Origin of the sequence: Pseudomonas sp. 8 R 14, assembly GCF_900005955.1 — a bacterium.
GTDB lineage: Bacteria > Pseudomonadota > Gammaproteobacteria > Pseudomonadales > Pseudomonadaceae > Aquipseudomonas > Aquipseudomonas marginalis.
This window is the reverse complement of the sequence record NZ_CVTH01000072.1, coordinates 1-56,797: the sequence shown is the minus strand read 5'-3', so window position 1 is coordinate 56,797 and position 56,797 is coordinate 1. Positions and strand designations below refer to the sequence as shown.

The 56,797-nt window shown below is 60.3% G+C and carries 53 protein-coding genes and 1 tRNA gene (1 of these 54 cut by a window edge); 20 read left to right on the top strand and 34 right to left on the bottom strand.

Translation table 11 applies throughout. From position 1 onward, the window contains the following. Positions 1–975: the 3' portion of a CynX/NimT family MFS transporter gene (locus BFQ01_RS18105; RefSeq protein WP_065926338.1), read on the top strand. 213 nt of this gene lie to the left of the window's left edge; 975 of the gene's 1,188 nt are visible here — the last part of the coding sequence; its start codon lies off the left edge, out of view; its stop codon occupies positions 973–975. Here BFQ01_RS18105 and BFQ01_RS18100 read toward each other — a convergent pair. Then, a complete protein-coding gene (locus BFQ01_RS18100) occupies positions 946–3,261 on the bottom strand; it encodes a TonB-dependent receptor (protein WP_065926337.1) in 2,316 nt (771 codons plus the stop codon). The genes BFQ01_RS18105 and BFQ01_RS18100 overlap by 30 nt on opposite strands. 155 nt (positions 3,262–3,416) lie before the next feature. Between BFQ01_RS18100 and BFQ01_RS18095 the strand changes: the two genes are divergently transcribed. Both BFQ01_RS18095 and BFQ01_RS18090 read left to right on the top strand, forming a co-directional pair. After that, positions 3,417–4,361 (top strand): LysR family transcriptional regulator, encoded by a 945-nt coding sequence (locus tag BFQ01_RS18095; protein WP_065926336.1) that lies wholly within the window; start codon positions 3,417–3,419, stop codon positions 4,359–4,361. Positions 4,362–4,461: 100 nt separating this feature from the next. After that, positions 4,462–6,069 (top strand): alkaline phosphatase family protein, encoded by a 1,608-nt coding sequence (locus BFQ01_RS18090; protein ID WP_065926335.1) that lies wholly within the window; start codon positions 4,462–4,464, stop codon positions 6,067–6,069. A gap of 258 nt (positions 6,070–6,327) precedes the next feature. Here BFQ01_RS18090 and BFQ01_RS18085 read toward each other — a convergent pair whose 3' ends face one another. Further along, positions 6,328–7,233 carry a TauD/TfdA dioxygenase family protein gene (locus BFQ01_RS18085; RefSeq protein ID WP_065926334.1) on the bottom strand — a complete coding sequence of 302 codons (906 nt, stop codon included), beginning with the start codon at positions 7,231–7,233 and terminating at the stop codon, positions 6,328–6,330. Positions 7,234–7,412: 179 nt separating this feature from the next. Between BFQ01_RS18085 and BFQ01_RS18080 the strand changes: the two genes are divergently transcribed. Next, positions 7,413–8,333, top strand: a complete 921-nt coding sequence (locus tag BFQ01_RS18080) for a LysR family transcriptional regulator (RefSeq protein ID WP_065926333.1) — start codon at positions 7,413–7,415, stop codon at positions 8,331–8,333. Between the two features lie 53 nt (positions 8,334–8,386). Here BFQ01_RS18080 and BFQ01_RS18075 read toward each other — a convergent pair whose 3' ends face one another. Further along, complete coding sequence (locus BFQ01_RS18075) at positions 8,387–9,388, bottom strand: ABC transporter substrate-binding protein (protein WP_065926332.1); 1,002 nt, start codon at positions 9,386–9,388, stop codon at positions 8,387–8,389. A 288-nt stretch (positions 9,389–9,676) separates the two neighbouring features. Here BFQ01_RS18075 and BFQ01_RS18070 point away from each other — a divergent pair, with 288 nt between their 5' ends. The 3 genes from BFQ01_RS18070 to BFQ01_RS18060 are packed head-to-tail and all read left to right on the top strand — an operon-like array spanning position 9,677 to position 13,721. After that, a complete protein-coding gene (locus tag BFQ01_RS18070) occupies positions 9,677–11,269 on the top strand; it encodes an ABC transporter permease (protein ID WP_065926331.1) in 1,593 nt (530 codons plus the stop codon). Beyond that, positions 11,266–12,081: an ABC transporter ATP-binding protein gene (locus BFQ01_RS18065; protein ID WP_065926330.1), complete on the top strand. Its 816-nt coding sequence runs from the start codon at positions 11,266–11,268 to the stop codon at positions 12,079–12,081. The genes BFQ01_RS18070 and BFQ01_RS18065 overlap by 4 nt, the downstream gene beginning before the upstream one ends. 29 nt (positions 12,082–12,110) lie before the next feature. Continuing rightward, positions 12,111–13,721, top strand: a complete 1,611-nt coding sequence (locus tag BFQ01_RS18060; RefSeq protein WP_065926329.1) for an arylsulfatase — start codon at positions 12,111–12,113, stop codon at positions 13,719–13,721. Here the strand turns inward: BFQ01_RS18060 and BFQ01_RS18055 are convergent. Further along, the gene (locus BFQ01_RS18055) at positions 13,693–14,772 is read right to left on the bottom strand and encodes a fatty acid desaturase (protein ID WP_065926328.1); all 1,080 of its coding nucleotides are present in this window, start codon (positions 14,770–14,772) and stop codon (positions 13,693–13,695) included. The genes BFQ01_RS18060 and BFQ01_RS18055 overlap by 29 nt on opposite strands. A 101-nt stretch (positions 14,773–14,873) precedes the next feature. Between BFQ01_RS18055 and BFQ01_RS18050 the strand changes: the two genes are divergently transcribed. Continuing rightward, a complete protein-coding gene (locus tag BFQ01_RS18050) occupies positions 14,874–15,878 on the top strand; it encodes an AraC family transcriptional regulator (protein WP_065926327.1) in 1,005 nt (334 codons plus the stop codon). 365 nt (positions 15,879–16,243) lie between these two features. Here the strand turns inward: BFQ01_RS18050 and BFQ01_RS18045 are convergent, their stop codons facing one another. After that, entirely contained in the window at positions 16,244–16,609 is a 366-nt protein-coding gene (locus BFQ01_RS18045) for a response regulator (RefSeq protein ID WP_065926326.1), read from the bottom strand. A 38-nt stretch (positions 16,610–16,647) separates the two neighbouring features. Next, entirely contained in the window at positions 16,648–17,334 is a 687-nt protein-coding gene (locus BFQ01_RS18040; RefSeq protein ID WP_065926325.1) for a Crp/Fnr family transcriptional regulator, read from the bottom strand. Between the two features lie 83 nt (positions 17,335–17,417). On the opposite strand from BFQ01_RS18040, the gene BFQ01_RS18035 reads away from it, so the two are divergent. Continuing rightward, a complete protein-coding gene (locus BFQ01_RS18035) occupies positions 17,418–17,945 on the top strand; it encodes an Mpo1 family 2-hydroxy fatty acid dioxygenase (protein ID WP_065926324.1) in 528 nt (175 codons plus the stop codon). A gap of 126 nt (positions 17,946–18,071) precedes the next feature. On the opposite strand, the gene BFQ01_RS18030 is transcribed toward BFQ01_RS18035, so the two are convergent. The 6 genes from BFQ01_RS18030 to dibA all read right to left on the bottom strand — a co-directional run bounded on the left by BFQ01_RS18030 (position 18,072) and on the right by dibA (position 24,369). After that, positions 18,072–19,052, bottom strand: a complete 981-nt coding sequence (locus BFQ01_RS18030; protein WP_065926323.1) for a sulfate/molybdate ABC transporter ATP-binding protein — start codon at positions 19,050–19,052, stop codon at positions 18,072–18,074. A 3-nt stretch (positions 19,053–19,055) separates the two neighbouring features. Then, a complete protein-coding gene (gene cysW / locus BFQ01_RS18025) occupies positions 19,056–19,928 on the bottom strand; it encodes a sulfate ABC transporter permease subunit CysW (protein WP_065926322.1) in 873 nt (290 codons plus the stop codon). A 13-nt stretch (positions 19,929–19,941) separates the two neighbouring features. Continuing rightward, positions 19,942–20,760 (bottom strand): sulfate ABC transporter permease subunit CysT, encoded by an 819-nt coding sequence (gene cysT, locus BFQ01_RS18020; RefSeq protein WP_027607868.1) that lies wholly within the window; start codon positions 20,758–20,760, stop codon positions 19,942–19,944. 140 nt (positions 20,761–20,900) lie between these two features. Further along, positions 20,901–21,911: a sulfate ABC transporter substrate-binding protein gene (locus BFQ01_RS18015; protein WP_053137687.1), complete on the bottom strand. Its 1,011-nt coding sequence runs from the start codon at positions 21,909–21,911 to the stop codon at positions 20,901–20,903. A gap of 66 nt (positions 21,912–21,977) precedes the next feature. Next, a complete protein-coding gene (gene oscA / locus BFQ01_RS18010; RefSeq protein ID WP_003170956.1) occupies positions 21,978–22,160 on the bottom strand; it encodes a sulfur starvation response protein OscA in 183 nt (60 codons plus the stop codon). Positions 22,161–22,458: 298 nt separating this feature from the next. Then, a complete protein-coding gene (gene dibA / locus BFQ01_RS18005) occupies positions 22,459–24,369 on the bottom strand; it encodes a phosphodiesterase DibA (protein ID WP_065926321.1) in 1,911 nt (636 codons plus the stop codon). 166 nt (positions 24,370–24,535) lie between these two features. Between dibA and desA the strand changes: the two genes are divergently transcribed. Both desA and BFQ01_RS17995 read left to right on the top strand, forming a co-directional pair. Continuing rightward, a complete protein-coding gene (gene desA / locus BFQ01_RS18000; protein WP_065926320.1) occupies positions 24,536–25,720 on the top strand; it encodes a delta-9 fatty acid desaturase DesA in 1,185 nt (394 codons plus the stop codon). A 188-nt stretch (positions 25,721–25,908) separates the two neighbouring features. Then, positions 25,909–26,910, top strand: coding sequence for a sensor domain-containing diguanylate cyclase (locus BFQ01_RS17995; protein WP_065926319.1), 1,002 nt, complete (start codon positions 25,909–25,911; stop codon positions 26,908–26,910). A gap of 392 nt (positions 26,911–27,302) precedes the next feature. On the opposite strand, the gene gabT is transcribed toward BFQ01_RS17995, so the two are convergent. Continuing rightward, entirely contained in the window at positions 27,303–28,580 is a 1,278-nt protein-coding gene (gene gabT / locus BFQ01_RS17990; RefSeq protein WP_065926318.1) for a 4-aminobutyrate--2-oxoglutarate transaminase, read from the bottom strand. Here gabT and BFQ01_RS32960 point away from each other — a divergent pair. Further along, complete coding sequence (locus BFQ01_RS32960) at positions 28,573–28,695, top strand: hypothetical protein (RefSeq protein WP_256097758.1); 123 nt, start codon at positions 28,573–28,575, stop codon at positions 28,693–28,695. The two genes, gabT and BFQ01_RS32960, sit on opposite strands and share 8 nt — an antisense overlap. Before the next feature lie 67 nt (positions 28,696–28,762). Here BFQ01_RS32960 and gabD read toward each other — a convergent pair whose 3' ends face one another. Beyond that, positions 28,763–30,205, bottom strand: coding sequence for an NADP-dependent succinate-semialdehyde dehydrogenase (gabD, locus tag BFQ01_RS17985; protein WP_065926317.1), 1,443 nt, complete (start codon positions 30,203–30,205; stop codon positions 28,763–28,765). Positions 30,206–30,575: 370 nt separating this feature from the next. On the opposite strand from gabD, the gene BFQ01_RS17980 reads away from it, so the two are divergent. The 4 genes from BFQ01_RS17980 (at position 30,576) to BFQ01_RS17965 (ending at position 34,512) form a co-directional block, all read left to right on the top strand. Continuing rightward, positions 30,576–30,652, top strand: a tRNA-Arg gene (locus tag BFQ01_RS17980). Positions 30,653–30,898: 246 nt separating this feature from the next. After that, positions 30,899–31,675, top strand: coding sequence for a helix-turn-helix domain-containing protein (locus BFQ01_RS17975; RefSeq protein ID WP_065926316.1), 777 nt, complete (start codon positions 30,899–30,901; stop codon positions 31,673–31,675). Positions 31,676–31,778: 103 nt separating this feature from the next. After that, entirely contained in the window at positions 31,779–32,684 is a 906-nt protein-coding gene (locus tag BFQ01_RS17970; RefSeq protein WP_065926315.1) for an aromatic amino acid exporter YddG, read from the top strand. A gap of 25 nt (positions 32,685–32,709) precedes the next feature. Beyond that, on the top strand, positions 32,710–34,512 hold the full coding sequence (locus BFQ01_RS17965; protein WP_065926314.1) for a B12-binding domain-containing radical SAM protein: 1,803 nt from the start codon (positions 32,710–32,712) through the stop codon (positions 34,510–34,512). A gap of 112 nt (positions 34,513–34,624) precedes the next feature. Here BFQ01_RS17965 and BFQ01_RS17960 read toward each other — a convergent pair whose 3' ends face one another. Further along, on the bottom strand, positions 34,625–35,689 hold the full coding sequence (locus tag BFQ01_RS17960) for a 2,3-butanediol dehydrogenase (RefSeq protein ID WP_227451536.1): 1,065 nt from the start codon (positions 35,687–35,689) through the stop codon (positions 34,625–34,627). Between the two features lie 789 nt (positions 35,690–36,478). Here BFQ01_RS17960 and BFQ01_RS17955 point away from each other — a divergent pair. Beyond that, the gene (locus BFQ01_RS17955) at positions 36,479–37,114 is read left to right on the top strand and encodes a LysE family translocator (RefSeq protein WP_065926312.1); all 636 of its coding nucleotides are present in this window, start codon (positions 36,479–36,481) and stop codon (positions 37,112–37,114) included. An 80-nt stretch (positions 37,115–37,194) separates the two neighbouring features. Here BFQ01_RS17955 and BFQ01_RS17950 read toward each other — a convergent pair whose 3' ends face one another. The 7 genes from BFQ01_RS17950 to BFQ01_RS17920 form a co-directional block, all read right to left on the bottom strand. Next, the gene (locus tag BFQ01_RS17950; protein ID WP_065926311.1) at positions 37,195–37,800 is read right to left on the bottom strand and encodes a hypothetical protein; all 606 of its coding nucleotides are present in this window, start codon (positions 37,798–37,800) and stop codon (positions 37,195–37,197) included. Then, positions 37,797–38,369 (bottom strand): RNA polymerase sigma factor, encoded by a 573-nt coding sequence (locus BFQ01_RS17945; protein ID WP_065926310.1) that lies wholly within the window; start codon positions 38,367–38,369, stop codon positions 37,797–37,799. Before BFQ01_RS17945 ends, BFQ01_RS17950 begins: the two co-directional genes overlap by 4 nt. A gap of 47 nt (positions 38,370–38,416) precedes the next feature. After that, complete coding sequence (locus tag BFQ01_RS17940) at positions 38,417–40,039, bottom strand: vWA domain-containing protein (protein WP_065926309.1); 1,623 nt, start codon at positions 40,037–40,039, stop codon at positions 38,417–38,419. Positions 40,040–40,160: 121 nt separating this feature from the next. Then, complete coding sequence (locus BFQ01_RS17935) at positions 40,161–40,811, bottom strand: DUF799 domain-containing protein (RefSeq protein WP_065926308.1); 651 nt, start codon at positions 40,809–40,811, stop codon at positions 40,161–40,163. Then, the gene (locus tag BFQ01_RS17930; RefSeq protein ID WP_027608086.1) at positions 40,808–41,170 is read right to left on the bottom strand and encodes a DUF4810 domain-containing protein; all 363 of its coding nucleotides are present in this window, start codon (positions 41,168–41,170) and stop codon (positions 40,808–40,810) included. The genes BFQ01_RS17935 and BFQ01_RS17930 overlap by 4 nt, the downstream gene beginning before the upstream one ends. A gap of 29 nt (positions 41,171–41,199) precedes the next feature. Next, the gene (locus BFQ01_RS17925; protein WP_027608087.1) at positions 41,200–41,880 is read right to left on the bottom strand and encodes a CsgG/HfaB family protein; all 681 of its coding nucleotides are present in this window, start codon (positions 41,878–41,880) and stop codon (positions 41,200–41,202) included. A gap of 39 nt (positions 41,881–41,919) precedes the next feature. Continuing rightward, positions 41,920–42,501, bottom strand: a complete 582-nt coding sequence (locus BFQ01_RS17920; RefSeq protein ID WP_065926307.1) for a hypothetical protein — start codon at positions 42,499–42,501, stop codon at positions 41,920–41,922. Positions 42,502–42,674: 173 nt separating this feature from the next. On the opposite strand from BFQ01_RS17920, the gene BFQ01_RS17915 reads away from it, so the two are divergent. Together BFQ01_RS17915 and BFQ01_RS17910 are read left to right on the top strand one after the other, a co-directional pair. Beyond that, positions 42,675–43,286, top strand: a complete 612-nt coding sequence (locus BFQ01_RS17915) for a hypothetical protein (protein ID WP_083244901.1) — start codon at positions 42,675–42,677, stop codon at positions 43,284–43,286. A gap of 16 nt (positions 43,287–43,302) precedes the next feature. Beyond that, positions 43,303–43,890 (top strand): hypothetical protein, encoded by a 588-nt coding sequence (locus BFQ01_RS17910; protein ID WP_065926305.1) that lies wholly within the window; start codon positions 43,303–43,305, stop codon positions 43,888–43,890. A gap of 91 nt (positions 43,891–43,981) precedes the next feature. Here BFQ01_RS17910 and BFQ01_RS17905 read toward each other — a convergent pair whose 3' ends face one another. Continuing rightward, positions 43,982–44,602 carry a hypothetical protein gene (locus BFQ01_RS17905; RefSeq protein ID WP_065926304.1) on the bottom strand — a complete coding sequence of 207 codons (621 nt, stop codon included), beginning with the start codon at positions 44,600–44,602 and terminating at the stop codon, positions 43,982–43,984. Between the two features lie 212 nt (positions 44,603–44,814). After that, the gene (locus BFQ01_RS17900; RefSeq protein WP_174562754.1) at positions 44,815–45,207 is read right to left on the bottom strand and encodes a DUF2846 domain-containing protein; all 393 of its coding nucleotides are present in this window, start codon (positions 45,205–45,207) and stop codon (positions 44,815–44,817) included. Between the two features lie 508 nt (positions 45,208–45,715). Here BFQ01_RS17900 and BFQ01_RS17895 point away from each other — a divergent pair. Then, entirely contained in the window at positions 45,716–45,973 is a 258-nt protein-coding gene (locus BFQ01_RS17895) for a hypothetical protein (protein ID WP_065926339.1), read from the top strand. Positions 45,974–46,006: 33 nt separating this feature from the next. Here BFQ01_RS17895 and BFQ01_RS17890 read toward each other — a convergent pair whose 3' ends face one another. The 10 genes from BFQ01_RS17890 to BFQ01_RS17850 form a co-directional block, all read right to left on the bottom strand. Further along, on the bottom strand, positions 46,007–46,441 hold the full coding sequence (locus BFQ01_RS17890; RefSeq protein WP_065926302.1) for an RDD family protein: 435 nt from the start codon (positions 46,439–46,441) through the stop codon (positions 46,007–46,009). 7 nt (positions 46,442–46,448) lie between these two features. Continuing rightward, entirely contained in the window at positions 46,449–46,922 is a 474-nt protein-coding gene (locus tag BFQ01_RS17885) for an RDD family protein (protein WP_065926301.1), read from the bottom strand. 127 nt (positions 46,923–47,049) lie between these two features. Next, on the bottom strand, positions 47,050–47,835 hold the full coding sequence (gene lepB / locus BFQ01_RS17880) for a signal peptidase I (protein ID WP_065926300.1): 786 nt from the start codon (positions 47,833–47,835) through the stop codon (positions 47,050–47,052). Positions 47,836–47,874: 39 nt separating this feature from the next. Beyond that, entirely contained in the window at positions 47,875–48,324 is a 450-nt protein-coding gene (locus BFQ01_RS17875; protein WP_065926299.1) for a hypothetical protein, read from the bottom strand. Between the two features lie 22 nt (positions 48,325–48,346). Next, a complete protein-coding gene (locus BFQ01_RS17870; protein ID WP_065926298.1) occupies positions 48,347–48,808 on the bottom strand; it encodes an Imm6 family immunity protein in 462 nt (153 codons plus the stop codon). Between the two features lie 52 nt (positions 48,809–48,860). Then, entirely contained in the window at positions 48,861–49,340 is a 480-nt protein-coding gene (locus BFQ01_RS17865) for a hypothetical protein (RefSeq protein ID WP_065926297.1), read from the bottom strand. 251 nt (positions 49,341–49,591) lie between these two features. Continuing rightward, positions 49,592–49,996: a hypothetical protein gene (locus BFQ01_RS31685; protein WP_074848310.1), complete on the bottom strand. Its 405-nt coding sequence runs from the start codon at positions 49,994–49,996 to the stop codon at positions 49,592–49,594. Positions 49,997–50,730: 734 nt separating this feature from the next. Beyond that, on the bottom strand, positions 50,731–51,405 hold the full coding sequence (locus BFQ01_RS17860; protein WP_065926296.1) for a hypothetical protein: 675 nt from the start codon (positions 51,403–51,405) through the stop codon (positions 50,731–50,733). 959 nt (positions 51,406–52,364) lie between these two features. After that, the gene (locus tag BFQ01_RS17855) at positions 52,365–52,739 is read right to left on the bottom strand and encodes a hypothetical protein (RefSeq protein WP_065926295.1); all 375 of its coding nucleotides are present in this window, start codon (positions 52,737–52,739) and stop codon (positions 52,365–52,367) included. Positions 52,740–52,741: 2 nt separating this feature from the next. Then, positions 52,742–56,797, bottom strand: a 4,056-nt coding sequence (locus BFQ01_RS17850) for a hemagglutinin repeat-containing protein (protein WP_176718753.1), incomplete at its 5' end; no start/stop codon positions are given.

Here is a 56,797-nt window from a genome sequence, read left to right as displayed (position 1 = left end):
GAGCGACGTGGCATCGCCCTGGGCCTGATGATGATCCTGCTGGCGTGCCTGGCACGCTGGCTGATGGGCCAGGCGTCGGCGCTGCTGGTCACGGCGCTGCTCGGCGGCGCGGGTGTGGCGCTGATCCAGGCCTTGGTGCCGGCGATGATCAAGCGCGAATTCCGTCATCGCGTGCCGGTGGCGATGGGTGTGTACTCGGCCTCACTGATGGCCGGCGGCGGGCTCGCTGCGCTGCTCAGCCCGCTGGTGGCCACGCATTTCCAGGAATGGCAGGCGGGGTTAGGGGTGTGGCTGCTGCCGGCGTTGGGTGCCTTGCTGCTATGGGCCTGGCTGCCACTGGGCGCGGCCAGAAATCCACAGGTGGTGCCGGCCTTCAAGGACCTGCGCAATCGCCGCGCCTGGTTGCTGGCACTGTATTTCGGCCTGGTCAATTGCGGCTACATGAGCCTGGTGGCGTGGCTGCCGGCCTACTATCAGCAACTGGGTTGGGGCGTGCTGCCCAGCGGTTCGCTGCTGGCGTTCATGACCATCTTCCAGGTGATCGCCGCGCTGTTGATGCCGGTGCTGGCGCAGCGCGGTATCGACCGTCGGCCGCTGCTGGGCATCGCCCTGCTGGCCCAGACCGTGGGTTACCTCGGCCTGATCGTCGCGCCGCAGGAATATCCGCACCTCTGGGTGGCGTTGTGCGGCTTCGGCCTGGGCGCGTGTTTCGCCCTGAGCCTGCTGCTGACCCTCGACCACCATCGCGACCCACGCCAGGCCGGGCAACTGGCGGCCTTTGTGCAAGGCGTGGGCTTCTTGATCAATGCGGTGTCGCCGTGGCTGACCGGCTGGCTGCGCGGGCTGACCGGCAACTTTGTCAGCGCCTGGGTGGTGCTGACGGTCACGGCGGTGGCGATGCTGGCGGTGACACGCGTGTTCAGCCCGGCCACCTATCGCACGGGGCTAGAAGTCATAGCGCCCGGTCACCCCTAGCGTGCGCGGCGTACCGAGCAGGCCTTCGTAGCCGCCGTTCCCCCCCGTCCACAGCGTGGTGTAGTAGGTCTTGTCGAAGGCGTTTTTCAGCCATAACGACACGTCCCACTGCCCCTGCTCATAGTTGCCGCGCAGGCCGGTGGACAGGTTGACCACGGCGTAGGCGGGAATCTGTCCATAGTCGGAGTCCTCCACCGTGCCCACGGCCTTGGAGCGGAAGGCATAGCTGGCGGTGACATAGGGTTCGAAGCCGTTATCCAGGTTCCACTTGTATTCGCCGTTGGCGTTGGCGATCCATTTCGAGGCCCCCACCACTTGGTGCCCACTCAGGTCGCAGGAGGCCGGCGCACCGGGGCGCAGACTGACTTCCGGCGGGCACGGCGCATCCTTGTAAGACAGGTAGCTCACATCGTTGAACGAGCCGTTGAGGTTCAGCGTCAGGCCCTTGATCGGCACCAGGGTGCTTTCCACCTCGACACCCCGCGAGCGCACCGAACCGGCGTTGGTCAGGTACTGCACACGGTTGTCCTGGTCATAGGCATTGGTCTGGTAGCCGTTGACCTGGGTCCAGAACAGGTTGGCATTGAGCTGCAGCCGCCGGTCCCACAGCGTGCTTTTGAAACCCAGTTCGGCGTTGTTGGCGCGCTCGGTGCCGATCAACAGCGAGTCGGCCCCGGCCGTCGGTGCTGAGCCTACCGCCAGGTTGACCCCGCCGGACTTCTCGCCATGGGACAGCGTCGCGTAGCCCAGCAGGTTTTCGTTAAAGCGGTAGCTCAGGTTGAGCAAACCCGAGGGGCTGGTGCTGTATTGCGTGAGGTCGCCGGAGTCGTACGCCCCCGCGCGGCCACGTCGAGCCGTCGCGGCAGCACCGCTGACCGCCGCACCGCCAAGGGGAGCGTTGCGCGTGACCCAGGCACTTTTTTCTTCGTAGGTGCCGCGCAGGCCGGCGGTGAAATCCAGGCGCTCGGTGAGGTGCCAGGTGCCCTGGGCAAACAGTGCAAAACTGTCGGTGCGAATGTGCCCGTTGCCGACGCTGCTGACATTGGCCAGTGCGCCGGCTGGCGTGCCGTTCCAGATGTCGGCCTGGGGCCCGTAATAGCTGAAGGACTTGTTATCCAGAGAATTGCCGAAGTAGTAGGCGCCCAGCACGTAATCGAAGAAACCGCCGGTAGGCGAAGCCAGCCGGAATTCCTGGGACCACTGCTTATCTTCCACCGACACCCCGGCGTTATACGACGCCGGCACGTTAAGGCCGTCGTCGTTACGCGGGGTGAAATTCCAGAAGCGATAGGAACTGACCGAGGTCAGGGTGAAATCACTCGGCAACGTCCAGTTGGCCTCCAGCGACGTGCCGCCCTGGAACACGGTGACGTGCTGGTCGCTGTCCAGGTTGACCTTGCGGTGGGTGCCATCGACCAGGGTCGCGCCTGCGGCGTTGGCCCGCGACTGGTAGAGGTTGGTGCCGTTGATGGTCGGCCCGGTGCTGTACAGCACCCGGGTGCCGGCGCTGGAATCCTCTTCGTTGTAATCACCGATCCAGCGCAGGTTGAAGGTCTCGCTGGGCTTGTACAGCAGTTGCCCGCGAAAGCCCTGGCGCGAGCCGCCGTTAAGGTCATGGCCGTTGTATTCGTTCTTGATGTCGCCGTCGCTGCGGGTGCGATAGACCGAGAAACGCCCCGCCAGGTCATCGGTGAGCGGGCCGGAAATCGTGCCCTTGGTCTGGAAGTAGCCGTCCTCGCCCAGCGAGGTTTCAATGCTGCGCTCCGGGGTAAAACTCGGCGCGCGCGTGCTGATGTTGATCACCCCGGCGGTGGTGTTTTTGCCGAACAAGGTGCCTTGCGGGCCACGCAAGACTTCAAGCTGTTCGATGTCCATCAGGTCGAACACCGCCATGCCCGGCCGCCCCAGGTACACGTTGTCGATATACAGCCCTACGCTGCCCTCAAGGCCATCACTCGCCGGGTTGTTGCCCAGGCCACGAATCGACACGCTGGACTGGCGCGCATGCATATAAGCGACGTTGACGCTGGGCACCAGTTGCTGCAAATCCTGAATCCGATACACCCGTTGGCTCTCCAGGGCCTGGCCGCCGATCACGCTCATGGGCGTCGGCACTGCCTGGGCGCTTTCGGTGCGCCGCCGGGCGGTGACGGTGACCGTCTCCAACTCGCCGCCGGCGCTCTCGCCCTTGCTTACCGGCGCGGGCGTTTCGGCGGCCTGGGTCGGCGACCAACTGGAACTGCCGGCCACCAGAATGGCCAGGGGCAAGGACTTCAACAGACTCATAAGCGGCTCCGGAACCCGGAAATATCCATCGACAGATATTCCTTTAGGTTATTTATTTATGTTTTTACGAACATTTACTGCATAAGAGATAGCCTTTATAAGGAGTCGACCTAATGCATAGCCAATGCATTTCCCGGATATTTTTGATGTGAAAAATGCATATCGATTTGCGCCAGCTTCGTCACTTCATCGCCCTTGCCGAACAACGCAGTTTTGTCGCCGCCGCGTTGACGGTGAACCTGTCGCAATCGGCGTTCAGTCGCAGTATCCAGGCCCTGGAACACAGCGCCGGTTGCCAGCTGATTGACCGTGGCCGCAAAGACCTGGCGCCGACCAAACAAGGCCAGGTATTGCTGGAGCATGCTCGGCGCCTGGTCAGCGGCGCACAGCAACTGGCCAACGAGATCAGCCAGTTCAATGGCCTGGAGGCGGGGGAATTGCGTTTCGGCTGCGGCCCGGCACCGGCCAGCGGCTTGATCCCCCGCGCCATCGGCAGTTTTATCGGGCGCTACCCCAAGGCACGGGTGCAGTACCAGGTGGACGACTGGCAGAGCCTGAGCAAACGCCTGCTCAGTGAAGAGTTCGAGTTTTTCGTCGCCGACACCCGCCACTTCGAAGCCAACCCCGACTATCACACCCACCGCCTGCGCCCGCGCCGCTGGTATTTCTGCTGCCGCGCCGGCCACCCACTGGCCGGACGTGGCAGCGTAAGCGCCGCCGAGCTGATGAGTTACCCCCTGGCCGTGACCATCCGCCCGCCCAACCTGCGCAAGGTCATCGTCGACCTCAGCGGCCGGCCCGATTACCTGCCCAATGTCGAATGCGAGAACGGCTATAGCCTGATGGGCGTAGTGCTGCGCTCCGACGCCATCGGCATCGTCAGCGCCAACAGCGATGTGCTGCACATGGCCCGGGGCGAACTGGTGTGCTTGACGATCGAGGGCCTGGCGGAGGATCTGGAGGAGCGTTACACCCGCTACGGCGTCGTCAGCCGTGCAGGGTATCGCTTGTCGCCGCTGGCCGAAGCGATGATCGAGCAGATCAAGCAGATCGATGAGTTGGATGAAGAGGTGTGCGCGCTGGAGAACGTCGCCGTCTAGGCCATGCATCCACTGCATCAAAGCCAGTCCCCAAATGCACTTGCCAGCCCCCCACCCGAACGGCGAAAAACCTCACCTGTCCTCCGTCTGGTGAAGTCCCATGTCCCACCCCCAACCCGTGCGCAACGTGCTGTACATCATGTGCGACCAACTGCGCCGCGATTACCTGTCGTGCTACGGCCACGCCCACTTGCACACGCCGAACATCGATCGCCTGGCCGCCGCCGGTGTGCGCTTCAGCCGCGCCTATACCCAAGGCACCATCTGCGGGCCCTCGCGCATGTCGGCCTATACCGGGCGCTACGTCAGCAGCCACCAGGTGGCGTGGAACGCGGTGCCGTTGCCCCTGGAAGAACTGACCCTCGGCGACTACCTGCGTCCCCACGGCATCCGCACGGCACTGGTCGGCAAGACCCACGCCACACCCAATGTTGACGCCTTGCAACGCCTGAATATCGACCCTGACAGCGAGCAGGCCGAGCCATTGAACGAGGTTGGCTTCGAGGCGTACCTGCGTCACGACGGCATCTACCCCGACAGCCCGCTGTTCGAGGATAAACGCGAGTCCGCGCCCTACACCCATTACCTGCGCGAGCAGGGCTACAGCGGCACCAACCCGTGGCACGAATGGGCGAATGCGGCAGCAGGTGAAAACGGCGAAGTCCTCAGCGGTTGGCACATGCGCAATGCAGGCCGCCCCGCGCGCGTGGCCGAGGAACATTCGGAAACCGTCTACACTACCGACCGCGCCATCGACTTTATCCGTGAGCAGGCCGAACAACCGTGGTGCCTGCACCTGTCCTATATCAAGCCACACTGGCCCTACATCGCACCGGCGCCCTATCACGCACTGTATGGCGCCGAGCATATCCAGGCACCGATCCAGCCAGGGGAGACCAGCGATCACCCGGTGTACCAGGCGTTCCGACAGCACCAGGAAAGCCTGAATTTTTCCCGTGACGAGGTACGGCTCACGGTGATTCCCACCTACATGGGCTTGATCAAACAGGTCGACGACCAACTGGGACGCCTGTTCGATTTCCTGCAAGGCAATGGCCGTTGGGACGACACCCTGATCGTGTTCACCAGCGACCACGGTGACTTCCTCGGCGATCACTTCCTCGGCGAAAAAGAGTTTTTGCTGGAACCTGCGGTGGGCATTCCGCTGATCGTGCGCGACCCACGCGCCGCCGCCGATACCCGCCGTGGCACGGTGGACGCGCATCTGGTGGAAACCATCGATGCGCTGCCGACCTTCCTCGACGCCTTGGGCCTGCCCGCAGCCGAGCACCGCCTGGAAGGGCGCTCACTGATCCCGCTGCTGCACGGCCAGGCAACGCGCTGGCGCCGCTACGCCATCGCCGAGTACGACTACGCCTTCCAGGCCCCGGCCCGCGAACGCCTGGCGCAACCCATCGACCGTTGCCGCATGACCATGGTGCGCAGCGAGCGCTGGAAATACCTGGCGTACGACGGCTTCCGCCCACAGCTGTTCGACCTGGAAAACGACCCGCAGGAACTGCACGACCTGGGCAACGACCCGGCCTATGCCGAAGTGCGCGAAACCCATTTGGGGTATCTGTTCGAATGGCTGCGCGGGCTGAAGCGACGCACCACCATCAGCCACGCAGAGATCGATCTGCGTGGCCAACGGTTTCGTTACGGTGAGCCGCAAGCGGAGAAAGTGGTGCAGATCGGCGTGTGGTAAACCACACATCGAATGTGGGGGGTCCCACTACCTCTTCGAAGTAGCGTTGTCGCGCAGCAAACGGGTACCTCTGTGGTGAGCGGGCTTGCCCCGCGTTGGGGTGCGAAGCGCCCCTGATGAAGACGAATGCGGTGTATCAGGCACTTCGCTGCGCCTGGTTCTGGGGCTGCTTCGCAGCCCAACGCGGGGCAAGCCCGCTCACCACAGGTACGGTGTTCGCCGTTGACTGACTGGCATCAGGGCTTGCCCCCTCCCACATTAGAGACCTTTGGTGGTCTGGCTGCGCTGCCCTTGCACGCCCACCGGCACATCGCCCTTGAGCGTCACCCGGCGCACGATGCGTTCCTGGGTGCCGTAGTCGTCCACGGCGTAATGCTGGGTGGCGCGATTGTCCCAGATCGCCACGTCGCCAGTGTTCCAGCGCCAGCGCACGGTGTTTTCCAGGCGGGTGACGTGGCTTTGCAGCAGGTTGAACAGCTGGGTCGAGTCAGCCAGGGAATAACCTTTCAGGCGCTTGACGAAGTGCCCCAGCAACAGGGTTTTCTCGCCACTGACCGGATGCACGCGCACCACCGGGTGCTCGGTTTCGTACACCGTCGAGGTGAACACCTTGCGGTATGCCTCAAGCCGCTCGGCCGACACATCCGGCTTGAGCGCGGCGTAGTCGTATTCGTTGCTGTGCACTGCCCACAAGTTATCCGCCAGGGCGCGCAGTTCGACGCTGAGGTCGTTGTAGGCGCTCGAGGTGTTGGCCCAGACCGTGTCGCCACCGGACTTGGGCGCCAGCACCGAACGCAGCACCGAGGCTTTCGGGTAGGCATCGACGAAGGTCACATCGGTGTGCCAGGAATTGGCGCGCTGCCCACGGGTACCGTCCAGTTCCATCAGGAAGCGCGTGCCGTCGCGCACCGGCACCGTCGGGTGGGCAATCGGCTCGCCGAGCAGATGGGCAAAGGCTTCCTGGCTCTGGTCATCGAGGTGAGTCTGCTCGCGAAAGAAGATCACCTTGTACTGCACCAGCGCCTGCTGGATGGCTTCGACCGTGGCGGCATCCAGATCGCCGGACAGTGTGATACCGCGAATCTCGGCGCCGATGCGGCCGGCGACCGGGTGAATATCCAGCGCCTGGGCGACGGGTTGAACAGCTAATGCGGCGTTGCTCATGGTGATGACCCTCTTGTGCCTGCTGATGGGGACGCTTTCCGACAACGCTCTATCCATATGCAATTTAGATCTAGCAGATGAACAAATGCTTCATTGACGGAATAAGAGCTTGCATTTAAAACCTCTGCTCCCGTGGTCGCAAATGCCTTCGACCTATTTTTAAGATGCAGGGAAAGCATATGGATCTTCGCCAACTGCGCTACTTCATCGCCCTCAACGAACACCGCAGTTTCGTGCGTGCGGCGGACGCCATGGGCATCACCCAACCGGCGTTCAGCCGCAGCATCCAGGGGCTGGAACAGGAGTTCGGCTGCGTGCTGGTCGACCGTGGCCACAAGGACCTGCGCCCCACGCCGGAGGGCCAAGTGGTGCTGCAACATGCCTTGTCCCTGGTGCACGGCGCCGCCTTGCTGAGCAGTGAAGTGACGCGCATGACCAAGCTCGACGCCGGCGACCTGCGCTTCGGCTGCGGCCCGGCCCCGGCAGTGAAACTGGTGCCGGATGCGGTGGCGCGCTTTATCAGCGCCCACCCGAAAATCCGCACCAGTTTCCAGGTGGATAACTGGGAAAAACTCAGCCGTGCCCTGAGCCGTGAAGAGATCGAATTCTTTATCGCCGACATCCGCCAATTCGAAGCCGACCCGAATTTCCAGACCCGCGCGCTGACCCCCAAGCGCGGGGTATTTTTTTGCCGACCGGGGCACCCGTTGCTGGCCAAGGACAGCCTGTCGACCAACGACATGTTCGACTACCCGCTGGCGTCGCCGCTGATCTCACAGGGCATTCGCAAACTGTTGGCGAACCTGAGCGGGCGCATGGATTTTTCCCCGAGCATCCAGACCGAACATTTCCCGGCGCTGGTGAAGATCGTACTGCAGTCCAATGCCATCGGCGTGGGCACCGAGGAGGCATTCGCCGAAGACATCGCCCAGGGCACGCTGAAGCTGCTGCACTGGCGCAACCTGCCGCAGAACATGGAGACCATGAGCGCCCGCTGCGGGATTGTCAGCCGCACCGGTTCGCGGTTGTCGCCGGCGGCGAAGGCGATGATCGAGACGCTGGTGGAGGTGGACAGGCAGGAGGTGAGTGTGGCGGTTTGAAGGGCCTCATCGGGGGCAAGCCCCCGATGGCGATAGCCCAGGCACCACCCGACTCAAAGCCCCGCCGCCGACAGATTCGGCGCCACCCAGTCACTCACCTGGAACGACTTGCGAATCAGCTTCTCCTTGGAAGCCAGGTCCACCGAACCCTGCAATTTAGCCAGGAACACCGGGTCCAGGGTCGACGGGAAAATCTCGCTGAGGGTCTGGTCTTTCAAGTCATTGGTGAGGATCACCGGCGGGTAACTGGCCAGCCCGGACACCAGCGCTATGTAGGCTTGCTTGTTGTTGTCATCGGTCAACCATTGCACCGCCTGCTGCTGGGCCTTGAGCAGCTTGGCGACGGCGTCGGGGTGCTCGTCGACAAACTGCTTGCTGCCCACCAGCACCGCCTGGACGCTGCCGGCGCCACCGAGGTCCTTGGTGGTCAGCGGTATTTCAGCCAGCCCCTTGGCTTGCAATGCCGTCAGGTTCGAACCGCCCCAGGTGGCGTCGATCTGCTTGGCGGCCAACGCGGCATTGGCGGCGTTGTAGTCCAGGCTGATGACTTTGAGGTCCTTCTCACTCAAGCCCTGGCTGGCCAATGCACTGTCGAACGACAACTGGCTGGCCGTGCCACGGAACACCGCGACGCGCTTGCCCTTGAGGTCCTGCAAGGTCTTGATGCCAGAACCCGGTACCACGCCGAGGTACTGCTTGATGTCCCGCGCGGTAGCACTGAGCAAGCGCGTCTCCAGGCCATTGGAGCGGCCGATGATCGCCGCCAGGTCGCCCAGGTACGCCAGGTCCACCTGCCCGTTGGCGAAGGCTTCGTTGATCACAGGGCCGGCGCCCTTGAAGTAATTCCACTGGATCTTGATGCCTTGGTCGGCAAAGGCTTTTTCGAAGATCTGCTGCTCGCGCAGCACGTCCGTTATGCCCCCGCCGCTGTGCTGGCTGCCTGCGCTGAGGTCGGGCACGGCGATGCGAATTTCCTTGAGGTCGGCAGCCTGTACCAGGCCCGCCAGTGCGGTGCCTGCGACCAGGGTGATCAGACGTTTGAACGGCAGTTTCATAAGCGCAGCTCCTTGTGGGCGAGGGTCGCCTGGGGAGCAGAAAGTAGGCACAACCTGTTCAAAACTTTAAATACTATAAATTCACAATTTAATAGCTTTTAGGACTATGCGAAGTGAAACGCAGGCTCCAGAGGGCTATGCATGAATAGCATCGAAAATATTCTTCGAATGCATTGGATGCGTGCCGGAGCGAGGCTTTAAATGGCTTTTCTTATCCCTCAATCATCTTGATTACGTTTTTATAAGATCGAAATCACATAACGCCCTTGGCGACAACGGAGGTCCTCCATGGCCCGAATCTCACTTTTGAGCCTACCGCTCGCGGCTCCCGGCGCCACGCCACGTTGGCCGCTGCACAGTGAACGGCTGTTGCCATGGTTGCTGCCGGTGACGCTGTTTGCGCTGTGGTGGCTGGCCAGCCGCAATCACTGGATGAGCGAGCAGATCCTGCCGCCACCGTCGCTGGTGTGGAGCAGCGCCGTGGAACTGGCCGGCGGCGAGCTGTGGAGCCACCTGGCGATCAGCCTGCAACGCCTGTCCTGGGGGTTGCTGGCGGGCATTGGCGCCGGGGCGCTGCTGGGGGCGGTGTTGGGTTTCAGCGCGCGCGCCGAGCGCCTGGTGTTTCCGACGTTCAGCGCGTTGTCGCAGGTACCGACCCTGGCCTGGATTCCACTGTTCATGGTGTTCTTCGGCATTGGCGAAACCCTGAAACTGGTGGTGCTGGTGAAAGCGATCGTGGTGCCCGTCACCCTGCATACCCTGGTGGGCGTGCGCGACGCCCAACCCCAGTTACGCGAAGCCGCCCGCGTGTTGCGCCTGCCCACGCACCTGTTGATCCGGCGCCTGATCCTGCCTGCCGCGCTGCCAGCATTCATGGCCGGCGTGCGCCTGGCCCTGGCGGCCGGCTGGACCTCGCTGCTGGCGGTGGAGTTGCTGGCCTCCAGCGAAGGCATCGGCTACCTGATGGTGTGGGCGCGCCAGCTGTTCATGCTCGATATCGTCTTCGTGTGCATCGTGGTCATCGGCGTATTCGGCGTGGTGATGGACCGTGGCATTGGCTGGCTGGACCGCAAATGGGTGCACTGGCCCCACCCGGCCACGGCGCAGATTCGTCGCGGCCCGCGCTATCAAGGCTGGCAGCGCCTGCAACCGTGGTTGCTGCCCCTGCTGTTGCTGGCGCTGTGGCAGGTCGCGACGCAACAAGGCTGGGTCGACACGAACATTCTGGTCAGCCCATGGGTGGTGCTGCACACCACCGTCGCCGGGGTGGTGGATGGCAACCTCAGCGGTGCACTGGGCACCAGCCTGGGGCGAAGCCTGGGCGGGTTGCTGCTCGGTGGCGGCCTTGGCTTTGCCATGGGCCTGTGGCTGGGACTGTCACGGCGCAGTGAGCGGGTACTCGGGCCGACCCTGGCCGCCTTGCGCCAGATCGCGATTTTCGCCTGGGTGCCGCTGCTCACTGCCTGGTTTGGCCTGGGTGAGTTGGCCAAATGGGTGTTTATCGCCCTCGCCGCCTTCTTCCCGTTGTTTATCGCCACCCAACGCAGCGTGCTGAATCTGTCGCCACAGCTCAACGAAGCGGTGCAGGTGTTGCGCCTGAACCTGTTCCAACGGCTGCGACGCCTGGTACTGCCAGGCGCCGCAGCCGGCATTTTCGCCGGCCTGCGCCTGAGCCTGATCTACGCCTGGCTGGGCACCATCGGTGCGGAATATTTCATGCCGTCCAACGGCGGTATCGGCAGCCTGATGATCGGCGCCCAACAACTGCTGCGCATGGACCTGATCATGAGCGGCATGCTCCTGGTCGGCCTCACCGGCGCGGCCCTCAACCTGATCGGCCAGCGCATCGAAACCCGCGCCACCCGCTGGAGACACGCATGAACGCACCTATCGTCAGCTTCAACCATGTGGGCAAGACCTTCGACGTCGACGGCTTCGAGCTGGAAGCCATCCGCGAATTCAACCTGGAGATTGCCGAAGGCGAATTCGTCGCGATTGTCGGCTCCAGCGGCTGCGGCAAATCCACCCTGCTGCGTTTGCTGGTGGGGCTCGATACGCAGTTTCGCGGCGAGATCCGCGTCGACGGCAAAGCGGTCAGCGGCATCGGCGGCGAGCGCGGCATCGTGTTCCAGGAGCATCGTCTGTTCCCCTGGCTCACCGTGGCGGAAAATATCGGCCTGGGCCTGGTCAACGAGCCACTGAGCGAAGCAGAGCGCAATCGGCGCATCAGCGATTTTATCGAGCTGGTCGGCCTCACCGACTTCACCCGCGCCTATCCGCACCAACTGTCCGGCGGCATGGCGCAACGGGTGGCGATTGCCCGCGGCCTGGTGGCCAGCCCGCGCATTCTGCTGCTGGACGAACCCTTCGGTGCCCTCGACGCCCTGACCCGCCAGCAGATGCAGGACGAACTCCTGGCGATCCGCGCCCGCGCCAAAATCACCACGGTATTGGTGACCCACGATGTGGAGGAAGCGATTTTCCTCGCCGACCGCGTGGTGGTGATGGAGCCCCGGCCGGGGCGGATCAAGCAGGTCGTCGAGATTGCCCTGCCCCACCCGCGCCAGCGCAGCAGTTTCGAATTCCACCAGCTGCGTGAGGAGTTGCTGCATGAACTGACCAGCGACGGCCATTACCAGCCGCCCGCGCGCGAACAGATCCGCGACCTGCCACTGGCGTTTATCGCCTGCTGAAAAACCGCCTGCTGATGAGGAGTGCCTTGATGCCGCAACGTCCCAATTTTCTCGTGATCCTGGCCGATGACATGGGCTTCTCCGACCTCGGTGCGTTTGGCGGGGAAATTTCCACGCCGCACCTGGACGCACTCGCCCTGAACGGCCTGCGCCTGACCGACTTCCATACTGCCCCGACGTGCTCGCCTACCCGCTCGATGCTGCTCACCGGCACCGACCACCATATCGCCGGTATCGGCACCATGGCCGAGGCACTGACCCCGGAGCTGATCGGCAAGCCCGGCTACGAGGGCTACTTGAATGACAAGGTGGTGGCACTGCCGGAGCTGCTGCGCGAGGCCGGTTATCAGACACTGATGAGCGGCAAGTGGCACCTGGGCCTGACCGCCGAACTGGCGCCCCACGCCCGCGGTTTCGAGCGTTCGTTCTCGCTGCTGCCGGGGGCGGCCAACCACTACGGCTTCGAACCGACCTATAACGACGACACCCCGGGCCTGCTCAAATCCACCCCGGCGCTGTACATCGAAGACGACCGGTTCGTGGAGCAATTGCCCAAGGACTTCTATTCCTCCGATGCCTTCGGCGACAAGCTGCTGCACTATCTCAAGGAGCGCGACCAGGCCCGGCCGTTCTTCGCCTACCTGCCGTTTTCCGCGCCGCACTGGCCGTTGCAGGCGCCTGCGGACATCGTCGAGAAGTACCGTGGCCGCTACGACGCCGGCCCCGAAGTGCTGCGCCTGGAACGCCTGGAAAAACTCAAGGCATTGGGGCTGATCGACGCCAATGTCGAACCCCATCCGTTGATCGAACTGAACACCCAGTGGGCCGCCTTGAGCGACGAACAGCGCCAGGTCTCGGCGCGGGCCATGGAGGTGTATGCGGCGATGGTCGAGCGCATGGACTGGAACATCGGCCGAGTGGTGGATTACCTGCGCCAGCAGGGGCAGTTGGACAATACCTTCATTGTGTTCATGTCCGACAACGGCGCCGAAGGTGCGCTGTTGGAGGCGTTCCCCAAGTTCGGGCCGCAGTTGCTCACCTACCTCAACCAGCATTACGACAACAGCCTGGACAATATCGGCCGCGCCAATTCCTATGTCTGGTATGGCCCGTCATGGGCGCAGGTGGCGACGGCGCCGTCGCGGTTGTTCAAGGCGTTCACCACCGAGGGCGGGATTCGCGTGCCGGCGCTGGTGCACTATCCGCAGTTGTCGCTCAAAGGTCGTATCAGCCATGGTTTCGGCACGGTGATGGACATCACGCCGACCATCCTCGACCTGGCCGGCGTGCGCCATCCGGGCAAACAATGGCGTGGCAAGCCGGTGGCGCCGCTGCGGGGCAAGTCGTGGCTGGGCTTCCTCTCTGGCGAGACCGCCCAGGTGCACGACGACAACACCGTAACCGGCTGGGAACTGTTCGGCCGCCGCGCGATTCGCCAGGGCCAGTGGAAAGCCGTGTACATCCCCGGCCCGGTGGGCCCGGCGACCTGGCAGCTGTATGACCTGGGCCAGGATCCCGGCGAAATCCACGACCTGGCCTTGAGTCATCCGGACAAGCTCGCCACGTTGATCGGCCACTGGCAGCAGTACGTCGACGAAACCGGCGTGGTGCTCAGCGCGTCGCCGTTTCAGCCGGATTGAGCCGGGCCTGGGGCGACGCCATGGGCTCAAGCCGATTGGCCCGCGCAAACGTGCCGAAATCATTGAAGCGCACGCCCATCTCGGCCATGACCTTATGTGCCACCTTGGCCGTCATCTGGCGGATGTAGAACGGCTCCTTCACCACAAAATGGTGAATCCCGTGGGTGCTGCCGAAGTTGAAGCAGAACGCCTGCAACGGCCACAGCCACCACGGGTTCAGCACTTGGGTTTGCTGGATCACATTGCCCGGTTCCACATCGCCGTAGTAGTGCATGTTGGAGCTGACAAAGTGCAGGCAAAAGGTGCGCAGCACATTGGGGCCGATGATCACCACGGCGGCGATGTCGATCACCTGCATCATCTGCAAGGTGCCGGTGGACCAGTCGATCGGCGTGCCCAGCAGGCTGGCGATGCCGTTGGCGGCATGGAAGCCGAGGAAGATATACCACGCGCCCCAATGCAGCAGCGCCAAAGGTGCGTAGACCAGCAGCGAGCGCTTGAGGATCTTGAGTTTGTGGCCCCAGGTCTTGGCGCGCAGCATGCGGATAAACGCCGACATCACGTTATCGCCCACCATCAGCAACCGCGCCAGGCCCCAGGGCTCGCCGTTGGTGATCGCACGTTCCTCCATATCGGTCTCGGTGCCGGAGACCTTGTGGTGATTGAGGTGCAGGTGCCGACGGATCCACGGGTTGATGGTACTCGGCCGCGCCAGCCACACCAGGCCCATCATCAGGTTGTGGGCCACGCGCTGTTTACGAAAGTACATGCTGTGGATCAGGTCGTGTTCCAGCTCGTGGGTCAGTGAGGCCAGGAACGCATTGAGCAGCAGGCAGGTCCACCAGGCCATATGACCGCTGATATAGAGCGCCGCCGAGCCGATCATGCCGAGCAGGGCAAAGGCCAGGATGCCCGCGCCCAGGGCGTCCTGATGCTGCAACCACGGGTGCCGGCGACGCAAGCGCACGCCTTCGGCGAGCACCACTTCACGGATATGCGCCGAACGCTGTTGCGCGTTCATCTGCTGGGGACTTGCAGAAGTACCGTCCATGCTCCCATCCTCTTATTCATTGAGGGTTACATCCTGCACCAGGGCTTCTTGCAGGACGCTAGCCCCACACGCCAACCTGTTGACCGCAAGCGCCAATCGCCATGACCGAACCGACTTCCCTCGCCAGCTGGACCCGCGCCCTGCGCAAGCAGCTCGATGCCCTGGGCCTCGACAGCGCCGCGCTGTGCGCCCAAGCCGGGCTTGATCCGCAGCAGATGGACGACCCCAACGCGCGTTACCCGCTGTCGGCCACCACGCGCCTGTGGGAACTGGCGGTGCAGGCCAGCGGCGATCCGGCCATCGGGTTGCGGGTGTCGCGGTTTGTCAGCCCGACCACCTTTCATGCGCTGGGTTATGCATTGGTGGCGAGCGGCAGCCTGCGCGAGGTGTTCGAGCGCATCGTGCGGTATCACCAGGTGGTCAGCGATGCCCTGAGCCTGGAACTCAGCGGCGATGGCGAGCGCTACCGCTTTCGCCTGCTGCAACCGCCAGGCAGCCCGGCGCCGGCGCTGGAAGCCATCGATGCGTTTGCCGCGATCTATGTGCGCACGTGCCGCAATCGCCTGGGCCGCGACTATGCGCCGCTGGCGGTTTACCTGCGGCGCCCGCAACCCGCCGACCCCAAGCCCTGGCACACGGTGTTCCGCGCACCGGTGTTTTTCGGCGCCGAGGAAGACCGCCTCGAATTCGCCGCCAGCGATTTCGACAGCCACCTGGACGACGCCAACCCGGAACTGGCCGAACACAACGAAACCGTGCTCAAACGCACCCTGGCGCAACTGCAACCGCTGACCTGGGAGCGCAAGGTGCGCGCGGCCATCGAGGCGCAACTGCCCGATGGCGAGCCGAGTGCCGAGCGGATTGCCCAGGCGCTGCACTTGAGTTTGCGCAGTTTGCAGCGGCATCTGGCGGATGAGGGGTGTCGGTTTGATGCGTTGCTCAATGAGTGTCGCCAGAACTTGGCGTTGCTCCACTTGCGTGATCCACAGTGTTCATTGGCCGAGGTCAGCCATCTGTTGGGATTTGCCGATACCAGCAGCTTTAACCGGGCGTTCAAGCGCTGGACGGGGATGACGCCGGGGCAGTTTCGGGATGGGTTGCGGTAAGGGGATATGTGGGGAGGCTGAAGGTCTCATCGGGGCATGGGTATCTACACAACTTTTCAGCCCCTGACAAATCTCACTGTGGCGAGCGGGCTTGTCCCGCGCTGGGCTGCGTAGCAGCCCCAAAACCAGCCTCTACAGAGTGTCTGATACACCGCGTTCTTCTTTACTGGGGCTGCTACGCAGCCCAGCGCGGGACAAGCCCGCTCACCACAACAGCCCTATCTGCCGGGCGCTCAGTGTTGAGCCCAAGTTGTGTAGATACCTATGCTCATCGGGGGCAAGCCCCCACATTTGAAATGCGTTCTCCTGTGGGAGGGGGCTTGCTCCCGATGGCAATCTTTCAGGCACTACAGTGACGGGATCAATCAGCGACCCCGATCCCGCCGCAACAGTTTCCTGACCCGCATCACCAACCCCTTGGCCTCAAACGGCTTGAGCAGGTAATCATCCTCATGCAGCTCCAAGCCGCGCAGGCGATCTTCAATCCCGCCCGGCGTGGTCAGGAACAACACCGGCGTCTCACCCTTCTGCCGGATGGCCTGCTGCAGCTTCCAGGCATTCAGGCCGGGCAACATCACATCCAGGATCACCAGGTCGTATTCGGCGCTTTCGACAAAGCGCTGCGCCGCCATGCCGTTGGCCGCGACTTCCACGGTGTAGCCGGCCTCGTTCAAGCCCCGGGCCATCCGCTGTGCCTCTTCGGATTCATGTTCCACTAACAGCACACGCATAACACACCTCGATTGATCAGGTTTGCAGGCTAACACCCTCAGGTGTGCGCCGCCTCTCGTAGCCGCTGCGCATCGAGGATTTCGATCTCGCCGTAGCCCAGGCGCACGATGCCCTGGGCTTGCAGGTCCTTGAGCAAGGCATTGGTGGTCTGGCGCGACAGGCTCAACATCGCCGCCAGGTCTTCCTGGGGCAGTTGCAGCACGCGTTTTGAAGGCGCCATGTCGCCGTAGCCCTCAACAATCATCAACAGCCGGTGGGCCAGGCGCACCGAAGCGGGCATCAGGCTGAGCTGTTCGAGGCCGATAAAACTCAGGCGCAGCTTCTGGCTCATCAGCAACGCCAGGTCGCGCCAGTAGCAAGGGGATTGATCGAGGATCTTCAGCAGCGCCAGCTGCGGCACCTGCACCAGCGTGCACGGCCCCGTGGCGCAGGCGTCGTGGGTGCGCGGCAAGCCGTCGAACAGGCAGATCTCGCCGAACCAGTAGGGCGCCCCCACCAGGCTCAACAGCGCTTCCTTGCCGTGCTCATTCACCGCACTGACACGCAACGTGCCGTCGAGCACCGCATACAAGCCGCAGGGCGGGTCGCCGCGCTTGAACAGGTATTGACCCGCCGTCAGCTGCCGCAGCCGCGCATGGGCCAGCAGACTATGCTGGAAAGGTACGGGCAGGTGACTGAACCAGTGGCCGACGGCCAACCGGGAGTGCCATTGCGTCGCATCCATGAGAACTCCGAAGATTGTCGCCCAACTGACAGTTAGTCCCAGGCTGACAGGGCATGATCAAACATCCTACAGGAGGAACAACAATGAAAAGCCTCGTCGATCACCTCAGTCAATACGCCGCGTACCACCGCGACCCACGCAATATCGCCAGCCACTTCATCGGCATCCCGCTGATTGTGGTCGCCGTGGCTGTGCTGCTGTCACGCCCCGAATGGGCTGTGGGTGGGCTGTGGCTTTCCCCGGCAGTGATAGTGGCGCTGTTTTCCGCGTGGTTTTACCTGCGGCTTGAACTGGCCCTGGGCGCGCTGATGACGGTGTTGATGGGCTTGTCGCTGTGGGCCGGGCACGTGTTGGCGGCGCAGAGCACGATGGTGTGGCTCAGCAGCGGGGTGGGAATGTTCGTGGTGGGCTGGGTGATTCAGTTTGTCGGGCATTACTACGAAGGCAGGAAGCCGGCGTTTGTGGATGACGTGTCGGGGCTGATTGTGGGGCCGCTGTTTGTGGTGGCGGAGGTGGCGTTTTTGCTGGGGCTGCGCCAGGGTTTGAAGCAGCAGATCGAAGAGCGCTCGGGACCGGTGGTTCGCCGCGATCTGGAGCCGAGACAGATCTGAATATGGGAGGGGGCTTGCTCCCGATTGCAGTGGGTCAGCAGCAGATAAGCTGGCTGAAACACCGCTATCGGGAGCAAGCCCCCTCCCACATTGAACCTGTTTCACATCGGGATTTTTGTTTGGGGCTCAGGCTTTTTGCCAGACCTTGGGTTTGAAGAACAAGGTCTCGCCGCGAGCCAGGCCGGTCAGGCTGTCGTGGTCTTTCACCACTTCGGCTTCGATCAGCTCACTCTGGCCTTCGACCTTCAAGGTGACCCGCGTGGTCGCGCCCAATGGACGAATATCACGCACTTCGGCCGCGTGATGATCTTCCAGTTCGTGGCGCGACAGCGACACTTCGTGGGGGCGGAACAGCACGTGCCGGTCTTCACCCAGGTGCAGGCGGTTGGAGTCGCCAAGGAAGTGGTAGACGAAATCGCTGGCCGGGTTTTCGTAGACGTCGCCCGGTGAGCCGATCTGCTCGATCACGCCCTTGTTCATCACCACGATGCGGTCGGCGACTTCCATGGCCTCTTCCTGGTCGTGGGTCACGAACACCGAGGTCAGGTTGATGTCTTCGTGCAGGCGCGCCAGCCAGCGGCGCAGTTCCTTACGCACCTTGGCGTCGAGGGCGCCGAAGGGTTCATCCAGCAGCAGCACTTTCGGCTCGACCGCCAACGCGCGGGCCAGGGCGATACGCTGGCGCTGGCCGCCGGAGAGTTGTTCCGGGTAACGGTCGGCCAGCCAGTCCAGCTGCACCATGTTCAGCAGTTCGTGAACCTTGGCCGCAATCTGGCTTTCGTTCGGGCGCTGGTTCTTCGGCTTCATGCGCAGGCCGAAGGCGACGTTGTCGAACACGGTCATGTGGCGGAACAGCGCGTAGTGCTGGAACACAAAACCGACGTTGCGATCACGCACGTCGTGGCCGGAGACGTCTTCACCGTGGAACACGATGCTGCCGTCATCCGGGGTTTCCAGGCCGGCGATGATGCGCAGCAAGGTGGTCTTGCCGCAGCCGGAAGGCCCAAGCAAGGCCACCAGCTCGCCACTCTGGATATCCAGGTTGATGCTGTCCAGGGCCTTGAAGGCGTTGAAGTTCTTGCTGACGTTACGGACTTCGATCGACATGACTTATTCCTCAGCCGCACTGGCGCGCAGGCGATTAATACGGTTCTCGCTCCACTGCTTGAGCAGCAGGATGAAGAGCGCCAGGATCAGCAGCAGACTCGCCACCGCAAACGCGGCAACGTGGTTGTATTCGTTGTAGAGAATCTCGACGTGCAGCGGCAAGGTGTTGGTCACGCCGCGAATATGGCCGGACACCACCGACACCGCGCCGAACTCCCCCATGGCCCGCGCGGTGCACAGCACCACGCCGTAGATCAGGCCCCATTTGATATTCGGCACGGTGACATGCCAGAACATCTGCCAGCCATTGGCGCCCAGCAGGCGTGCGGCCTCTTCTTCCTGGGTGCCCTGCTCCTGCATCAGCGGGATCAGTTCGCGGGCGACGAACGGCACGGTGACGAAGATGGTCGCCAGTACGATGCCGGGCAAAGCGAACACGATCTGGATGTCATGCTCCTGCAACCAAGGGCCAAACAGGCCCTGGGCGCCGAACATCAGCACGTAGACCAGGCCGGCGATCACCGGGGAGACCGAGAACGGCAGGTCGATCAGCGTCACCAGGATGCTCTTGCCACGGAACGAGTACTTGCTCACGCACCAGGCCGCACTGACGCCGAATACCAGGTTGAGCGGCACTGAAATCAGCACGGCGATCACCGTGAGTTTCAGTGCGGACAACGCGTCCGGTTCAAGGATTGCGGTGAAAAACGCCCCGAGGCCGTTCTTCAAGCCCTGGGACACCACGATAAACAGCGGCAGCAGCAGGAACAGGAAGAACACCAGCCAGCCCAGGCTGATCAGGATGCGCCGGGAAACAGCGCTGCCACGGCGGGCTGCGTTGGCCGAGGATGCCGCGGAAATAGACGATTGGGACATGTTCCGCGCCTCCTTATGGACGTTCGATGCGCCGCTGCAACAAGTTGATCAGCAGCAGCAGGACAAAGGAAACCACCAGCATCAGTACGCCAATGGAGGTGGCGCCGCGGTAGTCGTACTGGTCGAGCTTGACCATGATCAGCAACGGCAGGATCTCGGTTTTCATCGGCATGTTGCCGGCGATGAAAATCACCGAACCGTACTCACCGACGCCACGGGCAAACGCCAGGGCGAAACCGGTCAGCCAGGCGGGCAGCAGCGCGGGGACGAGGATGTAGCGGAACACCTGCAACGGCTTGGCGCCCAGGCAGGCGGCGGCTTCTTCGATTTCCCGGGGGATATCCGCGAGTACCGGCTGCACCGTGCGCACCACGAACGGCAGGGTCACGAAGGTCAGCGCCAGGGTGATGCCCAAGGGGCTGTAGGCGATCTTGAAGCCCAGGTCGGCGGCGAACTGGCCCACCAGGCCGGTCGGCGTGTACAGCGCAGTCAGGGCAATACCGGCCACGGCGGTGGGCAGGGCGAACGGCAGGTCGATCATCGCATCGATGATCTTGCGGCCGGGGAAGGTGTAGCGCACCAGCACCCAGGCCAGCAGCGTGCCGATCACGCCGTTGATCAGGGCGGCGTACAGCGCGGTGCTGAAGCTCAGCTTCAACGCCGCCAGCACACGGGGTGCGGAGATGATGTTCCAGAACTGATCCCAGGTGAGTTGAGCGGCGTGTACGAACATCGCCGCGAGGGGGATGAGTACGATCAGGCTGAGGTACACCACGGTGTAGCCCAGCGTCAGCCCGAAGCCGGGTATGACGGGGGAAATACGACGCGACATAAGAGTCCTTGGTTAAAGGTAGAAACCACTGTAGGAGCGAGCTTGCTCGCGAAGACCTCAAGGGCACCGCGCTCATTCAGAATGCCCGCGTCATCGTTGACGATCTTCGCGAGCAAGCTCGCTCCTACCGGTACTTTGGCTTACTGCGCCGTGTAGATCTGGTCGAACACGCCACCGTCGTTAAAGAATTTCGGCTGGGCAGTTTTCCAGCCGCCGAAGTCTTTGTCGATAGTCACCAGGTCCAGTTTCGGGAACTGCTGGGCGTATTTGGCGGCCACTTTTGCATCCCGTGGGCGGTAGAAGTTCTTCGCCGCAATCTCCTGGCCAGCCGGGCTGTACAGGTGCTTGAGGTATTCAGTGGCGATCTCGGTGTTGCCCTTTTTCTCGGCGTTCTTGTCGACCACGGCCACCGGCGGCTCCGCGAGGATCGACAGGGACGGCACGACGATGTCGAACTTGTCGGCGCCGCCGTCTTCTTTCAGGGCCAGGAACGCCTCGTTTTCCCAGGCCAGCAACACGTCGCCCTGACCGTTGTTGACGAAGGTAATGGTCGAACCGCGCGCGCCGGTGTCGAGGATCGGCACGTGCTTGAACAGCTCCTTGACGTATTCCTGAGCCTTGGCTTCGCTGCCACCGGATTTCAGGCCGTAGGCCCAGGCGGCAAGGAAGTTCCAGCGCGCACCGCCGGAGGTTTTCGGGTTAGGCGTGATCACGGAAACGTCTTTCTTGATCAGGTCGCCCCAATCCTTGATGCCTTTAGGGTTGCCCTTGCGCACCAGGAACACGATGGTCGAGGTGTATGGGGTGCTGGCGTCCGGCAGGCGGGTCTGCCAGTTTTCCGGCAGGGTCTTGCCCAGCTTGGCGATTTCGTCGATGTCACCGGCCAGGGCCAGGGTCACCACGTCGGCGCGCAGGCCGTCGATCACTGCCCGGCCTTGCTTGCCCGAACCACCGTGGGATTGCTGGATCTTGACGTTATCGCCGGGGTGGGACTGTTTCCAGAAGTTGGTGAACTCAGCGTTGTAGTCCTGGTACAGCTCACGGGTAGGATCGTACGAGACGTTGAGCAACTCGTAGTCCTTGGCAACGGCGGAACCGGCAAACACGGCGCTGGCCAGGGCGGCCAGGGCATAACGGCGAATCGACGACATAGAAGCTCCTGAAAATTCTGGGTGTTGGCTTTTTCTTATAGTGACGGGGTCTATCGCCGTTATTGCTTAGCTCGGTTTGTTACCCGGGTTCTGCAAACGGAATTTTTCCTTGCGTTCGATCTGTACCACTTGAGCGTTGTGCACAGTGATTTCCACCGCGCCAAACCGCAGATCGCGCAAGGCGCTCTGGATCTCGCGCAAAATGGCTGCTTCGTCCTGGCCGTCGACGCTACGTAGAGATGCGCTCATGGTCTCGCTCCTGAAATGAATAGTGCCTCGCAGTGGCGGCACTGCTTGCGGCGTAGGGCGATAGTAGATAAGCGCGGATATTCTTAAAAATACTATTTAAGAATGTTTATATAACCAGAAAGAATTTTCTGGCAGGACGTGGGGTTGCGCGCTTGTTTTGCGCCCAAGCGCTGAAATAACGCCTTGTGAATATCCAAATGTGGGAGGGGGCTTGCCCCGATGGCGGTCTATCAGTAACAAATGTTCAGACTGGCACACCGCTATCGGGAGCAAGCCCCCTCCCACATTTGAATGCATTTCAAGGCTGGAGAGTGGGTGCGCAGTTCCAATCAATCTCGTCCGCCGGCATCGGCCGCCCAAACCAGTACCCCTGGCCCATATCGCAGTGCTGCTCCAACAAGAACCGCGCCTGCTCCACCTGTTCGATCCCCTCGGCATGCACCTGCATGCCCATGCTTTTCGCCAGGGCGATCACCACCCGCACAATGGCGGCATCGTCTTCGTCCCACGGCAGCCCGGCGACAAAGCCCTGGTCGATCTTGAGTTTCTGCACCGGCAGGCGCTTGAGGCGCAGCAGGGAGGAATAGCCGGTGCCGAAGTCATCGATGGCCAGGCGCAAGCCCAGTTCGCGCAGGCGGTGCAGTTGTTCCAGGGCCACTTCGGGGTCGTCCATCACCGCGCTTTCGGTGACTTCCAACTCCAGGAAGGCCGGATCCAGACCGGTATCGTGCAGCACCTGGGCGACTTGATCGTAGAGTTCGCGCCGGGCAAACAGGCGGCTGGATACATTGATTGCAATAAAGCTCAGCGGCGCGCCGTCGGCCAGCCATCGGCACATCTGTCGGCAGGCCTGGTCCATCACCCATCCATCGATCTCGGCAATCAACCCGGTGCGTTCGGCGATGGGGATGAAATCACCCGGCGGCACCAGGCCACGCTCGGGGTGTTGCCAGCGCACCAGTGCTTCGACGCCGATCAGGCGGCTGGTGTGCAAGTCGTGCACCGGTTGGTAGTAGACGCGCAACTCCTGCTGTTCGAGGGCGCGGCGCAGTTCGCTGGCGATTTCCACCCGGTTCTGCGCATGGGCGGTGAGTTCTTCGGTGTACAAGGCGTAGCCTTCGCGGCCCACGCTTTTAGCCTTGAAGAGCGCGGAATCGGCGTTGCGCAACAATTGCTCGGCGCTCAGGGCATCATTGGGGAACAGGCTGATGCCAATGCTGGCGCTGATAAACAGCTGATGGCCGTCAAAGATGAACGGCTGCTTCATCACATCCAGCATGCGCTGTGCCAAAGCCGCCGCCTGCACCACCTGTGAGCAGTTTTCCGCGAGCACCGCGAACTCATCCCCGCCCAGGCGCGCCAGGGTCACGCCGGGGCCGAACAGCGCCTTGAGCCGCTCGCCCACCAGCTTGAGCAACTGGTCGCCCACATTATGGCCAAGGCTGTCGTTGATGATCTTGAAGTGATCCAGGTCCAGCAACAGTAGGGCGCAGCCGCGCTTGTGGAGTTGCGCCGAGGCCAGCGCCTGCTCGGCACGGTCGGTGAACAGCAGGCGGTTGGGCAGGTCGGTCAGCGGGTCGTGGTGGGCCAGGTGGGCCAGTTCGTGCTCGGAATCCTTGATGGCGCTGATGTCGGAAAACACCGCGACGTAATGGCTGATATGGCCCAGGTCATCGTGAATCACGCGAATGGTTTGCCACTGTGGATAAATCTCACCGCTTTTGCGCCGATTCCAGATTTCACCGCTCCATTCACCGGTGTGTTCCAGGGTCTGGAACATCTGTTGATAGAAATTCGACGAATGGCGACCGGACTTGAACAGGCTCGGCTGCCGGCCCATGACGTCTTCGCACTGGTAGCCGGTGATTTCCATGAAGGCCCGGTTCACATGCACGATCAGGCCCTTGGCGTCGGTGACCAACACCCCTTCGCGGGTGCAATCGAACACGGCAGCAGCCTGGCGCAGGCGCTCGCGGTTCTCTTTCAAGGGTTGCTGCTGGTCGGCCCGGGCAGATCGGGCACAGATCAGGTAGATCAACCAGGCACTGAGCGCGACCCACACATAACCGCGCACCTGCAACCACCGGTGCAGGTCGGTCGGATTATCGAGAAACTCGATCAATACCCGATGAGTGAGGCCTATCCAGACGCTCGAAGCCAGCAGGTATACCAGCCCAGCACGCAGGGCTCCTCGGTATGAAAACAGCATATGCCCAGTAATCCTTACTAAAAGCCCAGAATCGTCCTACAAAGAATGGGGATTATAGGATATGTAACATCTCGTAAGTCTTATCTGAAAGGGCCGCTGGTTTTCTCTGTAGGCTTAGTGATAATGCGTGTGCTGTTCTTTTCTTTATCTGAGGGCCATACAGCCTATGTGGTACAACGGTTTTCTTGACTTGTCGGCCTGGCAACTGGTGGCAGTCACCCTGTTGATGACCCACGTGACCATCGTTGGGGTCACGGTCTATCTGCACCGCTATTCAGCCCATCGCTCCCTGGAGCTCAATGCCGGCCTGAAACACTTCTTCCGCTTCTGGCTGTGGCTGACCACGGCGCAGAACACCCGCGAGTGGACCGCCATCCACCGCAAGCACCACGCCAAGTGCGAGACCGTCGACGACCCGCACAGCCCGGTGATCAAGGGCCTGTCCACCGTATTGCGCAAAGGCGCCGAGCTGTACCGTGCCGAGGCCGAAAACCCCGAGACCCTGCGCATCTACGGCAAGAACTGCCCGGACGACTGGATCGAGCGCAAGATCTACACTCCTTATCCGCTGCTGGGTGTGGCGATCATGGGCGTGATCGACCTGCTGCTGTTCGGCGCCATCGGCATCACCATCTGGGCAATCCAGATGATGTGGATTCCGTTCTGGGCCGCCGGCGTGATCAACGGCCTGGGCCACGCCGTGGGCTACCGCAACTTCGAATGCCGTGACGCCGCCACCAACCTGGTGCCGTGGGGCATCATCGTCGGCGGCGAAGAGCTGCACAACAATCACCACACCTACCCCAACTCGGCCAAGTTGTCGGTGAAGAAGTGGGAATTCGACCTGGGCTGGGCATGGATCAAGGTGTTCAGCTTCCTGCGCCTGGCCAAGGTGCAGCGCGTGGCACCGATTGCCCACCGCGTGGAAGGCAAGGGTCACCTGGACATGGACACCGCCATGGCGATCCTCAACAACCGCTTCCAGATCATGGCCCAGTACCGCAAGTTGGTGATCGGCCCGTTGGTCAAGCAGGAGCTGGAAAAAGTCGATCACTCGGTGCGCCACCAGTTCCACCGCGCCAAACGCCTGTTGTCGCGGGAAACCAGCCTGCTGGATGACCGCCACCACCTGCGTATCCAGAGCATGCTGGAACACAGCCAGGCGCTGAAAGTGATCTACGAAAAACGCCTGGCGCTGCAGCAGATCTGGCTCAAGACCAGCTCCAACGGCCACGACATGCTCGCCGCCATCAAGGAATGGGTGCACGAGGCCGAGGCCAGCGGCATCCAGTCCCTGCGGGATTTTGCCCACCAATTGAAGACCTATTCGCTGCGTCCTGCGGCGGTCTGACAGTAGCGTGGGAGGGCTTGCCCTCCCACCCATCAGCTTTTTGGCGCCATTTCTCGGACACCGTCAATCGAGCCTGTTGACGGAACTTCACTGCAATTCGCCTCTCTCAATGAACACTTCGCCATCATGGTGGCCCCTTGTAGTGACCGCTGCTCGATCTTGCGGCGCGCCCAGAGAGAGTTGTGCCGATGGTTCTCGAAAAGCCCTTCACCGCCGACAGCCCTACCGCTGACCCTCCGCGTCCGGCCGCGGCAGCAACCCTGCTGGCACTGGTACATGCCCAGGGCGAAGTCGAGCGACTGAGTGAGCGCGAACAATTGCTCAGTTCTCTGCTGGTCAGCGTAAACGCCGTGCTGTGGGCCATAGATTGGCAAACCCGCCGCGTGCTCTACGTGAGCCCGGCATACGAGCGGATTTTTGGACGTTCCGCCGGCCTGCTGCTGGCCGACCACCGCGAATGGCGCAACAGCATTCACCCCGAAGACCTCGACTACGCCGAACACAGCCTGGCGCGCGTGCTGGAGCAGGGAGCCGTGGAAGACCGCGAGTACCGCATCATCACCGCCGACGGGCAGATCCGCTGGCTGAGCGACAAGTGCTACATCAACCAGCAGGTCGAACCCGGCGAGCCGGTGATCGTCGTCGGCATGGCCGAAGACATCACGGAAAAAAAACAGCTGGAACTGGAGCTGCACCGTCTCGCCACCACCGATGTGCTGACCCAGAGCAGCAACCGCCGACACTTCTTCGAATGCGCCAACCAGGCCTTCGACAGCGCCTGCGCCCAAGGCGCGCCGCTGGCCTTCCTGCTGCTGGACATCGATGACTTCAAGGACGTCAACGACACCTATGGCCACCTGGAGGGCGACCAGGTGCTGCGGCGTATCGCCGAGAGCGGTCGCGGGGTCCTGCGCCGTGGCGACCTGTTCGGGCGCATTGGCGGCGAAGAGTTCGCGGCCGTTCTGCCGGGTTGCGCGCCGGAGATGGCGCTGCAAGTGGCTGAGCGCCTGGGCAGGGAGATCCAGGAACTGAGTTTCAGCTATGAAGGCCAGGCGTTCAGCGTGACCATCAGCCAGGGCCTGGCCAGCCTGACCGAGGAAGACTCCACCCTGGACAGCCTGTTCGCCCGCGCCGATGCCGCCATGTATGAGGCCAAGCGCCTGGGCAAGAATCGCGTCATCGCTGGCTGAATGCAGATCACTGTGGGAGGGGGCTTGCCCCAATGCCGGTCAGTTAAGGGACAGAACGGACAACCCGTCACCTGTGGCGAGCGGGCTTGTCGAATCGTCGCTCCGCCCGCGTTGGGCTGCGCAGCAGCCCCAAAACCAAGCGCAGAGGAGTGCCTGATACACCGCATTTTGTCTTTATTAGGGGCGCTTCGCACCCCAGCGCGGGACAAGCCCGCTCACCACAAGAATGCGGTTGCCTGAAATTTTTTATGCAAGACTCAAGATTTTAGAGTGAAATTTTTTACCCTTTAAAATCAGTAAGTTATTTTAAATTTGATAAGAACTGGCTTGCTTCTGACGCACAAAAAAACCCGCCGAAGCGGGTTTTTCTTATCGATCAGGCCAACTGCCGCTTACAGCTCGGAGAAGCACTCTTCGATGATCGCCAAGCCTTTGTCCAACTGCTCGTCCGGCGAGGTCAGCGGCACCAGTACGCGCAACACGTTGCCGTAGGTGCCGCAGGACAGCAGGATCAGGCCCTTGTCACGCGCCTTGGCCACCACGGCGGCAACGGCTGCGGCGTTTGGCTTGTGGCTGTCGCCGTCTTCGAACAACTCGACCGCGATCATCGCGCCCAGGGCACGCACGTCACCGATCACCGGGTACTTGGCTTGAATCGCCTTGAGGCCAGTCACCAGGCGCTCGCCGACAGCCTTGCAGCGGTCCAGCAGGTGCTCTTCCTCAAACACGTCCATCACCGCCAGCGCAGCGGCGCAAGCGATCGGGCTACCGGCGTAGGTGCCGCCCAGGCCACCTGGGGCAATGGCGTCCATGTATTCGGCCTTGCCGCACACACCGGCCAGCGGGAAACCGCCAGCGATGGATTTGGCGAAGGTGGTCAGGTCGGCGGCAACGCCCATCTGTTCCATGGCGAAGAAGGTACCGGTACGGCCGGCACCGGTTTGCACTTCGTCGGCGATCAGCAGGATGCCGTGCTTGTCGCACAGTTCGCGCAGGCGCTTCATGAACGGCTTCGGCGCGACGTAGAAACCGCCTTCGCCTTGGACCGGCTCGATGATGATGGCGGCAATATCACGCGGCTCGGCATCGTTCTTGAAGATGCGTTCGATGCTGGCGATGGAGTCGTCGTCGCTGACACCGTGCAGTTCGTTCGGGTACAGCGCGCGGAACACGCCGCCTGGCATCAGGCCCATGCCGGCCGAGTAAGGCACGACTTTACCGGTGAGACCCAGGGTCATCATGGTACGGCCGTGGTAGGCGCCGGTGAAAGCGATCACGCCGGCACGGCCAGTCGCGGCACGGGCGATTTTCACGGCGTTTTCAACGGCTTCGGAACCGGTGGTGACCAACAGGGTTTTCTTGGCGAAATCGCCGGGGACCTTGGCGTTCACTTTTTCGCACACTTCGACGTACGGCTCGTAGGCCAGTACCTGGAAGCACGTGTGGGTCAGCTTGTTCAACTGTTCGGTCACGGCGGCGATGATTTTCGGGTGCACGTGGCCGGTGTTCAGCACGGCGATACCGCCGGCGAAGTCGATGAACTCGCGACCTTCAACGTCGGTCACGGTGGCGTTCTTCGCGGATTCGGCGAAGATCGGGTGAATCTGGCCAACACCGCGCGGTACAGCGGCTTCGCGGCGTTTCATCAGGGAAGCGTTGGTCTTGCTCATAAAGTCCTCATTCGCCACTCATCGGGTGGCGTTGCTCAAGGAATACGTGGCGGGGAGGCAACTACGGCAGCATGCGATGATCGACTGCCACAGCTTTCCCGGCCACTACGAATAACGATGTGAAACACGCAAAGGGTCAGCGCTCTCGTGCCCTTTGCGTTTGCTGCAATCTCTTACGGGGCTTAGATGCCCAGGCAGAGGTATTTGATTTCCAGGTAGTCCTCGATCCCATACTTGGAGCCTTCACGGCCCAGGCCCGAAGCCTTGATGCCGCCGAACGGCGCCACTTCGTTGGAGATCAACCCGGTGTTGACGCCGACCATGCCGTATTCCAGGGCTTCGGCCACACGGAACACACGGCCCAGGTCGCGGGCGTAGAAGTAGGACGCCAGGCCGAATTCGGTGTCGTTGGACATCGCGATCACTTCGGCTTCGTCCTTGAAGCGGAACAGCGGCGCCAGCGGGCCGAAGGTTTCTTCCTTGGCGACGGCGGCGTTTTTCGGCACGTCGACCAGGATGGTCGGTTCAAAGAAGTTGCCTTCCATGACCTTGCCACCGGCCAACAGCTTGGCGCCTTTGCCCAGGGCGTCGGCGATGTGTTCCTGGACCTTGGCCACGGCTTTTTCGTCGATCAGCGGGCCGGTGGTGGTGCCTTCTTCCAGACCGTTGCCGATCTTCAATTTGGCCACCGCGACTTTGAGTTTTTCGGCGAACGCGTCGTACACCGAATCCTGGATGTACAGGCGGTTGGCGCAGACGCAGGTCTGGCCGTTGTTGCGGTACTTGGAGATGATCGCGCCTTCGACGGCCTTATCCAGGTCCGCGTCGTCGAACACGATAAACGGCGCGTTGCCGCCCAGCTCCAGGGAAACTTTCTTGATGTCCTTGGCGCATTCGGCCATCAACTGGCGACCGATTTCGGTCGAGCCGGTGAAGGACAATTTGCGCACGATCGGGTTGCTGGTCAGCTCGCCGCCGATATCGCCGGCGCTGCCGGTGACCACGCTCAGCACGCCTTTCGGGATACCGGCACGGTGCGCCAGCTCAACCAGGGCCAGGGCCGAGAACGGCGTTTGCGAAGCCGGCTTGATCACCATGGTGCAACCGGCGGCCAGGGCCGGGCCAGCTTTACGGGTGATCATCGCGGCCGGGAAGTTCCACGGGGTGATGGCGGCGGTCACGCCGATAGGCTGCTTGATCACGATCAGGCGCTTGTCGGGCTGGTGGCCGGGGATCACGTCGCCATAGATGCGCTTGGCTTCTTCGGCGAACCACTCGATAAAGGACGCGGCGTAGACGATTTCGCCCTTGGCTTCGGCCAATGGCTTGCCTTGTTCCAGAGTCATCAGGCGACCGAGGTCGTCCTGGTTTTCGATCAGCAGCTCAAACCAACGGCGTAGCTTGTTGGCGCGCTCCTTGGCGGTCAGCGCACGCCAGGCCGGCAGCGCCTTGTCGGCGGCTTCGATAGCACGGCGGGTTTCCGCGGCGCCCATCTTTGGCACGGTGCCGATAATCTCGCCCGTGGCCGGGTTGTTGACCTTGATGGTCGATCCGTTGTCCGCATCCACCCAAGCACCATCGATAAAGGCCTGCTGGCGGAACAACTGGGAATCTTTGAGCTGCATGTCGGCTTTCCTTAACAGCACCGCGCGCACGCGGAGCGAATTAGAGTTGTTGAAAGGCGCCTTGTGGGCTGCCGTCAGGGAAATCAGCCCCCGCGCGCGCGATCAGTGAATGGCGCACGAGAGACAGAGCGTTTGAAATCTCAAACGAATCCTAGGATCAATGGGGGTACAGGGCAATAGTCTGTTCGAAAAAAAGAACGAAAACGGCGCATTTGCCGGATTTTTCTGATCAGCGTGATTTGAGCGCGTTCCGCCGTGTTGACCAACGGCGCCCGGCGCAGGGCCTCTGCGCAGCAAATGCCTACGTTTGAACGGCCAAAGACCGGCATGGACGCCCAAGGTCGACATGGGTATGATGTCGCCCGCACAAGCATCCGTAGCTCAGCTGGATAGAGTACTGCCCTCCGAAGGCAGGGGTCGTGGGTTCGAATCCCGCCGGGTGCACCATATAGCAGTCTCTGGCTGTCTCAGACAGTCTATGAAACACCCAAGAAGCCCGCCTTGTGCGGGCTTTCTTGTTTCTGACGGTCCGTGCCCCCCCTGTCGCGCCTTTTAATCACACGCCTTAACGTCCTCATAAACACAACCCCCAAGCCCAGCAACCCCCCCCAGTCAAACTCCCCCCTAAATACAATCTGGCATCCAAACACAACAGTAACGTACGCTAACCCCCTCACCCCCGGAGACTCACGGATGAGCACCACCACCCCCCAATCGCTCTCCCTCTCATTGCGCTCTTACTCAGGTCAGGTCGAGCTTCACCAGCATGACTTCCATCAAATCGTGCTCCCTCAATCCGGGTCGATGGAGATTGAGGTCGACGGACGAGGCGGCAAGGTCGATGCAAGCCAGGGGGTGGTGATTTCTGCTGGGGCCCGGCATACCTTCCTGGCCAACACCCATAACCGTTTCCTGGTGCTGGACGTCTCGACCGGGCGTGGCGAGGCGCAGAAGGGTACGGTTGCGTCATTTGACCCACTCAACGACAAGCGCTTTTTTGCGGTCAGGCCCGATATACGGCATTTGCTCGATTACGCCAGCAGCAACGGGCCCCGGTTGGTCGGGTCGCTCGCGATGGCCGAGTCCTGGAGTCGGTTGCTGTTGTGTTCGTTATTGCAGCCCGAGGTTGCGCGGAGCGATCCCGGTCAGTTCATTCTTGCTCGCGCGCTGGCCTACATCGAGCAGCACTTGGGCACGGCCCTGACGGCGCATGATATTGCGCGTTATGCGGGCACGAGTGAGCGGCGTTTGTATGTGCTGTTTGGGCAGCACCTGAATACAACGCCGTTCTCGCATATCGCGAATTTGCGCCTGAATCTGGCCATTGACCTGCTGCGCCAAACGTCTTTGTCGATTATTGATATTGCGCATCGCGCCGGGTACGCCGACCAGAGTGCGTTAACCCATGCCCTGAAGAAAGCCCGCCATCTGACGCCGGCCGTGGTGCGTAAACAAGGGCGAGATCACTGAAAAAACAGCAGTCCCGAACAATTCTTCGGCGGGCCTGATCAATACTCACTCTCTCGACCTTTCTATTGTTCCCGCTTGAGGATTATCCGCAGACGGGGCTTGCATGAGCACTTCCAACCCATCCATCACCCTTGCCAAGGGCGCCGCCAGTGCGACGCTGATCGGGGTGATTGCCGTGTTTTTGTGGGCGTGCCTGGCGCTTCTGACCACCTTGACCGCCGGGATCCCGGCCTTTCAGTTGCTGGCTTTGAGCTTCGCGGTCGCCTTCGTGGCCAGCCTGTGCGTGCTGGGGCTGCGTGGCGCAGCAGGGTTCAGCAGTTGGCGCCAGCCCTGGTCTGTGTGGGCGACGGGGTTTGCCGGGATCTTCGTCTATCACGCGTTGTATTTCTTTGCCCTGAAGGCCGCGCCTGCGGCTGAAGCCAGCCTGATTGCCTACCTGTGGCCGCTGCTGATCGTGCTGCTGTCGAGCTTTGCCACCGGCGAGTCGCTGCGCAAGCGCCAGCTGTTGGGCGCCTTGCTCGGCCTGGCGGGGACGGCCTTCATCATGCAGCTGCGGGCCCGGAGTGACAGTGCGTCGATGCCGGTGATCGGTTACGCCGCCGCCTTTGCGTGTGCCTGGGTCTGGGCGATTTATTCGGTGTTCAACCGGCGGTTCAGCCATGTTCCGAGCAGCATAGTCGGGGGTATTTGCGGGCTGGTGGCTGTGGCCGGGGGGCTCTGCCACCTGGCGTTCGAAACCACGGTGCGGCCTGAGCCGGGCCAGTGGGCGGCGATCATTGCCCTGGGTTTGGGCCCGGTAGGCCTGGCTTTTTTCGCCTGGGACCACGCGACCAAGCACGGAAACCTATCGATGCTGGGCGCCCTGTCTTATCTGGCGCCGCTGTTCTCCACACTGCTGCTGATTGCCGTGGGGCAAAGCGATGCCAAGCCGATCTTGATGATTCCCGCGGTGTTGATCATTACGGGGGCGGTCATCGCCACTTCACGCTCACGCACGACCTCGCGTTGATCTCGACGGGTAAGGAGACAGGGAAATGAACTTGATAGCTTCGCAGGGAACCCTGAGGATCGAGAGCGACGGGCCGAGTTTTTCAGTCGCGCCCGCGCGGCCCTTGCTCAGTCATCTGGGAAAGCCATCGTTGCTGAACAGCCGAACCGGCATCCGCCGTCGCGCCCATGGCGAGGCACCTCGTGTGCTGTTGTTTGTGCCGCCCTACACACGTCTGATCGAGCCTACGTCCCACGACAGCGCATTTGCCCGCATCGGCATTGATACGTTCGAAGTGATGAAGCGTGCCGGTACGCCTATCGGCCTGTTGCGCATCGCCACGGTGGCCCGGCGGGCCGGTTATGACGTGCAGATTGTCGATTCGCCCTTTGCCGGCTGGTCCCAGGAGCACAGCCTGGTCAAGGTCGACCAAGGGCATCTGATCCGCTACGGCCTGACCGATACGCAGATACGCGAGATCATCGAAACCGCGCAGCCCGATATTGTCGGGATCCAGTGCAACTACACCGTGCAATGGGGCAATGCACGGGCGTTGGCCGAGCTGGTGAAAACCCTCGATCCCAACCTGGTGCTGGTCACTGGCGGCGCTCACTCCAGTGGTGACTGGAAGAACGCACTGCTGGATTCGGCCTTCGACTTCGCGCTGATCAATGAAGCTGACCGCGCCTTTACCCTGCTGCTCGATGCCTTGACTCACGAAGGCACAGACATCAATGCCGTACCTGGGGTGGCGTACCGCGACAGCCGGGCGCAACTGATCCGGCCCACCCAGAAGTCCAGCTACCTGAGCATCATCCCCAAGCGGCAGGACCTCGAGGAGCGGCTCGGCGTCATGCCCTTGCCGGACTTCAGCTTTCTGGACATGAAGCATTACCTGCAGCCTTATCACTCCTCAGGAGCGCGCGTACGCAAGCATGGCGCCTGGGCGCAGATATTCTCCACGATTGGCTGCAACGTGAACTGTAACTTCTGCTACATCCCGAAAATCAACGGTCCTTGGCGTGCACTTGGCCTGGACTGGTTTGACCTGCACCTGGCCGATCTGGTGAAACAGGGAGTCACTGAAGTGCTGATCGAGGACGATCACCTGATGCATGACCCGTTGTATGCGATGGAGGTTGGCAAGCTCCTGAAAAAACATGACTTGCCCTGGGTCGAAGAAGGCGGGTTGAGCCTTTTCAACCTGATCCTGCTGCATTTGGGCGAACGCTTCATCGACCAGATGGATGAGAAGGAGCGCAAGAACCCGCAATATCGCAATGTGATCGAGGCAGTAAAAGGCGGGCTCACGGCAAGGAAGTTCATTCGGTCGATTGCCGAAAATGGCTGCTACAACATCTACCTCGCGGTGGAGAGCGCGAACGAAGACAGCCTGGTCAATTCCAACAAATCCCGACTTAACGCAATTCAGCACTCGACGTTCGAGCTCATCGAGATTTTTACCGAGCACGGCATTCAGGTTACCGGCGGGTTCATGCTGGGGTTCGTCAACCCCCCCGGCGGACCTGGGCAAAAGCCTTTTGTAGAGAGCCTGGAGCTGATCGACCGCACCATCGATTACGCGGTCAACCTCATGGGTGCCGGCATGGCGTACGCCAACCCGTTTATCGTCACGCCGATTCCCGGGACGTCGATGTGGGAATACCAGCAGCAGTATGTGGTACGTCACTACGACAACGGTTGGTCCCATGAAAAAGCCACGATGGCGACCGACCAATGGAGTGCCGAGGACATCGAGAAAGCACGCATGGAGTTGCTGGTTCGGGCCAACGGGGCTGATCGTGTCCGGGAGATGGTGCGTCGCGGTACCTGGCCTGTGGATGCGTGAGTGAAGGACGCTGGCTGCGAGGATTTTTAGCGCCGTGTTGCCTCCGCTCCTCTCCCCTGTTTTGCTTGGGGAATCAGGAGCGGGGCAAAGACTGCGGCGGTCAGCGTGCGCGTCAGACCCTGGCAGGCGACACAATGATCTTCACATTGTGTTCCTTGTTTTTAACCAGTTCCTCGAAGCCCTGGCCCACGATCTGCTCCAACTGAATGCGCCCCGTCACCAGTGGCGAGATGTCCAGCCGCCCATCCGCGATAAACGCGATCACGTCGGCGAACTCACCGTTATAGGCCAGCGCGCCGAGTACCTGTTTCTCAGTGGCCACCAACTCGAAAAAGTTGAATTCACTGGGTTCTTCGAAGATGCCCACCAGTACGCACTTGCCGGCCTTGCGGATCAGGTCGATGGCGAGTTTGGCCGTGTGTTTGTTGCCGATGCATTCGAAACTGACGTCCGCGCCGAGCCCGCCGGTCAGGCGGCGGACCTCGGCCAGGGCGTCGCATTCATTCGGATCGAGCACATGGGTCGCCCCCACTTCCCGGGCCTTGGTCTTGCGCGCGCCGGACATTTCCAGCGCGATCACCTGGGCCGCGCCCGCCGCCTTGGCGCACATGATGGTGCACAGACCGATGGTGCCGGCGCCGACCACCACGACGTTTTGCCCGAGCAGGCTTCCGGCTTTTTTCACCGCGTGCATGCCGACGGCCAGAGGCTCGATCAGCGCCCCGGCTTCAGCGGGGAAGTTCGCCGGTAGCTTGTACAGCAGGTTGGCGGGCACGTTGACCAGTTCGGCGAACGCACCGTTGTTCATCAAGCCGGTAAAGGCCAGGTTCTCGCAAATGTTGTACAGCCCGTGGGTGCAGTAGTAGCAGGTGCCGCAATGCTGACAGGCATCGGCCGCCACCGGCTCGCCGACGCTGAAGCCCTGTACGCCGGCACCGAGTTCGACGATCTCGCCACAAAACTCATGACCGAGAATGCACTGGCCCTTGATCCCGGTCAGCGGGTGCGGGGCGTCGACCGGAATGAACACCGGGCCGGCCACGTACTCATGCAGATCGGAGCCGCAAATGCCGCACCATTGCACGCGGATCTGCACCCAACCGGCAGGCGGCGAAACGGGCAGCGGCACGTCTTCGACGCGGATGTCGTTACGACCGTGCCAGACAGCGGCACGCATGCTGCGTTGCGAGTTGCTCGAAAGGCTCATAGCGAAGTCTCCTTGAAACGGTTGGCACTGGCGCGCCGGGTGGGTTGCCAGTGGCCAGAGCAAGGCCGGTGCCAGCTGTGCAAAAACGCCTGGACGCCCCTCTCCTAGAGCCGCCGAATGAACACCCAAGGGTGGCCGGCATTGAGGTCAAACGAGACGCGCCATGCCAGATCGCGCACGGTAGCGACGAGACCGCGAGACGTTGCGTCTCACTGCAAGCGTTGATGCCAGGGGCGTGCCTGATCCACCTCAGTCGTCTTCAATAGGGGCGCTTCAGGGGCGCTTCGCACCCCAGCGCGGGGCAAGCCCGCTCACCACAGCAAGCCCGCTCACCACAATAAGCTTGCGCAGGCTCACCCGATAACGCATTCGAGATTGCACCTCCACGCCCCACGTGATCGAGGACTATTCGTAACTTGTGGTGAGCGGGCTTGTCGAATCGTCGCACCGCCCGCGCTGGGCTGCGGAGCAGAACCAAAACCAGGCGCTGCGGTTTACCTGACAGAACACAGGGATCCTGATTGGGGCTGCTTCGCAGCCCAGCGCGGGCGGTGCGACGATTCGACAAGCCCGCTCACCACAAGTAGGGTGTTCGCCCTTAACTGACGGACCGGCGCCAACCAAGGGTGCTCAAGCGGCCCAAGCCCCCTGTATGACGTTTTGTCAGCCGATCTGTATCTAACGCGCGCCCTGCTCCCGCCCTACCATCAGGCGCATCCAACCTGCGCAACGACGCGCTCTACCTACAGGAGTGAACCCATGCCCGAACTGTCGAGCCTGCTGGCGTATGGTCTGATTTCCCTTGGCATGGTGCTGACGCCCGGCCCGAACATGATCTACCTGATTTCGCGGTCGATCTGCCAGGGGCCGCTGGCCGGGTTGATTTCACTGGGTGGTGTGGCGCTGGGTTTCGTCGTGTATATGCTGTGCGCGGCGCTGGGGATTACCGCGCTGCTGATGGCGGTGCCGTATGCGTATGACGCGCTCAGGCTCGGCGGTGCGCTGTATCTGTTGTACCTGGCTTGGCAGGCGGTCAAGCCCGGTGGGCGCTCGGCGTTTCATGTGCGTGATTTGCCCAGGGACGGCCCACGCAAGCTGTTCATGATGGGCTTTGTGACCAACCTGTTGAATCCGAAAGTCGCGGTGATGTATCTGTCATTGCTGCCCCAGTTCATCTCCCCCACTGGCCACGGCAGCGTGCTGACACAATCCATCGTGCTGGGGTTTACCCAGATCATGATCAGTGTGAGCGTGAATGCGGTGATCGCCATCATGGCCGGTTCCATCGCGACCTTCCTGGCGGCCAAGCCGGTATGGCAACGGGTGCAGCGCTGGCTGATGGGGACGGTGCTGGCTGGCCTGGCGGTGCGCATGGTTTTTGATGCGCGGCGTTGAAGACGGGGCTTGAGGGCACTGTGGCGAGCGGGCTTGCCCCGCAAGCCACAGGTTACCGGTGGCCTGTTCTTTTTTTGTGGTCAATGCGTGCGCAGCGCCTCCAGCCGTGCGGGCAGGTCTTCCTCGGGGAAGCGCGCGTGCAACGCCAGCAATTTTTCATCCGCGGCTTTGCTTTCACCCGCTTCCCGCAAGCGCACGATCGCCTGTAACTCTTGCTCCAGCGACGGCAACGCTGACGGCGCGCGCTTGCTGAGCCTGGCGCTCGATTCATCTGCCATCGCACCTGCCATCTCAGCCTGAACCGGCGCACGTTCAGCCTTGGGCGCGGCGGCGATGCGCGCCATCGACGCCGGTGCGGACAACGCTTGCGGCGCCGGGCGGGCGGCTTCCTCGTGCAGGGCGGAGAAGGTCGCCGTGGAGATTTCGGGTTGTGGCACTGGCGAGCGCGTGACCACGCCGATCATCAGCGCCAAGCCGGCCACGGTGGCGAATGCCATTTGCCAGCGCGGGCGTTGGCAGGCGTGCAGCCAGCGTTGCCACAGGCTCGGTTGCGGCGCCGGGGCCTCGCGGCGGGCGGCGTTGAGGATGAGGGCGTCAAGGGACGCGGGCGGCTCGCCGGTGCTGTGTTGACGGTAATGCTGGATCAGCACGTCGTCGGTGTCGGGAGTGTGTCGAGAGTCGGTCATGCGAGTATCTCCTCGGCCAGCAGGCGGCGCAGTTTCTGCTGGGCGTAACGCAGGCGGCTTTTTACGGTTTCCAGCGGGGCGCCGGTGAGGGCGGCGATTTGCGGCACGTCGAGGTCGCCGTGCAGGCGTAGCAGGAAGACTTCGCGCTGGTCTTCGGGCAAGGCTTGCAGGGCGGCGTCCAGGCGCGCCTGGTCGCGGCTCAGGCTCAGCTGTTGCTCGGGGCCGGCGCTGTCGTCGGCCTGGGCGTGCAGTTGCTCATCGTAGCTGTCGTGCAGCGGGTTGTGGATGCCGTGCTTGCGCCAGTGGTCGATCAGGCGGTTGCGGGCGATCTGGAACAGCCATGTACGAAAACTCGCGCGGCCTTGTGGCTGGGTGTTGCTGCGGATCAGGCTGAGCCAGGTCTCCTGGTAGATTTCCTCGGCCAGTTCGGCCTTGTTGCTCAGGGACACGAGGAAGCGGTAGAGGCCTTGGCGATGCCGCGCGTACAAGGCTTCGAACGCGGCGGCGTCACCGGTTCGGTAGCGGGCCAGCAGCGATTCGTCGCTGGATGGATCATCTGGAACAGCCATGCAGGGGGCGAACTCCTTTTGTAAAGTTAACGCTGTTGCGTTCAAGATCAGGGTTTCAGGCTTTGGGCCAGTTCCACCATTTGCACGAACTCGTTGCGCAGACCAAAGGGGTCATCGCCCCGGGCCGAGCGGGCCAATGCGGCGGTGTCCTTCAAACTCATGCTGCCAGTGTAGCGGCCATCGCCCTTGAGCTGTTGGGCGAAGGCGGCCACCGCCGCCGAGAAGCGCAGGTCGTCGCTGGCCTGGGTGGTTTCGTGGCGGATGGGCCGTTCGATCAAGCGGCTGTCACCGCCCGTGGCGGGCTTGTAGCGCACGCGCAGCATCGCCAGTTCATCGGATTTACCTTCGGCCGCAGGCGCAGTGGCGTAGCGCAAGGGCTCCAACCAGCCCCTCTGGCCCTTCGGCACAATTTCATACAGCGCGGTCACGGTATGCCCTGCGCCGATCTCACCGGCATCGACTTTGTCGTTGTTGAAATCCTCACGCTTGAGCGCGCGATTTTCATAGCCCAGCAGTCGATACTCGCTGACCTGTGCCGGGTTGAATTCCACCTGCACTTTCACATCCCGCGCGACCACCGCCAGGGTTGAACTGAGCTGGTCCACCAGCACCTTGCGGGCTTCGCGCAGGTTGTCGATATAGGCGTAATTGCCATCGCCGGCATCGGCCAGTTGTTCCATCAGGTGTTCGTTGTAGTTATCCACACCGAAGCCGAGGGTGGTCAGGGACACGCCGCTTTTACGCTGGCGGGCGGCCATTTGCTTGAGGCTGTCGAAGTCGCTGACGCCCACATTGAAGTCACCGTCGGTGGCCAGCAGGATGCGGTTGATGCCCTTGTCGATAAAGCCTTCGCGGGCCATCTGGTAGGCCAGTTCGATGCCGGATGCGCCTGCCGTGGAACCGCCGGCGGTGAGTTGATCGATGGCATTGCGGATCTTGGCCTTGTCGCGCCCCGATGTGGGCTTGAGCACTACGCGGGACTCACCGGCGTAGACCACCAACGCAACCCGGTCCTGATCACGCAACTGATCCACCAGCAATTTCAGGGTGCTTTGCACCAGCGGCAAGCCTTCGCGGCGGTCCATGGAGCCGGACACATCCACCAGGAACACCAGGTTGGCCGGCGCCAGGTCCGCCACGGCGCGGTCAGACGCCTTGATGCCGATGCGCAGCAGTTTCGTGCGCGGGTTCCAGGGTGTGGCGGCGACTTCGGTGGTCACGCCAAACGGTGAGCCGTCGGTGGGCAAGGCGTAGTTGTAGGGGAAGTAGTTGACCATTTCCTCCAGTCGCACAGCGCCTTCGGGCGGCAGGCTACCTTGGTTGAGGAAGCGTCTGACGTTGGCGTAGCTGCCTGTGTCGACATCCACGCTGAAGGTGGACACCGGCGTTTCGGCCACGCGATGCACCGGGTTGTCCGGCAGGTTGGCGTATTGCTCGCGGGGTTCGCTGCGGTAGTCCATCGCCGCTGATTCCTGCATGCGCATTGGAGCGGGCATTGCCATGCGCTTGACCAAGGCGCCCTGGGGCGACGCGCGTTGCAGCTCGGCTACGGGCTCGGCCGGTTTGGCCAACTCAGGGGATGAAGACAGCCCACACCCGGCCAGCGCCACCACCAGGGTGACGGCAAAGCCTTGGGCAGCAGGACGCAGGAAGAGCAGAGGACGGGACATGGGCTGAACCTCGTGAATGAATGATCCGTTCACAAGGTCAGACGCAAGGTGCGGGATGTTCGGGTTAACCCTGATTCAAATAACACCACAGTTGGTCTGTGGTGTTCTCAGAATCCGGATATCAGTCCGTGCCGTACTTCGGGTTGCGCGGGCCGTACAGGATCCCCGCGCGTTGGCCCGGCGACAGCAGGCGTGCACTGGTGATGCCGGCAATCGGGTGCGCCGCATCGGTGGAGCTGTTGATCACTTGCTTGACCGCCGCGGTGATCAGCATGCCCACCAGTCCGCCGCCGTTGTTGTTGCCTTCTTCACTGGACGCCCGCGCCGAACCGGTCCACAGGGTGGTGCCGGTGCGCAGGTCCACCAGTTTGGCCGAGGCCGTCACGGCGGTGTCGCTGGAGATCAGCATGTACTTGGTGCCGTACTCGCTGACGGTGATGTACAGCGCCGCGTCCGCGCCGAAGATGTCATGCAGCTTGGCCGGTGGCACGCCCTGGATATCGTTGGCGGTGGTCAGGCCGTTCTGGCGGAAGGTTTCGTCCACCAGGGCAATCGGCAGTACGTAGTAGCCGGCTTCGGCCAGCGGGTAGGTCACTTGCGAGACCAGGCTGTACGAGGCCTGCACTTCCGGCGACTCGTTGATCGGCGGCAGTACCAGGATCGACTTGGGCCGCGCCTGTTTGTACGCGGTGTAGTCAATGGTCTTGGGGGCTGCGCAACCGCCGAGCAAGGCCAGGGCCAGCAAGGCACCGGTGAGTTTTAACAAGCTCATTTAGTGGCCACTCCGGTCTTGGCGTTTTTCAACAGGAAGTCCATGTACGAGGCAGACTCGGGGAACAGCGCCTTCTCGGTGCGGAACTCCTGCACCATCTGGTCATCCTTGCCCATGCTCAGGTACAGCATGCCCAGGTGCGCGTGGTAACCCGGCGGCGCCTTGCGGCCGCTGGCGTTGATCTTTTGCAGATCACGCTCCAACGCCTCGACCTGCGCTTCCTTGGGCTCGCCCTTGAAGTACTCGTAAACCTGCGGCTGGTAGCTTTCCCATTGATACAGGGGCTGGGGCGCCGTGTGGCACCCGGCGACCGCCGCGATTGCTGTCAGCATCAGCGCCAACTTCACTGCCTTGCTCATCCGTGTACTGCTCCTTGAGGGGTTGCTGATCAGTTGCGCGGGTTCCAGGCGCCGGCGTTGATGCCGTCGACCAGGCGGTTGATGGCTTCGCGCATGGCCAGGTCGAGGACCTTGCCATTGAGGGTGGAGTCGTAGCTGGCGGTGCCGCCGAAGCCGACCACTTCACGGTTGGACAGCGCATACTCACCGGCGCCCTGGGTGGAATAGACCACTTCGGAGGTGCTGATGTTGACGATGTTCAGTGCGACCTTGGCGTAGGCCACTTGGGTCTTGCCACGGCCGAGGATGCCGAACAGCTGGCGGTCGCCGGTCTCTTTGCGGCCGAACTCGGTCACGTCGCCGGTCACGACGTAGTCAGCGCCCTTGAGCTTCTGCGCGGTGCCCTTGATCGCGGCTTCCTGGGAGATTTCGCCCATGTTGTCGCGGTCCAGCACGCTGAAGCGGTTGGTCTGCTGCAGGTGGGTAATCAGGATGGTCTTGGCCTGGCCACCGAGGCGGTCGACGCCATCGGAGAAAATGCCGCGCATGTAGCTGGAACGGTTGTCGAACTTGCCCACGGCGATGGGCACACGCACGCCGGAATAAGCGACGTTGGCGCTGGCGACCTGTTCCACCGGCATGGCGCGGTTGCTCTCCGTGGCGCAACCGGCCACGGTCAACAGCGCTGCGGCGGTGAGGCCGGACAGCAGGATTTTGGACAGTGTGTTCACGGGGTGCTCCTGGGGGTGGTAAATCGGTAGTGGGCAACGTTAGCGAGACGGGATGTCGCGCAGATCATCGACGATGTCGCGGCTCAACACGCCGGTATAAAAACGCTCGACGCTCGAGTTACCGGAGTTGGTGATGATCCCGCCCATGGTTTTCCATTTTTGCGCTTCACCCATCACGCCGGCAGGCACAAGGTTGTTTCGCGTCTTGGCAAAATGCAGGACCTCGCCAGCGCCCTTCTTGACCTTGACCCGATAGCTGAAATCGACAGCGGCCAGAATGGTGTTGTCATCAACGATCAACGTCGAGAGACCGCCTTTGGAGTCGGGGATATGGCGCGTGTAGACGATGCTGATATCCAACAGGTAATCGGCCTTTTCCTTGCTGGATGCATAACGCTTGGCGCTGAGCAGGCGGTCGACCAGATCGACACCGAGTTGCTGGCGAACCTTGTCATCCGGCAGGAAGCGCTCGTTCTTGCCCACCACCTCAACATCAAACGTGTCGAGCCAGTACGTGGCGTTCTTGGGAATGGTGACCGGTGCCGGCGAGATGTAGTACTCCGGCTTGGAGGCGCAGCCCGCCATCAGGCAGGCGACGAGGAATACGGCAAACATGCGCATGTCTGGATTCGTCCCTGAAAAGTATCGTGCTTTAAACAATCGCGGCATTTTACGGGGTTGAGAGCGGTTCTCAAGGTGTTTCGTCGGTTGCCGTGCGGTGGCGCACATTCCCTCAAGTTATGGGGATACGGGTCGAAACAGTAACTTGGCTTGCTCACTTATAGGGACATTGCGTGCTTAACACTCTGCTTCGGGCTACGGCCCTGATCGCTGCGCTGTCGATGACCGGCTGCGTTTCCTACACCGTCACCGGCCCCATCGCCGCCCCGCTCCACCCGGTCGCTGTCAGCAGCCCGCGCAGTGCGCAAATCGCCGATGTGACGGTGAGCGCCGCCGACGTCAACGAGGCCAACAAGGCCGCCATCAGCAGCTCCCTGACGGCCCAGATCACTCAGTACGTGCGCACTGGGGGTTACTTCAAGCAGGTCACCGAGTATCCGGTGCGCCTGGGCGAGCAGGACGTGACGCTCACATTCAACATGACCGCCCTCAAGGGCCATCGCGCGCCACACCCGGCGTACGTACCCGGTGCGCTGCTGACGCTGACCATCTGGATCTGGGTCAACGGCCCGATCTACGTGGACAGCTTCGAGGTGGCCGGCGACGTGGTGATCGTCGACCGCAACGGCAAGGAACTGGCCAAGGCCAAGGATTCGATCAAATTCGAACACAACGTCGGGCTTTACAGCGGCCAATACTGGGCACCGTCGATGGGCGGCCAACAACTGACCAAACTGGTCGGGCAACTGCTCGACACCGCCACCGCCAACCTGGCCAAACCGTAATTCCAAGGAGTGATGCATGAAAGGATTGATCAAACACAGCCTGGTACTCGCCGCCGTCCTGCTGACCGGCTGCGTGTCTTACTCGCAGCACGAATTGCCCGCTGTACAGCCCTGGCCACCGACCGCCAACGCCCCGGCGCAAAAGCCTACGGCGTACGTGCACACCACCGCGCAGAACCACGTCAACGGCGGCCCTGGCAACGCGGCAGTCGGCGCACCGGTGGTGCTGTGGGAAAAGGCCGTGGCCGATTCGTTTCGCCAGTCCAACCGTTTCTCGCGGGTGAGCACTGACAAGGTCGACTCGGATATCTACGTCGATGCCACGCTGCACAACAACGAACAGTTCAGCATGGCCTCGGCGATCATCACCGGCGCGACGTTCTTCATCATCCCGAGCACAGCGAAAAACACCTTCACCCTGGAGACAGTGTTCAAGGACAAGGATGGCAAGGAGCTGGGCCGCGTCAAAAAGAGCGAATCAGTGCGCACCTGGATGCACTTGGTACTGATCGTGGGCATCCCGTTCCAGGCAGACACGCGGGAAGTGGTCGAGGCGTTGACGCGCAGTACGCTGGATGAAGCGGTGCAGCGCAAGTTGCTGTAACCCCGCCCTCTGCAGGAGCGAGCTTGCTCGCGAAAAACCGGAGAACACCGCAGGCATTCAGCATGCCTGCGGTATCGCTGCCAGCCTCAGCTCACTTGATCAGGTCAGGTCGAGTGGTCTTGAGCATCGCTGCGCTCACCGCGCCCTGAACCGAGCAGGTGATCATGCCATTGCTGGTCTTGGCCAGGTCACCGGGTGCGGGCTCGACCATCAAGATGCGTTCGGCCGTATCGGTGACCAGCTTGCCCGCGTTGTCATCGCCGCCTTCCGGCACCCAGGCTGATTGCTTGTGCGACCAGATCTGCGCACGCGCGTAGATACCGTTGGCTTTCTCCAACGCCGTACCCGGTACTTTACTCAGCTGTGCGTAAAGCGCGTCGGGCGCCTGCTCGGTGTAGAAACCCCAGTTGATGATGCGCGAGCCCATCAGGTCCTGGTCTTCGGCGAAAAAGCCGGTCAAGGTCATACCGTCAAGCGTCAGTGGCGTGTCGAACATCCAGCGCTGGCCCATATCGGACTTTGTGCCGCCGCTGAGCGTGATCTTGCCGTTCTCCAGCTTATGGGCAACACGCTCCTTGAGCCCTGCCTGGCTTACCACCGCCAGGGAATTCTGGTCGCAGGCGAGAAAACTTTGCAGGGCAGGCGCCGCGGCGAAGCTGCTGGTGCAGGTCGCCAGTGCAGTGAGTGAGATAAACAGACGATGCAGTTTCATTGACAGCTTCCTTGGGTCTAAATAATTGCGGGCCGGAAAGGTCAGGCGCATAGCGGGGGATTTGCGTCCATACGGTGCCACTCCGGCTTATGTCGTGGTCAATCAACGAGAGTTGAAGAATCGCGTGTCAGCCCCTTGCCAAGCTAAGTGTGCAGGGCGGATGAACAGCGACAACGGCCGAGCTCGGGCCCGGCCGTCTTAAGCGTTTTTAGTTACTTGCTTTCTTTTGCCACGGTGCCCAAGGACGCATCCTTGACCAGATAACGGCCTTCCAGATCGCTCAGCACTTTGAGACTGTTGCGCGCCACGGCGAAGCCCATTTCGACTTCCTGCTTGAGGTAAACCACCTCACCCGCCTTGACGTCGATTGGCATGTCCGCCCAGTTTTCAGCCTTGGAGCTGATCACATGCTTGCCCGGCGTCACGAAAAAATAGATGTACTGGTTACCGCGGTTGTAACCCATCTCCGAGTCGGCTTCCTTGTCATCCAGGAACACGTTGAACCGTACCAGCATCCCGACGTTGCTAGGGCGTACGACATACACCAGGCCTTTATCGGCCACGGCAGCCTTGGGCAGCGCATAGCTCGCCACGTCAGCCTGCATCTTCTCTACCGACGGCGTCGAAGAACAGCCAAACAGCGTGGCCAGGGACAGAAGGACAGCGGCTTTGCAGAACAACTTGATCATGTATTTCTTCCTTGTGGGTAGCGGTGGGGCGGTTTCGAAAACGCCGGCGAAGGCCGGTTCAGATTTTTGATGCGTTTGTGCATCGCCAGTGTGTCGGCAGTGGGTGGCATTGCATGAGGCATTGTGCCACTACTCTGATGCCTTGCGCGGTTTTGGGTGAGGGGCTTATAGTCCGGCCGTCGTCCAAATGGCGATCAGGTTTGGCGACCTGACAACAGAGTGCAAAAGCAATCCGCTTTCATGCAGGTGTTTTTGCACCCGCAAAGCCGTGCCTTTTATGGCGGCTGTGCGCGGGAGACCTTCGGGTCTGCCGGTTTACTCTGTTGCCGGTTCGCCAACCTGCGTACAGCTGCCACCCATTCGTTTGGCGACGATTGAGTGGTGGTCTCAACCACTTAACAGAGTGCCAATTATGAACCGTTACATGCCCCTGACCGGCCACGACTGCACCGTCCCCGCCCTGCTCATCGACACCCAAGCCCCCCTCGACGTCCTCCACGACGCCGCCGTGCACCGCATCCAAGCCGTCACCCAACTCCTGGAAAACCTGGCCTTCCGCAATCAGCTCAGCAGCGATGCCGTGGTGCTGCAGGACTTCGCCCATCTGCTGGCGATTCCGCTGCGCGACGGCTGTGATTTGTTGGATGCGATCAGTCGCAGGCTGAACGCCAACCCGTCCTGAGTTACACAGGGCGGCCCGTCCAGGCCGCCCTGCTCAGGAATTGATGACAATCGTCTTGGCCAACATATCGCCCAAGCGACGACGCAGGCCGAACAGTACAAAAAGACCGTCCAGCACACTGAACACCATCTTCGGAACATTGCGCAGGAACGACTGGAACAGCGTGCAGTTCGTGGGGTACGGGTAACCCACCACCGCCGTGCGGCACACTCGCTTGCCCAGGCTCTGGCCATTGGGCAAGGCATCGCAAAACAGGTAGTACCCGAAGGCTGAAAACAGCAGCACATAGTGGAGGCCATCAAACAATGCCGGGCCTCCTGCAGAGCTCAGATAGAAATAGGCATAGTCCAGGTTTCGGTTCAAAAACAGCAGGAAAAACACCACGGCCATATCGATCAGATAGCCGAGCAACCGTCTGAACGGGCTGGCGATGTCCCAGGTTTGCGTGGCCGATACCGAATCGTTCATGACGTATTTATCCCCTACCGTTGTCATAAATATCCGCAAGGCTGCGAACGCTCGTCAGGTTGCCGGTCTGAACCACGATGGTCTTGGCGAACATATCGCCCAGGCGCGTTCTGGACTCCATGAATATCCACACCCAATCGATCACCACCAGCGCTCCGGAATTGCGGGTTAACGCCTGGGAAACCGTGCAGCTTTTGCGAGTTTTACGGTCGACGACGGCGATGCTCAACAAACGCTTGCCCAGGCTCTGGCCGTTGGGCAACGCGTCGGCCAGCAGGAAGTAGGCGAAGGCTGCAAAAAACGCCGAGAGAAAACCAGCCTTGGGCGTCACGGCCGGCACGTAGGCAGACAATGCACCGGCGCAGAATTTGATGATGAAAAAGATCAGGACTGCGATGGCGCAGTCGATAAGGCGCGCGGCCAGGCGCCGGCCGATGCTGGCCAGGATCGTCGGGCGTTTGGCGGAGTGGTTTGCGTCCATGCGGTATTGCTCCAGATTCATGGCGTTGGTGTGTTTTGACTGGGCGCAAATCGGCTCCCAGCCTTTCAATGGTATTGCTGTGCTGCCCGCCGGCCGGGAGTACCTGCGCCAGCGATGCTCGAAAGGCTCATGGAAACGTCGTCCCGATACGCGCTCGTTCATTCGAGAACCAGATGCCGGTGACCTTGCCCACCACATCCTCAAGCGCGACCTGGCCCATGAAGCGGCTGTCGTTGCTGACATCCCGGTTGTCGCCCAACAGGTACACATGCCCCGGCGCTACCTGGAGCGGCGCCAACTCAAGGGAGTAGTCCTTTTTGACGCGCTCAGCCGGTGCGTGAAACAAACCCAGGTTCTCACCGTTGCGGATCACCTCGCCATGGACGATGGCCAGAGTGTCACCACCGATTCCCGCTACCCGTTTGACCGCCTCGGTGCCATTCCAGCGATACACCACGATATCCCCCACGTTGGGCACGCCAGCCCGCAGGTCCGACATGATGTAGTCGCCAATCGACAACGTCGGGACCATCGACCCCGACGGAATGTAATAGTTTTTGAAGCCCAACAACGGCACCCGAAAGACGTCCAGCGTCAGCACCAGGACCACCACCACGCCGACGTAAAGAGCATGGAAGCGTTTACGCGGCACATTGGGCGGACCGCTGTAGCGACGGGCCAACACGGCGGACACGATGGCAGAGGTCAGTTTGACCGTGATGACGAAAGCGAAGAATGCATACAACCCAAGGGGTGTAGTGACCAACCCCAAGGCACCCATCAGCGCGACCCCGCCGAGCAACAACGCTGCGACCCGGATACCCCACTGTGTACGGCCTACATACACCAGGCCCCAGCCGGGTATGAGGCAGGCCATCAGGAAGGCCTGGAGGGAGAATTTTGCGGGTTTCATTGATCGTCCTTAATAATGCAAATGCTGGCGCCGCGCATATTACTGCTGGGCTCGCCAATCCACATAACCTTTAATCGCTGTTAACTGGCTAAGGATGAAGCTGGAAAAATCCTCATATAAGACTTCCGCATCACTCAATTCAGGATCAATTTCGACAATTGACCAATCATTCGCAGCATCGAATGCATAAAAGACACCGCTCCCGGTACTGGCAAACACATACATATTACGATAAGCAACTACATCACATCCGGTGACAACTGAATACTTCGTTGGACCATCCTCGATGTAAAGTGCGCTATCCAGCTCACCAAATCCAAACTGTTCAAGGAATTCAAGATAGTCGAGCGGCACACCTACGCGGTCGAGAACCTCAACACCTCTCAAGACTAATTCACGGTTACTTAAGCAGCTTCCATAATCACCTTCATACAACGCACTGGACACTATTTCTCTTATAAGAACACCAACTTTCGACGCGCCTTTCATCGCCACTCCTTGCATCTGAACATTAACACTTTTTAGGTAGATAAACGTCTAACACGCCACCCGCTCCGACCTTATAGATATATTCGACTATGTATTCAACAGCCTGCTCACCTGCCTCGTTGACTGAGGCGGACATTCTTTCTTGCCGACCTGAAACCTTATAAGCCTGATGTGCAAAAAAGCCAATGACCAGAAGTATCAGAATCAAGCTGTCTTGCTCTAAGCTTTCCGTAATGAAATTATGCTCTCCCAAAGGACCATTTTGCATTTCATCCGAGTCTAAATAGTAGGCCAACTGCTCAGGGCTTAAACTTCTATCGGTTAACCATGACCAGCACAACTCAATAGCCTCACTACATTTAGTATAGGTAGCGGGAGCTGACGATAGATTATCTAAAGTTTGATCGAGAATCAAAAGAAAAATAGCCGCTCTTTTAACCCACATTTGCCCCTCTAAAACAGACAGACTTTCCGAATAACTCATAGAACCCGATCCTTTTTAGCTCAAACACAGAAAACAATTAAGCTCACTTCTATCAAACTCCCTGACACTTCCACAAAATTGCGTAAGGCACCTCATCATTCAATAACCCCAATGAGCGAAAATAATAGACCGCTGACGGACCTTCCAAACTCTTATGAACAAAAGCGCCATCAGACATCACACGATAAGAGGCATACTCTCGAATATTACCGGCAGTCTCCAACGCTCGCTTTATTTCAATATAGGTCGCCCCTGCCTCCTCTGGCATCAACTCAAAGGGCGGAGGGCAAACAGCCCCATCATCACTTTCGACGTCTCTGTAATAGGCTCGCTGAAATGCTGCGTCACTGGCCGCCCAGTAAAATGACAATACTTTCAGCTTATCCTGCCCATCCTCTTTAATCGCATCTGCCAAGCAGTACTGAGTGACCGACATCTTGTACACTCCCTCATCGATGAGTAAAAGTCCTGCTTCGGGCACAGCAAGCGCATCACCCTTTTTAAGCTCGCGTAACAGTGCCCATTCAGTCATCACCAAACACTCCTGTTGCGATTTCCAATTATCTCGATGGGAACATACATGCGACGATTTGTCATACCGCTTAGTATCCTCCGACACTCAGAGGAAAGAGGGGCCTGACCCTGAGGAATCCCCACCGGATTGTCCCGCTCGAGATTGGCGGATATGGAGCTATTGGTGCGCGATGAAGTACACCGGCAAGCTCAGAGGCTAGAGTAGATTTGTGGGGACTCCTCAGGGTCTGCCCCCTTTTTTTCACTTATTCAGCCGTCGCTTTGACTCAAAATATTTATCTCACGCCAGTAGACAGTCGCTGGTAGAGACTGATTCTGATTAAACAAGGAAAAAACCTCGATTACATCATCAATATTAAACCACTCATCCTTTTTTAATGGTACACGGCCCGCACCAAACGACAGTAAGCTTCCATCTTCAAAGTTTGTACTAGAATTTGAATGATAACCTCTGAACAGTTTTTTACTTTTAGCGTCATATCTTTCAATAAAACAAGTGAATCTGCCTCCAGCCACTTGCACATAGTTACCCTCATCATCAGTTATACATGCGAATGAGCTAGGGCCGTAGCTTTTTAATTTTTTTAGCGTTTTTATAATCTGCGCTTGATTTACACCTACTACTACAGGACTATTTTCGGCTTCGAGCTTCATATTTCCCACCTTTATGGCACATAGACTGTTGTAGCGCTTTCGATGACTTGTCCATTTAGCCGTCCTTTCCCTTGCGCCCCAAACTCATTAACAAAGTAATCGGTAAATTCTTGATAGCTGGTCTTACTAGCCGACCCGCTTTTTACCTCAAGAGAAATAGGGGTCAGACCACCAATATACATTGGTGCACTAATCGTGGTCTGCCCCCTATTTCCCTGGGTGTCTTAGCCGCACCAAGCAACTGCTTAGTAGCGAACTTCCCATCAAAAAGAACAGGCAAATTATTCTTACTGGTTCCGGCTACTTCTTTTGCATCTACTATTCAAAACGACAGTAAAGTGGCCATTTATCAAGCCCGATTGAATTCAGGATCAACAATGCAATCAAGCCCAGCAGAAACAATTCATGTCCTTTGTCATTCGCCTCACCTGTGACTCGGATATTTCATCTCGGCCCTGCCTTCCAATTAAGGACTTCGGATCTACCACCTGTGGAACGCCGCTAACAACATCCGCCCCAACCGCTCGGGGCTCACTACCTGCATACCGCCGCCAATCCGGATGGTAAGGATTGGCCTTCATCTCGTCCGTAACCGTGGTAAGTCTCGTCGGCTTAGGTGCTTCCGCTGCCGGCTTTTCATCCTGGAAGCTCGCGCCATTCGCCGCTGGAGCACCGTCACCCACGGCTTTCGTTGTCCCAGAGGGCAAATCGCTCGGAGGTCCTTTTGCACCTGTTCAACCCTTCAATGCTGGCAAAGACAGCACTTCATCGTACTGTGGCCAGTCTTCCCTTGCGCGCTTGAGCACACCTTGCATCAACTCGTCCAACTCAGGCACTGGTTGCTCGGGCGGCAATTGGTCAAAGGGCGCGGCCAGCAGCGGATGATCAATCTTCTGCGGATTGGCTAAACCTTCCCACTGGCGTAGGCGCAGGATATAGAGAATTTCCACCGGCACGCGCTCCAAGTGCCAGTCCTGATTGAAGTCGTAGGAACTCTTCTGGCTCTCTTTGCCGGTTTGCCAAGTGTGGCGGTCACACGCGGCCAACAGGCAGGGCATCAGGTCGTCGGGGCTGGGAGTGCGCCACTTGGCCAACAAGGCTTCGTAGATGGGTTCGTCGTAAGCATAAGCAGGCCATTGATGCGAGACATCGCCCACCCAATCGGCAAACACACGCAGCATAAAGGCTTGGGCGCGGCGGTGTTGCTCTTCGTACTCAATCACTAATTGATGCCCACGATTGAGAGCCGCATGGGTGAGATAGCCCTGATGGATGACGGCATCCTTCCAGCCTAGGATCGCCATGGCGGCCATCATATTGGTGGCGGTTTGGATGCTGTAGTTTTGGCGGCGTCGATCATTGCCTGCCGCTTTGGCAATAATGTCGAACTGACCCGCCCAGAAGAACAACTGCCAAATTCCTACTTGGTAATAGCGCAGCCAATGGGCCAACTCCAGAAGCCATCGCGGATTATCTGGTGCGGTCGCCAATACCTTGTGGGCTCGTGTGACGGCTATCCATTCGGAGCTACTACGCGTAACGTTGTCACTATTCGGTACAGGCATTGATGGCTTCGCAAATGCATCGCCGCGCTCAACATATTCACGGATGCCATTCAACTCGTATTCATCTGAGACGTGTGGCCCCTTGGCTATGCGACCCAGCACACTTTTGTAGGAGGGCCATTTCGGGTTTACGCCCGAGCGCTCGCACTGAATTACTTCTTGGTCCATATTTCCACCTTAAATTCTGCTACACCAGTTTTACTGGGGGCGGGAACACCGACTTTGACTGTTACACCTTGAACCTTGGCTTTTCCTGAATCCAACGCCGCTTGCAAAGCATCGCGTAAAGCAGGATCAGAGTCGGGAATTCGAGAAATAGGGGTCAGACCACCAATATACATTGGTGCACTAATCGCGGTATGACACCAATTTTTAGCGGATCAACGAACACTAAAAAACCAAAGAACGAGACCTAGAATAAAGCCAGCCCCAGCTATTTCTAGATAGAGCGCCATATACTCTTTTATAAGCCCGGCAACGTCTTCACCACCACTCAATCAATACCCGGCAACCTGAAAGAACACACACATAAACAACAGGCCGAACGCACAGGCACAAGGAAGATAGATGGCGATCCACCAAGACTCATTTCTTTTCATTGCCAACCGAAACCATTACGTGCGCCACACCACCAAGAGAAATTTGCCCCGCTTATTTGGGGACTTTATAAAAATGTGATCTGCCCCCGATTTCCTCTGATGTGGATGTTGCTGTAAATTCGCATCATTAGCCGCTGGTGTACCGTTACCGACTAACTTTGCTTCACCAGACGGCAAGCCGCTCGCAGGTTCTTTTGCACCAACTTATCTAGGAAGAAGATATTTCTCCCTAACCTGTGCCATACAATCGATCATTTCTGCCAGTTTCTCCCCTTTTAGCCCCACGTCTGCTAAATCATCGGCGCAGCATTTTTCATAAGCCCTAGCCAAACCCTCTAACATATCCTCCGCATAAGGACTTTCTCTAGATAACTCTAACCCATACTTCATACCCTCGCTAAATATTGCAGTTTGCAACACTGCAAATAAACCTACATCAGCAGACGTGCAAAGAGAGCCCGCTTCATCTTGAACATAAGCAAAGGCTTGTTCTGGCCGAAGACGAATCTGTGATATAGCCTTTTCATAAAGCCTAGATACTATCGGATAAATTTCTTCCACAGCCAAATCGATCGCCATAACTACTTCTCCACAGTAAATATATTTAACTGGATGTTAGGATACCGCTCGCGAAACTGATTGACAATATTAGTACAACTTGGGCAAACCATTTTCTCTGAAATCAAATTTATACGCCCAGAAGTTTGTGAGTTCGGACCTAGACGCTGAGCTAAAGTTTCCAAAATTTTAAATTCTGTATCCATGTCTCGCAGATACCCCTCAGTCGTTCCAACATATTTAGACGTAGAAACTTGAGGTTTTAATATCCACGAATTCAGATCACCACCAGGCTTCGGCAAAAACTCCTCGACCCTATTATCAAACTGACTATAAGCTTTCATCACCATAGTCTCTGATGAAAGCGCACCAACATCCACTTCAGCAAATGCGACGTTTCCTTCTCGAGGTAACCCTGTCCGAACATCACTAACCGCCGCCGAAAGCCTATCCCTGATTCTCGGCGCGGTGGAGTTAGATAGGTAGACTAGGCGTTCCCCCTCTGCAATCGTCCCAGTCGTTTTTGTGCCGTTTGCCCCTAGGACGAAAAGCTCACCTGACGCCTCCGTCGCCAATTTCCTTTTCGCAAAGGCAGCGGCAATCGCCGCCGAAATCCTCGCTCCCAGGCCTACACCTGTGAGCGAAAGGGCCGCCTCATCCACCGCCGTGACCGGTTCAGCCGATTTCCTAGCTAATAACAACAGCCTCGACATCGCGTCTTTTGAAGCCATTTCGTTGGTCGAGACGTTAATGATTTCTGTCGCATGAGCATCTGCCTGCTCCCGACCGTATTGAACCCATTTGTCAAATGAGCTCAATTCGCCATAAAGGCCGTCGCCCAAGCCATTAAAAAGGCTCGTGTCTACAAACTGCTCTTTGGTGGAGTTGAACGCATAAACTGCAGAACCATTGGCAATAATTGCGGTGCCGTCTTTCCACGTTAATGGAATCTTCTGTTCAGCCAATTCTTGAATCGCACCTCTGGCAATCGCCAAATCACGATCCAGCCAATCTCGCGTCGGGTCATTGCCCCAGTTCTTTTCAAGCGCATCTAAACGGGCGTTTTCGACGACATCGACCTTTGATCCTGCTGCCATACGCAGCAAGTCTTCCCACGAGGCATCCGATTTCGGCTTGCGCCAAATTTTCTCTAACTCTTCTGCTTTCTTCTTGAGTAATGGCACCTCTTGGGTCAGGTGAAGTTGTCGATTGAATACTTCGACGCCGTAACCGGTCCCGGCCCCGACAACAGCGCCGCCGGTGCCATTCCCGGCGCCTGCTCCAGCGCCGATCCCGGTCGCAACCAACGCAGTGATGTTTTCCTGGCTGACCTTAGATAATTTGCTGTTTTCCAGCGCCTTTGCAATCGAGGGCATCAAGGCGGCGGAAGCACCGGCCCCCAACGCGCCACTTTCCACGCTGCCGCTGGACAACCCCATGGCGGCACCTGCCAACGCGTGCAACATGACGCGTGCTGCTCCACCTTCTGCCCATGCGGCTCGGGTGGCCGCGTCCGATTTCGGGTTCAGGGATTGCGCCTCAGCGTAATCACCCACTCGCTTGAAGATCTCGCTAGACGCAGTATTGGCGACGATACCGACTGTCGTACCGACGGGCGCGCCACCAAGGCCCGCGGCGATCAGTCCCGTCGCGATATCGGCCATCATTTTCTTGTCGCCGCCGAACTGCCAACGCTTGGCTTCCGAATAAGCCAGATCGGCGGCACGGGCGGTATCAGCAGCACCAGGCGCGCCTGCGTCTGCTTGTTCCTTCGCCGCCTGCCCAAGCTTCTTGGCCTCATCGGCCTTCGCCCTGCCTACCGCACTGATCACCCCACTGGCCAACTGCGCCGAGCTTTGGATCAGGTCAATACGCTCTTGCATGGCCTTTTCATCAGGCCGGTCAAGTTTCTGATTGGCGTTGGCGGTGTCGCGATTCAACCCCACCAGGTCATTGGCACCTTCGGCATTGCGAACCACAATCGTGCCTTCGCTGACCGCGCTACGGGTGTAGCTATGGTCTTTCTCCTTGAGCGCTATCGGGATGCTGCCGCCCATCGACGCACCGCTGGTACTGCTGGAAGACACCGAAATACCAGCAGACTGACTTTTGATCTCGCTGACATTCTTGATATCGCTGACGATCAGCCGATCCGTGCTGAGCCGGTTCTTATCAGCTGACGCCTCACTGGCAATCACCGCGCCTTGCAGGGTGGTGGTCTTGCCGACATTGATGTCGTAGCCGCCCGTGCCCGCATACAAACCGCTCTGGTCGGTCACGCCCTTGTAGTCGCTGTTCATATTCGCGGCGGCAAGGTTCGCCGAGCCCGCTACGGTAGAGCCGTAGCAGAACGGAGGGACGCAGATACTGGCGCCGAAGCCTGCGCTGCTCTGTTTGCTGCGCGACGACTCGGTGTCCTGGAGGGAGATGATATTGAGGTTGCCGCCAATATCTGCCTTGATACGGTCCGCACGAACCTGGGCGCCTTTGAGGGTGGTATCGCCACCGCTTTGTAACAACAGGCTGCCTGTATCGAGGGTGCTATTGACCTGAGTGACGGAGTTACCGTTGCCATTGTTCTTGGCACCCTGCGCTCCGAGGTCGAGGGTGAAGCCGTTTTGCTCGCCAATATTGAAGCTGGCGCCAATGGCGGTTTTATTTTTCGACCCTTCGTTTTTGCGGTCGGTGGTGTTCTGTGCGCTTTGCATCAACACATCGTTTTTGGCTAACAACAACGTGTTGGCGGCTTTCAAGCTGCTGCCGGTGATCTGGATATCACCCTGAGTACCCGCCGCTGCGCCCGTGGCAACGATCGACAAGTCTTGCCCTGCGTTGAGCGTGCTCTGCTTGGCGGTGACACTGTTGAATTCGCTGCTGTTCTTGCTGCGGTTATTGGCCAGTTCAGTACCGATCTTGATCAGCGAACCGTTGCCGGGCGTGCCGCCGGTTTTGTTTTTGAAGCCGGAGCTTTGCGCATTGGCGTCCGAAGCCTGGCCATTCAGGTTGTAAGCGGCGAGGGCTGCCTGGGCGATTTTGACTGCCTTGAGTCGTGGGTCATCAGCGCTACGGGCCGCTTTGACGGCGTCGCGCATGCTGGTGGCGGTGTCCACTACCGAGCCCGCGATCACCCGCCCAACCGCCAAGCTCTTGGAACTGTCCTTACTGGTCTGACTGGCCGTCTCCATCCCCGAAGTAACGGTGACATCAGCCCCACTCAACTCCATGTTCTTGGTGCTCACCAGATCACTGGCCACCACCTTCAACTCACGCCCCGCCGTCAACGACACATTGCCCGCGCTCGAACCAATCGTGCTGCCGGTCAAGGTCATTTCATTGGCCGTGCCGTTGTGCTTCGAGCTGTTTATGTACAGCTTCTGGTTGCCGGTCATGTCGTCCAGACCGAGCTTGTTGCCGGTCAGCACGCCGGTGAGGTCGCGATTTTTTTCCTTGTGCATGTCGATGCGGGCGAAGGTGTTTTGCGCCGCGTCGATGGTCAGGTCGCGGCCGGCCTGGACGGCGAGGTCGCCGGTGCTGACCAGGTTGGAACCGGTGACCGTGGCATCGCGTTTGGCCGCGACGGTGACGGTTTCGCCGGAGACCATGCTGCCCAGGGCGGTGGTGCGTTTTTCGTCGACTTTGTCCTGGACTTTGCTCGACTTGAGGCCGCCCCAGCTGCTTTTGCTTTCCTTGCGTTCGTGGCGGGCGCTGTCGGCGTTACTGACGGCGAGGATGTTCACGTCCTGGCCGGCCACCAGTTGCGTGGCGCCTTTTTCAGCAGTGACGGCACTCCCAGCCAGCAGCAGGTCGGCACCGGCGACGACTGTGCTGTTCGTCCCCGCGCTGACAAGGCTGCCAACGTTGTTCACGACGTCAGTTTCATCCAGGCGGAATTTCTTGCCCTGGGAGGTTTTCTTGGTCTTGCTGTAGAAGCTGTAGTCCTGGTCTTGCGCGGCTTTGAGCTCGAGGTTTTTGCCGGATACCAGGTACGCCTCGTTGCCGGCATTGACCTGGCTGGCGACCAGTTGCAGGTTCTGCCCGGCGCTCAGGGTGGCGTCGCCGCCGGCCTTGATCACGCTGGA

Excerpts from the sequence above, each read along its gene's own strand:
- BFQ01_RS17910 (WP_065926305.1), top strand. The coding sequence starts at position 43,303 with ATGAAAGGATTGATCAAACACAGCCTGGTACTCGCCGCCGTCCTGCTG.
- BFQ01_RS17900 (WP_174562754.1), bottom strand. The coding sequence starts at position 45,207 with ATGCAGGCTGACGTGGCGAGCTATGCGCTGCCCAAGGCTGCCGTGGCC.
- desA (WP_065926320.1), top strand. The coding sequence starts at position 24,536 with ATGTGGTACAACGGTTTTCTTGACTTGTCGGCCTGGCAACTGGTGGCA.
- BFQ01_RS18015 (WP_053137687.1), bottom strand. The coding sequence starts at position 21,911 with ATGTCGTCGATTCGCCGTTATGCCCTGGCCGCCCTGGCCAGCGCCGTG.
- BFQ01_RS18075 (WP_065926332.1), bottom strand. The coding sequence starts at position 9,388 with ATGAAACTGCCGTTCAAACGTCTGATCACCCTGGTCGCAGGCACCGCA.
- BFQ01_RS17875 (WP_065926299.1), bottom strand. The coding sequence starts at position 48,324 with ATGAAAGGCGCGTCGAAAGTTGGTGTTCTTATAAGAGAAATAGTGTCC.
- BFQ01_RS17920 (WP_065926307.1), bottom strand. The coding sequence starts at position 42,501 with ATGCGCATGTTTGCCGTATTCCTCGTCGCCTGCCTGATGGCGGGCTGC.
- oscA (WP_003170956.1), bottom strand. The coding sequence starts at position 22,160 with ATGAGCGCATCTCTACGTAGCGTCGACGGCCAGGACGAAGCAGCCATT.
- BFQ01_RS17965 (WP_065926314.1), top strand. The coding sequence starts at position 32,710 with ATGAACTTGATAGCTTCGCAGGGAACCCTGAGGATCGAGAGCGACGGG.
- BFQ01_RS17905 (WP_065926304.1), bottom strand. The coding sequence starts at position 44,602 with ATGAAACTGCATCGTCTGTTTATCTCACTCACTGCACTGGCGACCTGC.
- BFQ01_RS17940 (WP_065926309.1), bottom strand. The coding sequence starts at position 40,039 with ATGTCCCGTCCTCTGCTCTTCCTGCGTCCTGCTGCCCAAGGCTTTGCC.
- BFQ01_RS17865 (WP_065926297.1), bottom strand. The coding sequence starts at position 49,340 with ATGACTGAATGGGCACTGTTACGCGAGCTTAAAAAGGGTGATGCGCTT.
- BFQ01_RS18035 (WP_065926324.1), top strand. The coding sequence starts at position 17,418 with ATGAAAAGCCTCGTCGATCACCTCAGTCAATACGCCGCGTACCACCGC.
- BFQ01_RS17975 (WP_065926316.1), top strand. The coding sequence starts at position 30,899 with ATGAGCACCACCACCCCCCAATCGCTCTCCCTCTCATTGCGCTCTTAC.
- BFQ01_RS17870 (WP_065926298.1), bottom strand. The coding sequence starts at position 48,808 with ATGAGTTATTCGGAAAGTCTGTCTGTTTTAGAGGGGCAAATGTGGGTT.
- lepB (WP_065926300.1), bottom strand. The coding sequence starts at position 47,835 with ATGAAACCCGCAAAATTCTCCCTCCAGGCCTTCCTGATGGCCTGCCTC.
- BFQ01_RS18055 (WP_065926328.1), bottom strand. The coding sequence starts at position 14,772 with ATGGACGGTACTTCTGCAAGTCCCCAGCAGATGAACGCGCAACAGCGT.
- BFQ01_RS17960 (WP_227451536.1), bottom strand. The coding sequence starts at position 35,689 with ATGCGTGCCGCTGTCTGGCACGGTCGTAACGACATCCGCGTCGAAGAC.
- BFQ01_RS17995 (WP_065926319.1), top strand. The coding sequence starts at position 25,909 with ATGGTTCTCGAAAAGCCCTTCACCGCCGACAGCCCTACCGCTGACCCT.
- BFQ01_RS18070 (WP_065926331.1), top strand. The coding sequence starts at position 9,677 with ATGGCCCGAATCTCACTTTTGAGCCTACCGCTCGCGGCTCCCGGCGCC.
- BFQ01_RS17935 (WP_065926308.1), bottom strand. The coding sequence starts at position 40,811 with ATGAGCTTGTTAAAACTCACCGGTGCCTTGCTGGCCCTGGCCTTGCTC.
- gabT (WP_065926318.1), bottom strand. The coding sequence starts at position 28,580 with ATGAGCAAGACCAACGCTTCCCTGATGAAACGCCGCGAAGCCGCTGTA.
- BFQ01_RS17885 (WP_065926301.1), bottom strand. The coding sequence starts at position 46,922 with ATGGACGCAAACCACTCCGCCAAACGCCCGACGATCCTGGCCAGCATC.
- BFQ01_RS18040 (WP_065926325.1), bottom strand. The coding sequence starts at position 17,334 with ATGGATGCGACGCAATGGCACTCCCGGTTGGCCGTCGGCCACTGGTTC.
- gabD (WP_065926317.1), bottom strand. The coding sequence starts at position 30,205 with ATGCAGCTCAAAGATTCCCAGTTGTTCCGCCAGCAGGCCTTTATCGAT.
- BFQ01_RS18060 (WP_065926329.1), top strand. The coding sequence starts at position 12,111 with ATGCCGCAACGTCCCAATTTTCTCGTGATCCTGGCCGATGACATGGGC.
- BFQ01_RS18045 (WP_065926326.1), bottom strand. The coding sequence starts at position 16,609 with ATGCGTGTGCTGTTAGTGGAACATGAATCCGAAGAGGCACAGCGGATG.
- BFQ01_RS17895 (WP_065926339.1), top strand. The coding sequence starts at position 45,716 with ATGCCCCTGACCGGCCACGACTGCACCGTCCCCGCCCTGCTCATCGAC.
- cysT (WP_027607868.1), bottom strand. The coding sequence starts at position 20,760 with ATGTCGCGTCGTATTTCCCCCGTCATACCCGGCTTCGGGCTGACGCTG.
- BFQ01_RS18065 (WP_065926330.1), top strand. The coding sequence starts at position 11,266 with ATGAACGCACCTATCGTCAGCTTCAACCATGTGGGCAAGACCTTCGAC.
- BFQ01_RS17970 (WP_065926315.1), top strand. The coding sequence starts at position 31,779 with ATGAGCACTTCCAACCCATCCATCACCCTTGCCAAGGGCGCCGCCAGT.
- BFQ01_RS17945 (WP_065926310.1), bottom strand. The coding sequence starts at position 38,369 with ATGGCTGTTCCAGATGATCCATCCAGCGACGAATCGCTGCTGGCCCGC.
- BFQ01_RS17950 (WP_065926311.1), bottom strand. The coding sequence starts at position 37,800 with ATGACCGACTCTCGACACACTCCCGACACCGACGACGTGCTGATCCAG.
- BFQ01_RS18095 (WP_065926336.1), top strand. The coding sequence starts at position 3,417 with ATGCATATCGATTTGCGCCAGCTTCGTCACTTCATCGCCCTTGCCGAA.
- BFQ01_RS17855 (WP_065926295.1), bottom strand. The coding sequence starts at position 52,739 with ATGGCGATCGATTTGGCTGTGGAAGAAATTTATCCGATAGTATCTAGG.
- BFQ01_RS31685 (WP_074848310.1), bottom strand. The coding sequence starts at position 49,996 with ATGAAGCTCGAAGCCGAAAATAGTCCTGTAGTAGTAGGTGTAAATCAA.
- BFQ01_RS18090 (WP_065926335.1), top strand. The coding sequence starts at position 4,462 with ATGTCCCACCCCCAACCCGTGCGCAACGTGCTGTACATCATGTGCGAC.
- cysW (WP_065926322.1), bottom strand. The coding sequence starts at position 19,928 with ATGTCCCAATCGTCTATTTCCGCGGCATCCTCGGCCAACGCAGCCCGC.
- BFQ01_RS17890 (WP_065926302.1), bottom strand. The coding sequence starts at position 46,441 with ATGAACGATTCGGTATCGGCCACGCAAACCTGGGACATCGCCAGCCCG.
- BFQ01_RS18080 (WP_065926333.1), top strand. The coding sequence starts at position 7,413 with ATGGATCTTCGCCAACTGCGCTACTTCATCGCCCTCAACGAACACCGC.
- dibA (WP_065926321.1), bottom strand. The coding sequence starts at position 24,369 with ATGCTGTTTTCATACCGAGGAGCCCTGCGTGCTGGGCTGGTATACCTG.
- BFQ01_RS17930 (WP_027608086.1), bottom strand. The coding sequence starts at position 41,170 with ATGAGCAAGGCAGTGAAGTTGGCGCTGATGCTGACAGCAATCGCGGCG.
- BFQ01_RS18050 (WP_065926327.1), top strand. The coding sequence starts at position 14,874 with ATGACCGAACCGACTTCCCTCGCCAGCTGGACCCGCGCCCTGCGCAAG.
- BFQ01_RS18085 (WP_065926334.1), bottom strand. The coding sequence starts at position 7,233 with ATGAGCAACGCCGCATTAGCTGTTCAACCCGTCGCCCAGGCGCTGGAT.
- BFQ01_RS18100 (WP_065926337.1), bottom strand. The coding sequence starts at position 3,261 with ATGAGTCTGTTGAAGTCCTTGCCCCTGGCCATTCTGGTGGCCGGCAGT.
- BFQ01_RS18030 (WP_065926323.1), bottom strand. The coding sequence starts at position 19,052 with ATGTCGATCGAAGTCCGTAACGTCAGCAAGAACTTCAACGCCTTCAAG.
- BFQ01_RS17955 (WP_065926312.1), top strand. The coding sequence starts at position 36,479 with ATGCCCGAACTGTCGAGCCTGCTGGCGTATGGTCTGATTTCCCTTGGC.